Genomic DNA, 57671 nt, shown 5'->3' on the forward strand with positions numbered 1-57671 from the left:
AGCCAACCCGGTGCACCTGTTCTTCCACCATTTGAATACGTTGCGGACGTTTCTATCAAAGTGGCTGAAGCAGTTGCCAACAAAGCTAAAGAACAAGGGTTAGCCCAAGCGCAAGAAACCGATATGGCAAAAGCTGTCCAAAATCTTAAATGGTATCCAACATACTAGGAAGGTCTGAAAAATGAATAAATTAAAAACGATGACGATTTCGGGAATTAGTCTTCCCTTGTATCTCTTTTTCATGGTTGTCATATTCAGTGCGATTGCCTTAGACAAATTGCCATTAAATATGGTTGGGATCACCATTTTATTGGTTGCCTTAGGACACCTGCTGTATTTCATTGGGGAAAAACTTCCGATCATGAATTCTTATCTTGGCGGTGGGTCAGTTTTTACCCTGCTTGGTGCCACCCTTTTAGCCTCCTTCCATCTCGTACCCACGAAAGTCATTGACGCGGTCAGTGACTTCATGGGGGGCGGTTTTGGCTTTCTTGATTTCTATATTGCCGCTTTGATTTGCGGCTCGATTTTAGGGATGAACCGTAATTTGTTGGTGAAAGCTTCTACGAAATTCATTCCCGTTGCTTTAATCACCATGGTAGTAGGCTTTTTCTCCGTCGGCCTTGTCGGTATGCTGCTAGGCAATGGCTTTGCTGATTCGGTGATGTATGTCTCTCTACCAATGATGTCTGGCGGGATGGGTGCGGGAATCACCCCACTTTCACAAATTTATGCTGATGGCTTGGCAAACGGCAATCAAGCTGCCATCTTTTCTCAATTAGCGCCAGCAGTTACTTTCGGGAATATTCTTGCCATTATTGGTGCTTTATTTATCGCAAAGGCCTTTGCTAAAACCAAATACAATGGCCATGGCACCTTGATTAATGCCACGAAAGAAGAATTAGAAAAACCAAAAATAACGCTTGATGCCCAACAAATCGGGGTCGGGATGCTGTTTTCCTTCTCACTGTTGGTCGTTGGTGCGATTTTAAGCGACTTTTTCCCTAAAATTCACGAGTATGCCTTTATGATCGTGATTGTCTTTATTCTAAAAGCCTTGAACATTGTCCCTAAGAAACTCGAAGATTCTGTGGTGATGTTCAACAATGTTGTGATGACAAATTTGACCCATGCGGTCTTGGCGGGAATTGGTTTGGCATTGATCGATCTGTCAACATTGGCTTCTGCCTTTACTTGGCAATTTGTCGTGCTTTGCCTAACCAGTGTCGTATCTATGGGGGCTGCCAGCTGGTTCTTCGGGATGGTATTGGGGATGTACCCCGTTGAAACCGCAATTGGCGCCGGTATGATCAACAACTCCATGGGGGGAACAGGCAATATCGCTGTATTGTCTGCCTCTGATAGAATGGAAATGATTGCTTTTGCCCAAATGGCTAACCGTTTATGCGGTGCGATCGTGCTGATTTTAGGTGGGATCTTGATCCGTTTCTTCTATTCTTGATCAAGAACAAAAAACAGGTGCTGCTACGCATGATGCATAGCAGCACCTGTTTTTGCATTCCTCAAACGAATTCGTCCAATTGGTTGCACGAATCAAACAAAGGTTCAATCATTTCCTCATAAAAGAGTCAAAAAGAGCAGTGCCACCGCACTGCTCTTGCGTTACTGATTCATTCAAGGGTTACAGCTTCTGAAACAAGGTTGGTGCTTGATCAGGAGACCATGTTGTGTCCCCGTAATTTGAGTGGGTGTTGATCACAACATAGTTGCTGCCTTTATGGCTCACGATTTCACCGCTTGTATACACTTCTGGTGCAGAGAAAGTACCTAGTTTCCACACACGGTATTCTGACTCCCCGCCTCCGGGTGTTTCCGTTTCTTCATTGGCATTGGTTTTCACGCTCAGCTGGTTACTAAAAGCGGATTGTTCGCCCGTTTTACTGATTGCTTTGATTTGGTAATTGTAGGTTGTGTCCGCTGCTAGATTCGTGTCTTCATAGGTTGTTCCTGTGGCTGTAGCGATTTTGATGCCATTGCGGTAAACGTCATATCCAGCGATCCCATTTGTATGAGTCGATGCTTGCCACATTAAGGACACGCTGCTGTCTGTCACGCTCATTTGGTGTAGGTTGCCTGGTGTCGAAGGGGTTTCGACTTGATTGTCTGCTGAGGTAGTCACTTTCACTGCAGCACTTTTTTCTGAAACTAACGCCGTAAAGCCGACTGCTTCTACTTGATAGCTATAGGTCGTGTTGGCTTTTAATTGCGTGTCGGTAAAGGTTGGCTCAGTAGTCATTGCCACTAAGGCACCATCACGATACACGTTGTATTCTTTCGCATCGGTTTGACCGTTCCATGCTAAAGCCACCGTGCTGCTAGTCACTCGTTCTGATCGGACATTTGCCGGTGCTGCTGGTTTTTCAGGAATGACCGTTGAACCAGAAACGTTAACGTCGATCACGTTATAAAAGGCATTTGGCGTATCGGCAACATCCCATACCGCTAAAATGACATGGTAACCGAGACGATTTTCTGGAATGGTAATGGTATGGCTTGGGCTATTGCTGGCAGCCGAACCATCGTGATTCACAGTAGCGATCAATTCCAAGCTATCTCTTGAGAGTGGCGCGTTTTGATCCCAACCTGGTTTCGTGATATAGTAATGCCATTTTGTGGTCTTGTGAGGCGCTGTATAATGCCAACTGACCCGCAATGGTCCTTGATTGATGTCTTGTTTGGTCCAACGATTGGTTCCTTGTTCATCAAGAACAAAGTCCCCGATTTGTCCGAGTCCACCATCTGCCGAAGCGATGCGACCATCTACTGGTCCTGCTTCTGGAAAGCCTTTTTTAGTTTCCAATGATTGTGGGTTTGAAATGACATTGCCATATTTTTCAAACGCAGCGCTCCACCCTAACGTATTGCGATCCAAAGACCCTTGATAGCCCCGACTGACCGGTGATTCCACATAACCATGAGCAAATACTTGTTTTCCCGTGAAGAACAAGGTCCCTCCAAGTAAGATTGCCACCCCGACCGACCATTTTACCAATGCGTTTTTCATACTCTGCCTCCTAAAATTTTTTATCATCGAATAAACCAATCCTATCCGTTTATTCATTGATTCCGATTCATTGAAAAGCAAACCCTACTGACAAAAATATTTTGTTTATATGTGAATTATAAATTATCAAATCATTATAAGATTATAATGACTAGTTTTCCGTCCTTTCAGTGAGAAATACAAAAAACTTGAAACGATTCTCCTCCTAATCACTTAAGAGGATTCGTTCCAAGTTTTTTTCTTTATATACGGTCTTTTTTAGGAAAAAACAGCCGCTTATTTCCCGTTTTCTTTCACATAGTCAGAGGATTGCGCGCCTGCTTGGCGACCAAAGACCATAATGTCGGCTACAGCATTGCCGCCGATTCGATTTTGTCCGTGGATACCGCCGGTCACTTCACCTGCTGCATACAAGCCAGTGATTGGAGTGCCATCTTCTTTCAACACTTGGGTCTTCGTATTGATTTTGACGCCGCCCATTGTATGGTGGATCCCAGGTGCGATTTGAATCGCATAGAATGGCCCTTCCGTCAGATCATAGTCCATCGCCGTTTCACGACCGAAATCTTTGTCGGCTTTGTCTGCCACTGCTTGGTTCCATGTATCTAAGGTTTTCTTCAAGGTTGCTGGATCGACATCGATTTTTTCAGCTAAGGCTTCGATGGTGTCGGCTTCTACAACTACACCTTGTTCTTTGTAGTAATCGACTTGTTTGGCTCTACCTGCTAACGCATTGTCAAAAATTAAGTAGGCATAGCTTTCTGGCAGATCTGTGATAGCAGCAGAAACATTGTCGCGGGTTTCTAATTCATTGTAGAAACGTTCCCCTTGTTGGTTCACCAAGATGGCGCCTTCTCCACGAACGGTTTCACTGATCAACATGCCTGTATCTTGAACTACGGTTGGATGGACTTGGATTTGATCCATATCAACCGTTGCGCCGCCTAATTCTTCGATCATCTTGATGCCATCGCCTGTACTTCCTTCAGAAGTCGTGCTGACATAGCCTTTCAAGTCTGGACGATATTTTTCGATCAGTTCTTTGTTGGAGCCAAAACCACCAGTAGTAACAACGACCGCATCGCCAGCGATTTCTTTTTCTTCGCCATTGATTTTCACGTTGACGCCAGTGACTTTGCCGTCTGTTTCATTGATTTTTGTCACATCAGCATTTACAAATAAAGGAATTTCTTGCTCATGAATGTTTCTCAACAAACCATCCACCAAGTACGTACCGACTGCTGAACCGTCGTGAGGACGATGGATCCGTTTCACACTGGCACCGCCGCTATAGCTGATATTGTCTAAAGTGATCCCCATTGAATCCAACCAATCAATCGCTGAAGCAGAGTTGTCTACTAAATAATGCAGCAGATCTTGATCGTTGGTTCCTTTACCACCTTTTAGGGTATCTTCAAAAAATCGTTCATTGGAATCTTCAATGCCTTGGGCTTCTTGGAACTTGGTTTCTGATGCGTTCATTCCGCCAGAAGATTTCAAGGTATTTCCGCCTGCGATCGGCATTTTTTCTAAAATGACTGGATTCATTCCAGCATCTTTAGCCGATAAGGCTGCTGCCATCCCTGCACCGCCAGCACCAACGATGACGATATCATATTGATCTTTTAACTCTGCTGGATCGGTATACTCTTGTTGGGAAGCACCTGAAGTGACTTCACTTTCTGAAGAAGAGCTTGCCGCACTGCTGCTGGCTTTTGTTCCGCCATCGGCGCCACATGCACTAAGCAACAATAATGAGGCTGCCCCAATCACCCATTTTGACCATCCACTTTTTTTCATTTGTTTCCCTCCGTTTTTCTTGCTCTTTTCTCCTCACTGATCCCCGTCATATACGATAAGAAAAGCAGCATCTTTCTTGCGAACTCTGCCAACTTGTTACTTTATTAACAATAATAAACATCTTGCGATCGGACTATTTTTCTATTCGATAGCGACAAAAACATTGTTTAAGCAACATTTTAACAGCGTTCTATTTTATTTAACCATTGTAACAAAAAAAGAAACTAAGTGTCTCGTAATAATTTGTGTATATTTTAACTATCCATTCTCATCTTATTCTAATTTTACCAAAAAAAGATATTATATTTTCCTCGCTACTTTCTGCTATTGAAAGCTATCACAAAAGACATGCCCATAGAAGGACCGTTAAGCTTGCGGTCAAAAAGATATGGCCGCGATTGTTCTTTCTCTGTTCTTTTCCCTTTGTCCTACGCCTTCTTTTGTATAATAAAAGAAAAAGCAGAAATGGAGTGGCGAATGGAAAAATTGACCCGAATGTTCGAGCGAGTGATCAGTATTTGCATTGATAGCATGTTGGCGATCTTAGTCGTTGTCGTCTTGATTTTTATGGGAAAAGCGATTTTTATGATCAGCACGACGCTCTTTCCCTTAAGTGAAGCGCCTCACCTGTCCTTTTTGATTGAAGAAATTGCCACGTTATTCATTTTATTAGAAATCATTTTGATGTTGCTGCGGTATATGAAGGATGGACATCACATTCCCGTCCGTTACTTGATTCTGATCAGCATTACTGCGATTTTGCGCGAGTTATTGTTGACGCAAGGTATGGCGAACGATGCCCTATTTTTTGCTTTAGCTATCTTTGTTTTGGTACTCGTCTTGCTAGTCCTGCAAAAAATCAATGCCTTCCAACATACCCAAGAAAAAGACCACTGAAACCATCCCATTGGATCAATTGGTTTCAGCGGCTTTTTCGGGATCAGTTAGAGGGATACCAATATAAAAGGTGGTTCCTTTAGGCGTACTTGTAACATCAATCAGCCAATCGTTTTTTTCCACGATCGAAGAGACAGTGAAGAGTCCTAGACCAGTACCGCCAGTGGCACTCCTGGTCGTGAAAAAGCGAGTAAAGATTTTTTCTTGGATCGCTTCTGGTATGCCGGGACCGTTGTCGGCGATTTCGATCAAAGCAAACTCCTGTTGCGCTGGGAATGCTTGCTTACGAAACGGAAAGTTGGCGGTTTTTGTCGAACTGCGACTCAATCGAATGCTGCAGTCGGCATTTGCTTGGTATACATTCATCAACAAATTGTAAATGATCACTTGCAGGTCGATCTTCTCGTAGATGGCATATCCTACTTCTTGGATATCATACATAAGGGAAAAGGCTTTTGGCAACAGTGCGTGCATAGTATCGATGGCTTCTGTCAAGGTAGTAGCGATCGACTGCACAGTTTTGTCGGTACTTTCGAGTTTCGAAAAACGCAGCACATTGCTAGATAACTCTTTGCCTTTTTCTGCTGCTTTGCAGACTTCTTGCAAGTCCTCCACTAAGACTTCATCGTGTTGGTTTTCCTCGATCAGCAATTGCAGATGACCAATCATGGGCGTCAAAAAGTTGTTTAGGTCATGGACGATCGAGGTCGTTAATAAGCCAATGGTTTCCAGTTTTGATTCTTGCAAAATGTTTTTTTCGATTTCGTGCTTTTCTTTTAACAGCCGTTGTCGTTCTTTCAATGCTTGGTTTTCGACATAGGCTTGATTGCGTTTCATGTAGTTTTTGATCAGGACCGTCAATAAAATCATAATGACAAACAACAAACCTAGTAGGCCAATCAAAATCAAGTTGTCTTGTAAAAAGAGACCGCTTTGCTCCAAAAAATCGGCATTGCTAGCGACGATCAGGCGACTGTCGCCGATGGTAATCCATTGATAAGCAGCCAATTTCAGCACTTTTTGCAGTGTTTCTTCGTTCCACCAATAAGAATAATAGACGGAGGTGCCCTCTTCATTGTCGATTTGTTCTTGCTCCAAGCGCTCAAGATCGGTGAAATCCAGCTCTGGAAATTCTTTTTTGCGGCTTTCAACGATGGAAAAACCAATTTGTTCGTCCGATGGGTGCATAACGATCCGCATCTCGGCGTTTTTGACCATCGTATAGCCGGAGACATTGCGATCGGTGGTAAATTCATGACGGTACATGCGCTGTAGATTCAAAGGCATCACAAGAATCGCTTCTTTGTCGTCAAGGGTTAAGGACTGATACACATTTAGATAGGCCTGCTTGCCATCAAAATAGACTTGCCCATTTTGTACCTGCCGTCCTGCCAATACTTTGTCTAAGGATGGGTCTTTGAATAACAATTCTTGCACCGGCGGGTCTTCTGGTTTATTGACCGCCGTTGCGGTATTTTGAGCGATGATCTGACCTTGTTGGTCGATCAAAAACAATCCGACCATGGCATTGTTCGCGGAATTGATCACTGGTAACGATAAAGGCCGCTGCAAATCAGCCAAGGCGGCGCCTTCAAGGTGGTCATCGGCATAATTGGCAAGAGCCATATGGTACGATTCGATACTGCGGCTGATCAGCTTGATCGCCGCTTGATTGACCGTTTCCAACTGCCGCAACCCGACGGTTTCAGCTTGTCTTTGTGCGCTTTTATAACTTGTAAAGGTAAAAATAAGTCCAATCAGTGTAATGAATAAGGTAGCGACCACACTTAAATACAGCCAAAACTTTGATGGCGGTTTCATTGTAAACCCCTTTCATATTTACTATAATACTATTGATACAGGAGGCGGATATTTTGCGAGATGAAAAAATTTTAATCGTTGATGATGACCCTGCCATTCGACGGCTGATTTGGAAATCTTTACAGTCGACGGGTATTTTGATCTACCAGACCGATTCCGTTGAAAAAACGATTGCGATCAATTCTCGTGTCAGCTTTGATCTTTTTTTACTGGATATCAGTTTAGAGCATGAAAATGACGGCTATCATTTGGCACAACTGATTCGGGAAGAAAACCCCACGGTGCCGATCGTTTTTTTGAGCGGAAAAAGTGACGAAAAAGACATGATCAACGGCTATGAGATCGGCGCCGATCACTACATTACGAAGCCTTTTTCACCGGCACTCTTAAAAGCACAAATCGTTTCGATTCTTGATCGCCGCAACGTGCTGCGAGAAAAAGGGATCGCCAAACCGGAAGGCGATCTGTGCAGCGGCATGTTTCGTTTTGACCAAAAACGCTATCAGTTTTTCAAAAATGATCAGCCCATCAAGTTGTCTTCAAAAGAAATCATGCTGATGCGCTTTTTCATGGAAAATCCAGATCAAGTGTTCTCGAAAGAACAGATTTACAGCAATGTCTGGCAAGATGGCCAATTCGATGCCAATACCGTGATGGTTTTTATCAATCATCTGCGAAACAAAATTGAAGATGAGCCGAAGCACGCCCGCTTTTTGAAAACCGTTTGGGGGATCGGCTATACCTTTTTACCAGAAGGAGACGCCTTCTAGCTGCAAGAAATAAAGCGCCAATGCTAAAAGATCCGCCGAGCCGCCGGGACTCAAATGGCGTGCGATCAATACTTGATCATAGATCGTTAATTCACGAAGCAAGTCTGTATCCGACAGATTGGCTTGGTGAATTTTTTGCATCTCCTGCTGCACGGTCTTCATCGCCTCGTAGCCGCCTCGGTGGACGAGGTTGCTGTCTTCGGTTTCACTCATTAGATAGACTAACCCGCGCAACAAGGAAACGGAGGTTTTTTGCGGTTGCTGCCGCAAGTACTCCAGCAGTTTTTTGACCGTTGGATACCCAGCTGCAGCTTCTCCACGAATTCCCATGGTGCCATAGGTCAAATAATTTTTTTCTCCGTAAGACAACTGGTCTTTGTGGGTGATTTGCTGCAGGTCTTGCTTGACCAAATGCTGGCAGATGTCGGCGGCAAGCTGCAGGATCTGATTGGTATCTTCAGCCGTCAGCTCCACCTTGCCATTTTGTTGATAATAGACTCCTGTCGCCCCCAACAAAACTGCAAAGGAAAAGTTCGCCCCTTTGTGGGTATTGATGCCTTTGGTTGCCTGAAGCATCGCTGTTTCTGCTTCTTGACCGATCCCTCGTAACTGGTCAAATAGCTGGATCAGCGAGCCTGTATGGGCAAAGCCCGCTTGGCTATAGCGCTGAAAAAACGGCGCCAAACAAGTGATACTGTTGATAAAGGTAAACACATTCATGTCCTGATGCGCACCAGAGGAGCAAGGATCTACTAAACCAGGCTTGGGTACTAACGCTACCTCATAATGCAGCGCATTGACTGCATAGCTGCTGGCGATAAAAAGACGGGAATCAGTCAATTTTTCTTCGCTCCATTTCAGCAAGAATAAATTGCAGGGAGTGATCCAAATGTTCATGGGTCAACAACGTGATCTGTTCCGTGTCATTGGTTCTCATGCCGCGATAAATCAGCCAATGTTCCGCCAATGCCGCATCCCTTCTTCTAGAAGAGCGAATCGCAATGTCACGAAAATACACGAGGTACGCTTGCAGATCTAGCACGATACTTTTTAACCGCAGCATTTGACTTTTTTCGTAAATAAACGCATTGAAGTCAGAAAAGTTTTTCAAGACCCCATCCACATCATCCTCACGATTCAGCTGTTCGCCATGTTCTAACAAGCAGCGCATCTCCTGGAAATCTTCCTCAGTCATCAAGTCCATCGCTTTGATAGTCGCCAACGTATCCAATGATTTACGGATATCGTAAATCTCATAAGCATCTTTGATACTGATCCCTTTTACGACGATGCCGATTTTTGGCACATGCTCCACCAGTTTTTCAGCCACGAGCTGAGTCATGGCGTAACGAATCGGGGTTCGGCTGATATTTAGCGTATCGGAAAATTCTTTCTCATTGATGCGAGAGCCTGCGGGAATATCTCCTAAAATGATGGTTTTTTTGAATGCTTCATAGATCAAATCTTTTAATGGTTTATTTTTGGTCAGATCCAGATTTTTATTTACTGCATCAATAATTGGATTCATGATTTACTCCTATCATACTAAAAACAAATGAGATTTTTGGGAAAAAATAAGTTTATCGATAAACAAGGAAAACTACCGAGCAAAATGGCAGCCTGCTCGATAGTTTCTGTATGAAATTACTGTGGAATATAAAACGGCATGTGACCTAATAGCACGATCGTAACGACGAAGATCACGAAAATCCCCAGTGCGTATTTCGCAGCTTCTTTTTGCCATTGTCCCATATCTAAGCCCGTCAAGCGCAACAGCAAGTAGATGAAGGCAACCAATGGACTTAACAAGTGGAACGCTTGGCCCATTAAAGAGGCTAAGGCCATCTGCATATTGGTGAAACCATACGAACGACCTGCTTCTGCTAAGACTGGCAGGACCCCAAAGTAAAATCCGTCATTGGAAATAAAGAAGGTCCCAGGTGCAGAAATCAGGGCAATGACTAATCCCCAGAAACCAGCCAATTGTTTAGGGATGATTTGCGTGAAGCTATTCGCCAAAGCCGTTGCCATCCCTGAGCCTTGGAACAAGCCCATGAAGACGCCTGCTGCAAAAACTAAAATTACGACTTGCACAGCGTCGCCGCCGTTGGCACCGATCCGTGACGACTGGTCTTTCAAGATTGGGTAGTTGACCATCAATGCAATACACGTACCTACAAGGAATAACAAGATTGGCGGTAAAGCGATACTAGAGATAAAGGAGCTTGCTACTAACCAGCCAATCAAGACGATTGTTAAGATACCGTTGAAGACAAAGTTTTTCGGACGGCGGATCGCTAATGTATCAGGATCAGTCACAGTTGTCATTTCTAAAATCTCATCATTCGTCAGCTCGGTAACCCCTAAACGTTTCCGTTCTTGGATCCCCATTCTGCGAGCTACAAAGAAAACCACATAGAGCAGAGACAAGATCATTCCTGGCAGCAGATAAGAAAGAATATCCGCATCGACTTCCAGCACGGCCATTGCCCGAGCAGTTGGTCCGCCCCATGGCAACAAGTTCATGATGGTATTTTGCAAAATGATCAAGACACCAAGGTTCATCATTTTCATATTCAACTTCTTATAGATGGGAATAAACGCAGAACAACAGATCAAGGTCGTGGTCGTTCCATCACCGTTCAAAGAGACTGCAGCGGCAACGACTGCCGTTGCCATCAAGACTTTCATCGGATCGCCTTTAGCAAAATAAATCATTTTTTTCGTGATTGGATCAAACAATCCCGCATCCAACATAATGGAAAAGTACAAAATTGCAAACAGCAACATGATCCCTGTGTTGGCTGTGGTGGAGATTCCTTCAAGGACAAAATCACCGATATTGCCTTTTTCTGAAACACCAGCAACCATCGCAACGAGGGTAAATAGTAATGGGATAATTACTAAGGATGTAAAGGGTGACATTTTTTTCTTCATGATGACGAACATGAAGACAATAATCATAGCATAGGATAAAATCGTTAAGAACATTTTCTTCTTCCTTTCATGCATCGAAATGTGTAAGCGTTATCAAAAAACATTTTAAAAAAATTACAGGCCCGTAATTTGTTAGCGACAAGCGTCACTAGTTTGTGAATCTTTTTCTTTTCTTAAAGGAAATAATGTTATTGAATGCTTTACACGTCTAAGAATAAACAATCAAGAAATAGAAAAAAAGACCCGTTTTAAAAAAGAACAGCAAAAAAACAATTTATCTTTTCAAATCTTATTTTTCGTTTAAAAAGTTCTTAACAGAATATTAACGCAAGAAAAAGCTTGATAAATCAACGTTTATCTCGGTTTTTCGCTCTTTTTTTAAAAAAGGAACACTGAAAAAACAATTTTTAGCCGAAATAAATCTCGCTGATTGAACAGGAGTTTCTATAATGAAAGGGAACGAATCATTGAGAAAGGAGAAACCCATGAATCTTATTAAAAGATTGTTCAAAAAAACGCATGATGAACCTGATGCGCCTGTCAGCTCCCCTTTGAAGCCCCAGGAAATGATAACGGATCCACCCGCGTCTGATTGGCAAGAAGTGTCGAGCTATCAGCCAGCGCCTGCAGAAGATTATCCATTAGTCAGTCTGATAGCCGCCGCACTAGGGGCTGAATGTTACCCTGAAAGTCAGTTTGTCATTCGAAGAATTGAGAAACGCAATCCTGAATTTAAGCGAGTCGCCCTGATTGCTGCCAGTATTGCCGCAGGAGAGCTGCCTGATTCTCAGTTCACAATCAAAAAAATAGCCAAAAAAAAATGAAAACAAGTGAGGGAAAAACATGTTACGTAAATTTAAAATAGCGATCGATGGGCAAGAATACCTTGTCGAAATGGAAGAAATCGGTGCGCCGCAACCTACCACTCCTGCCCCAGCAGTGCCAACACCGGCTCCTGCAGCGGTACCTGCTCAACCAGAGGCAGTCAGCACACCAGAACCAGAAGTAGCACCACAGCCAGCGCCAGCTACGCTTCCTGCTGATGGCGAGCCGATTCATTCTCCGATGCCGGGAACGATTTTACGTCTCTTGGTCAATGTAGGTGATACTGTACAAGAAAATCAGTCGTTGATGATTTTAGAAGCCATGAAGATGGAAAATGAGATCGTGGCACCAAAAGCAGGAACCGTGGTTGCCATTGCAGTCAACGCGGGCGACATGGTCAACCCAGGAGAACTACTGATTACGATCAGCTAATTTATTGAAAAGGAAGTGACGTAGTGGAAACGTTAATTGAAGGTGTAGTCGGGTTAGGATCGGAGCCGGGACGGATCGTTATGATGTTCATCGGTGGTCTATTGATGTATTTGGGGATCAAGAAAGAATATGAACCGACCTTATTAGTCCCCATGGGATTGGGCACGTTGTTAGTGAACTTCCCGAACTCAGGTGTGTTAAGTGCTGGCGGAGAAGCTGGCCCGTTCCAAGTATTATTTGATATGGGGATCTCAACTGAATTGTTCCCCTTGCTTTTGTTTATCGGGATTGGCGCCATGATCGACTTTGGTCCTTTGCTGCAAAATCCATTTCTTTTGTTGTTTGGCGCTGCTGCGCAATTCGGGATCTTCTTTACGATCATCGTTGCCGTGTTGCTTGGTTTTGATTTAAACGACGCAGCTTCCATCGGGATCATCGGCGCTGCTGACGGTCCGACTTCGATTTTTGTCGCAAATACGCTGAACTCGAAATATATGGGTGCGATCATGGTAGCAGCTTACTCTTACATGGCGCTAGTGCCGATCATTCAACCGGTTGCCATCAAAGCAGTGACGACCAAGCATGAACGAAAAATTCGTATGTCGTATCGTGCCGGTGAAGTTTCGCAAACGGCCAAAATTTTGTTCCCGATCGTGATTTCGATCGTAGCAGGGTTGATTGCGCCTGTTTCATTGCCATTGGTCGGATTTTTGATGTTTGGAAATCTCTTGCGGGAATGTGGTGTCTTAGATCGTTTGTCCATCACCGCTCAAAACGAACTGGTGAATATCATCAGTATCCTCCTAGGTTTATCAATTTCTGTGAAAATGCAATATGAAGAATTCTTACAAGTCGATACATTGATGGTTATTGGTTTAGGGCTGGTTGCCTTCATTATGGACTCGGTCGGCGGCGTGTTGTTTGCGAAAGTGCTGAACTTGTTCCGTAAAGAAAAAATCAATCCAATGATCGGTGCCGCTGGTATCTCTGCGTTTCCAATGTCTAGTCGAGTCATCCAAAAAATGGCGACAGATGAAGATCCGCAAAACTTTATTTTGATGCATGCAGCCGGTGCCAACGTTTCAGGACAGATTGCTTCGGTCATCGCCGGTGGCTTACTGCTGGCACTGATTGCTTAGGTCACTAGAAAGGAGAGGAAAACTATGAGTCAAGATTTACTGACTTCATTTGAATTGTTGTTATTCGGTTGGGGCGGCGTCTTTGTCGTGATCCTGATCATCTACTTCGCATCCTTGCTTTTGTCGAAGCTCTTCCCAGTAAAAAAATAAAGAAGGCATTGTATGTATACCTTAAAAAGAATCTGGCTGCAAAAAGATCCGGAAGTCTTTTTGCAATGGCAAAAATTGATTACTCATGCTGGCTTAGCCGTTGGTGAAGAAGTAGCCTATACCGTCGGCATTTTTGACCAGCAAACCTTGATTGCTACTGCTTCTTGCTATGCCAATATCATCAAGTATGTAGTGGTCTGTGAAAAAAGACGCTCCGAACAGCTGTTGACGCAATTGATTTCGCACCTTAGCGATCATATCAAAGACGAAGGCTTCACCAAGTCCTTCGTCTATACAGCACCGAAAAACCGCCTGTTTTTTGAATCCCTCGGGTTTCGTGAAGTGCTGGCAGCACAAGACATCTTGTTCATGGAACAAGGCGTTCCTTCTTTTGAAAGCTATGCCCAACAGCTGCAACGGCAGCGAATTGGACAAAACAACGGCGCGATCGTCATGAACGCTAATCCTTTTACCAAAGGACATTTGTACTTAGTCGAAACGGCTGCGAGTCAAAAAGAACAGGTTTATGTGTTCGTTTTATCAGAAGACCGCTCGCAATTTTCTGCCAGCGAACGGCTGCAGATGGTGACGGATGGCTTGGCTCATCTGCCAAATGTAACAGTGCTGCCAACCAACAACTATCTCGTCTCCTCGGCGGTCTTTCCCAGTTATTTCTTGAAAGAGCAAGCACCTGAGGCGATCGCCAAAAAACAAGCCGCCTTTGATGCAACCCTCTTCAAAGAAAAAATTGCCCCGCTGTTGGCGATCACTACGCGTTTTGTAGGCTCAGAGCCTTACTCGCCCGTGACCCAACTCTACAACGAGGCCATGGCTGCCGTTTTTTCACCCGAGCTTGAACTGATCGTGATCGACCGTCTGAAGATCAACCAATCAACCGTTTCGGCTACAAACGTTCGGAAAGCGATTGCAGAAAAAGATTTACTTTCCTTGCAGCAATTTTTACCAGAAACAACGTTCTCATTTTTAATGCAGCATAACTATATTTAGAGGTGATAATAAGTGGAAATCAAAAAAAGTGCGGTTGCTGGCTCTGTTGAATCCAGTGATATCTTGATCGCGATCGAGCCTACCACAACCCAAACCATCGAGCTGACCCTCGATAGCAGTGTCGAAAAACAATTCGGCAAACAAATTCGCGCCGTCATCCTTGAGACGCTGAACCATCTAGGCGTGACACAGGCCAAAATCACCGCCACCGATAAAGGCGCCTTGGACTGTACCATCAAAGCCCGAACTCTGACCGCCGTTCATCGGGCCGCCGAACAAGAACAGTATGCTTGGAAGGAGATCGACACATGGAACGTTTAAGAAGAACGATGATGTTTGTACCAGGAGCCAATGCTGCCATGCTACGAGATGCACCATTGTATGGCGCCGATTCCGTTATGTTTGATTTAGAAGATGCGGTCTCCTTGAATGAAAAAGACTCCGCTCGGACACTGGTGCATTTTGCCTTAAAAACCTTTGACTATTCTGCCATCGAAACCGTCGTACGCATCAACGGCCTCGACACGGTGGGTGCCCTTGATATCGAAGCGATGGTCCTAGCGGGGGTCAACGTCATTCGTCTACCGAAAACTGAAACCGCCCAAGACATCATTGACGTTGCCGCTGTGATCACACAAGTAGAAGAAGAAAATGATCTGCCTGTAGGAACCACCAAAATGATGGCTGCCATCGAGTCTGCCGAAGGCGTTTTAAATGCCCGAGATATCGCTACAGCTTCCGATCGTTTGATCGGGATCGCTTTAGGGGCAGAAGATTATGTCACCAATATGAAGACTCGTCGCTACCCAGATGGGCAAGAATTGTTGTTTGCCCGCAGTATGATCTTGCATGCAGCTAGAGCTGCAGGGATCGCCGCCATCGATACCGTCTTTTCTGATATCAATGACACAGATGGCTTTATCGCTGAAACGACTCGCATCAAGCAGCTTGGTTTTGACGGAAAATCAGTGATCAATCCACGGCAGATTCCCCTAGTCAATGGGATCTATGCGCCTTCAAAAGCCGAGATCCAACAGGCCAAAGAAGTGATCTGGGCCATTCGCGAAGCCGAAAGCAAAGGCTCTGGTGTGATCTCCTTGAATGGCAAAATGGTCGATAAACCAATCGTTGAGCGAGCGGAACGCGTGATCGCCCTTGCCAAAGCAGCGAAATTGATTACCGAGGAGGAAGTGTAATTATGGTGTTAAACAAAGCAGGAAAAGACATCCCTGAATGCTATGCCAACCAATACGGGGTCTTTGAAAATGAAACGGCCAATATCCATGCCTACAAAGAAGCGAGTCGCAAGATCAAGCCAGTCCTGCCAGGCAAAAGCAAGGTCTTGGGCAGTATCCGTGAAGCCATTGAAAAAACAGGGCTAACGGACGGCATGACGATCTCCTTCCACCATCATTTTCGCGAAGGGGACTTTATCATGAATCTCGTTTTGGACGAGATCGCAAAAATGGGCATCAAGAATCTTGCGATTGCCCCTAGTTCCATCGCCAATGTCCATGAACCATTGATCGGACATATCAAATCTGGGGTCGTGACCAATATCACCTCTAGCGGTCTGCGGGACAAAGTCGGTGCCGCAATCTCCGAAGGCATTATGGATGCCCCAGTCATTATCCGTTCTCATGGCGGTCGGGCTCGTGCGATTGCCGCCGGCGATATCCACATCGATGTCGCTTTCTTAGGAGCGCCTAGCTCAGATGCGTATGGCAATGCCAATGGTACCGTCGGAAAAGCAACCTGCGGCTCATTGGGCTATGCGATGGTCGATGCAAAATACGCCGACCAAGTCGTGATCATCACCGACACCCTGGTGCCGTTTCCAAATACCCCAATCAGCATTCCCCAAACGGATGTCGATTATGTCGTGGAAGTCGACGCCATCGGTGATCCTGCAGGGATCGCAAAAGGTGCGACCCGCTTTACCAAAAATCCAAAAGAATTGCTGATTGCTGAGTATGCAGCCAAGGTCATCACCAGCTCGCCTTACTACCAACAAGGCTTCTCCTTCCAAACTGGAACGGGCGGTGCCGCATTAGCCGTTTCTCGTTTTTTACGCGAGGCGATGATCAAAGATGAGATCAAAGCTAGCTTTGCCCTCGGCGGCATTACCAATGCCATGGTGGAACTGTTAGAAGAAGGATTAGTAGAAAAACTGATCGATGTCCAAGACTTCGATCACCCTTCTGCACAATCGCTAGGAAAAAACGCCAATCATTACGAGATCGATGCCAATATGTATGCTTCACCATTAAGCAAAGGGGCGTTTATCAATCAATTGGATACCGCCATTCTTTCCGCACTGGAAGTTGATACGAATTTCAACATCAATGTCATCACCGGTTCTGACGGCGTGATCCGCGGTGCTTCTGGCGGCCACTCAGATACCAGTATGGCGTGCAAAATGAGCTTAGTGATCGCTCCTCTCGTGCGGGGACGGATCCCAACGATCGTCGATACCGTCAACACGATCGTCACGCCAGGCGCCAGCATTGATGTTGTCGTCACGGAAATCGGGATCGCCATCAATCCTGCTCGCGAAGACCTGATCTGCCATTTTGAAGCATTGGATATTCCCCAATACACCATTGAAGAATTAAAAGAAAAAGCCTACAGCATTGTCGGTCAACCCGAACCAATCAAGTACGGGGAAAAAACCGTCGCTTTGATCGAATACCGCGATGGCACGATCATTGATGTGGTCAAAAATGTCTGATGCCCTATTTTCAGGAACCCCTGTGACGCTAACCGACATGCTGCAGGCGCGAGAAAATAGAAGCTCCCTTCAACGGGAGCTTCTCGCTGCAGATGAAAAAGCGGCATTACTTGTTGCCACCATGAATATTCCTGGTCCCGTGAAAAATTCTGCCTCATTGACCGCCGTTTTTGAAGAACTCATTACGGAAATCGAAGAGGTCGTCAAGGAACTGATTCCACTGGCAAACCTCTACCGCAGTTTGGAGACCGGACCAGAATATTATCTGGTACTGCCCACAGATCCTTATGAACTAAAACGAATGATGGTTCAGATTGAGACCAATCATCCTTACGGCCGGTTGGTGGATCTGGATGTCTTAACCAAAACCCAAGACCAGCTTTTACCTATCAGCCGCACCGAAATTGGACTGCCGGCAAGAAGCTGCTACGTCTGTGAGCAAGACGCCAAAGTTTGTGGCCGTTCTAGAACTCATAGCGTGGCAGACATGCAGCGGCAGATCCGTAAAATCATTCAGGAAAGAGTGAAAAAATGAAAAAAATCCAATTTACCGAAACCGTCTTGCGGGACGGCCAACAAAGTCTGATCGCTACGCGAATGCCTACCAGCGATATGTTGCCGATTCTAAAAACCATGGACCAAGCAGGCTATCATGCCCTGGAAATGTGGGGCGGCGCGACCTTCGATGCTTGTCTGCGTTTTTTAAATGAAGACCCATGGGAAAGATTGCGCGCAATCCGCAAAGAAGTAAAAAGTACCAAACTGCAAATGCTCTTACGTGGACAAAATCTCTTAGGTTACAAAAACTATGCCGATGACGTCGTTGCTGACTTTGTGACCAAATCGGTCGAAAACGGCATCGACATTCTTCGTTTGTTTGATGCTTTAAATGATGTCCGCAATTTAGAAACTGCCATCCGCGCCACAAAAGCAGCGGGTGGACACTGTCAAACGGCGATCTCTTATACTACTAGCCAGATCCATACCGTGGATTACTTCGTTGACCTTGCCAACAAAATGGCAGACCTCGGCGCAGATTCTATCTGTATCAAAGATATGGCAGGCGTTTTGACGCCGCAAACCGGCTACGAGTTGGTCAGCCGAATCAAAGACGCGGTCGATCTGCCGCTGGAAGTCCATACCCATGCCACCAGCGGCATTGCTGAGATGACTTACTTGAAAGTTGCGGAAGCTGGCGCAGACATCATTGATACTGCCATCTCCTCTTTTGCTGGCGGCACCAGTCAGCCAGCGACCGAATCTGTGGCGATCGCCTTAGAAGATTGCGGCTTTGCTACGGGACTTGATTTGCAGAAAGTCGCTGAGATTGCAGAACATTTCAATCCCGTTCGTGATCGTTTCCGTGAAGAAGGGCTGCTGAATCCAAAAGTCAAAGACATCGAACCTAAAACCCTGATCTATCAAGTACCTGGCGGCATGTTGTCGAACCTGCTCAGCCAGTTGACGGAACAAGGATTGCAAGACAAGTATGAAGAAGTCCTAGCAGAGGTACCAAAAGTCAGAGCGGACTTGGGCTATCCACCGCTAGTGACCCCATTGTCGCAAATGGTCGGCACTCAAGCCTTGATGAATGTAATTTCAGGAGAACGCTACAAACTTGTCCCAAGTGAGATCAAAGATTACGTCAAAGGACTTTATGGACAATCGCCAGCACCCATCAGCGAAGAAATCAAAGAAACAATTATCGGAGATGCCGAAGTGATCACCGTCAGACCAGCTGATCTACTGGCACCGCAACTGCCAGCCTTCAAGGAAGAAATCGCTGAGTATGCCAAAAGCGAAGAAGACGTGCTGATGTACGCCCTCTTCCCTCAGCAAGCCCAAGACTTTTTAGGCCGACGAGAATATCCCTTTTATGATGTCCCCGTACAGACAGTGTCTGTGAGGATTGCGGTGGATTAACAATGAAACCAGAAATAGAGAAAACAACTTAAAGTGCCCCTCACAAATTCGCTTGCTTTAGCAAATTTGTGAGGGGTATTACCATCTATAGGCTGTTTCTTCTTTTTTACTAATCAGCAGTGCAAAAATACGTACGCCACAGCCACTCCACCAATAAGCTTGCATTAATCGCTTCTCGCTCACGTATTTTGGGTAGCTGAGAAGCCAGGATTGTGCTTCTTCTCCATCCATTCTATAATCAGCTAAAAGAAGAGTTTTAAAGGAGGGGTTATCCATGCAACGATACATCGCTTTATTAAGAGGCATCAATGTCGGTGGAAAGAACAAAATATCTATGAAAGAATTGAAAGCCGGTTTTGAAGAACTGGGGTTTAGAGATGTGGTCACTTATTTGAATAGCGGCAATGTGATTTTTTCTAGCGAAGATGATGATCCACAATCCCTTGCCGAAATGATTAAAGCAATGATCAAACGGTACTTTTCCTTTGATATCGCTATTTATATCATTCGCCAAACAGATCTGCAGGAGCGCTTGGCCCATATACCTGACTGGTCAGGAACGGAAGATAAAACCATCTATGACAACCTGATCTTTTTGATGCCTTCACTGACCCACGAGGTGTTATCTGAAAAACTCGGGGCTCCAAATGCCGACCTTGAACAGGTTTTCCCTTACAAAGACGTCGTCTTCTGGTCTTACCTCCGCAAAGACTATCAAAAAACCAATTGGTGGAAAAAAACAGCCAGCACCAGCGTCGGCAAACAGATTACGATTCGGACTATCAATACCGTAAGGAAAATTGCGGAGCTGTGAGGAATAGCAAGCCTTCTAATAATTATAAAAACCGTCAGGTAGACTCTCCTGACGGTTTTCTTATAACATTCTAATGTCTAATTAGTTCTCGTTACTACTATTCGTGATGCGCTTTAATTGACGTTAAGTTTCTACGCAATCATCCCGACTAGAAGCAATAAACTACCGAGAAGAAGAATAGATTTTCACATCGTTTATTTCTATACTGAATATCTATGATAAAACAAAAATCAAGCATTAAGAAGCAATTTGAGACAACTAGACAATAGTATAGAACGAAAGAAAAAATTCTTATTCGCAACATTCGATTACGAAAAAGATACATATGAACATCTATTATTAGCCATCCTTTTTACTAGCTCACATTTTAGTTAACCTTTTTATCTATCCTAACTGCTATAAAAACTCTCTCGCACGTTCTTTAACATGCTGCTATTGTTCCAACTTCTTTATTGCTAAAGCTAAGCAGCCGATCAAACCTGCATCGTCAGCAAGCATTGGAGTTAGTAGGTATTCTTCAAGAGCAGGGGTATCCACATAGGAACCCATTTTTTCTTTAAACGCTTGGCGAATCAACTCGAGTAGTTGCGGCTGTTTCATTACACCCCCACCTAAAATTATTACTTCCGGTGCATATAGTAAAGTTGTGTTATACACACACTGAGCAAGATAATCTGCCTCAATCGCCCAATAAGGATGAGCAAATGAAATGGTCTGGGCTTTTCTTCCAAAGCGTTTTTCAATCGCGGGGCCTGAGGCTAACCCTTCCAAACAATCATGATGAAAAGGACAGATTCCTTCAAATTGATCTTCATTATGACGTTGTAAGAGCATATGTCCCATTTCAGGATGACTGAAACCTGTGACTATTTTTCCATCGACTACAGCACCACCACCAACACCAGTACCAACGGTGTAATAAAGAACACTATTTTTACCTTTTCCATACCCTGCCATATATTCTCCATAACAAGCAGCATTTACATCGGTAGTCCAATAGATGGGAACCGACAAGGCGTTTTCCAAAGCTCCTACAAAATGATAATTTTGCCAAGCTACCTTCGGAGTGTTGGTGATATATCCGTAAGTTCTTGATTCGATTTGAATATCAATTGGCCCAAATGCTCCTACACCAATTGATGCGATATTTCCTTTGTACTTATCAAAGAAATCAAACACTTGCTTCATCGTTTCTTCTGGTGTTGTGGTAGGAAAACTTTTCCGTTCTATCACTTGTAATTGTTCATTACCAATCCCACAGACAAACTTTGTTCCACCAGCTTCTATTCCACCATATAACATTTTATCTACACCTTTCATTCACTCATTTTCAAAAAAAGAAACGTATTTGCACTAAGCAAAATCGTTTCTCACTAAAGGTTTCGTTGTGCCACCTTCGCCAAATTCAATCGGCAATACGGTACGTTTTTCTACTGTCTCTCCATTAATGACAGCAATTAATTTTGCCACTGCCACTTCCGCCATTTGCTTTGTAGGTTGGGCAATTGTTGATACGAGATAAGGGTCTCCTTCTGTCATCTTTTGACCATCAAATCCGATAACTTGGACATCCTCTGGTACGTTTTTCCCTATTTTTTCAAGCATACCAATGACAGCTAATGCCATCGGATCGTTGATCGTAAAAATCCCATCGATATCGGGATTCTCTAACAAAAAATTTGTTACACGTTCTGAGAGATGGTCTAAAGGTTCTAACATATCTAACGCTTTATAGGAAATCCCCAGTTGACGGCACTCGATCTCAAAATATTTTCGACGACTCTTCGTTTCATTCGGTGTTTCTTGGTACCCACCGATATATGCTACATTCTGACATCCTCGGCGATAAAGTTCATTTGCAGCCAAACGTCCACCGGCCGCATTGTCAGCGGTCACATAAATCACCTCTTCAGTGAAATAACGGTCAATACTAACAAAAGGCAGATTACTCGAAATGTATTCATCGATATCTGAATAAGTAATTCCAATGATGCCGTCTACTTTATTTTGGCTGACCATCTGGATATATTCTTGTTCTTTTTCACTATTCCCACTGGAGTTACACAAATAAAGCTTGTAGTTTTGTCTTTCTAATGCTGTTTCTACATGGTAGGCAAATTCGCCAAAAAATGGATGCCATACAGTGGGTAGAATCAAAGCAACCGTATTCGTATGCTTCATCTTTAACCCCCGGGCATAAAAATCTGGTTGATAGTTTAACTCTGTCATTGCTGCTTCAACTTTTTCTCTAGTAGAAGCTTTAACAGAGCCGTTATTCAATACCCGGGAAACAGTTCCTACTCCGACACCTGCTAATTTTGCGACATCTTTCATTGTTGCTTTCATAGTTGATCCCTCACATTTCTGCACAAGTTTAGTATAATGAATTTTGTCATAAATTACTAATTTTTTCAAAATACTAATAGCAAAGTCATGGGAAATCTAGCTATCTGTTCTTTTCTAAAAATATTATCCTTCAAAACCTATTAAATAATTGATACACCGCCTAAGCAATCAAACATTTATTTCACACTCGCTGTTTCAAAAGCTTGAATACGACTTTCTCCAATCGAATGAAACAAGATATCTCGAGCTTTTTCCAGCTCATAGAAAGTAGCCGTCATAACTTCTAAACCATTAATAAAGACTTCAACTGATGAGGTATCTCTAAAAATCTCAAGAACGAGCTGATTATCAATCAAAGGTACTTCAACTTTTCGGACATTCAGAGATTCTTCTTCCGCCCCTGTAAGCTCTCTTCCTAGTTTCTGACGATCCAATTCAAAAACCTGTTTAGCAGTGTCATAAGTTAGTTTGAGACAATCCGTCTTAGACCGCAGTAATTCAATTGTAAAAACTTCTGCTTTCTCCAAATCTGCGACTAGATGTAAATATGAAGAATCCGACAGTGCGTTTCGAAATACGACTGATGTGTCAGTCACTGCGATATTTTCACTGCCTTGTTGATAAACTAAATGACTATATACAGTTGAGATGGGTTTTTGTACCAATCGATTTTTTTTCACTCTTAACTCTCGGGGCAAACTCATAGAGCCTGCCCAAAGATGGCCTAACTCATGTGTAGGCAATGTACGATCCCACATCTGCATCCAAGCAATCATCACCCGTCCACCATTAGGATCTGTTGTTGTTTGTGGTGCATAAAAATCCATTCCAAAATCCATTTCATGGAAATTATCAACTATCATCTGACCTGTTTCCCAGTTTACCTCACCAATACAAGCCATGGTAGAACTGATATTATGATATTCCAGTCCGTTCTTCTTGATTTGTATCGGAGACATGATTAAGACATCTCGTCCGTCTAAATGGAATAAATCAGGACATTCCCACATTATTCCTTGCTCTGAAGTCCCTTCTAGCAACACAGAGTAAAAGTGCCAAGTATACAAATCTGACGATTGAAACATCACTATTCTACCAGTAGACTGTGTAGATTTAGTAGCTACTACCATATAGTAAGCATCGTTGTGAACAATTACTTTAGGATCACGAAATTCTTGTATCAGCCCATTTTCACCTAGCTGTTTTTCTGCTACCACAGGATTACCATTGTATTTGCTAAAATGAATACCATCTTCAGAGACCGCCAAACATTGATGCTGATGGCTAATACCATCAATTTCTTGACAGCCTGTATAAAATAAATATAGTTTTCCGTCTCTTTCAATTGCACTTCCTGAGAAACACCCGTCGCTGTCATAAGGTTGATCTGGGGCTAACGCTACTGGTAGATCTTCCCAATGGACCAAATCACTACTGCGCGCATGTCCCCAATGCATGGGCCCCCATCGACTATCGTAAGGATAGTATTGATAGAAGAGATGGTAATGCCCTTTGTAATATATAAACCCATTGGGGTCATTTATCCACCCAATGGGTGCGGAAAAATGATAGTTTTGTCGATACTGAGGGTTAACTTTTCCTCGCATCATTTCAATAAATCGATTTGCTTTATCCAAAATCGCCGTTTCTTCTACTAACACTTATTGTGCTCCCTTCAAAAAATTATCATAGCCAGTTTGTTTTATTTGAATCCATTCTTCCAAACCTACACGTTCCAATTCAGCAAGGTATTCTTCCCATTCTTCATCGATTTTACCGCCGGTGATCCACTCTGCTCTTTTGCGATAGATGTAATCCCACATATCTGTTTCAATTTTTGCTAATCGATCTGTTTCTTCTTTTTCTAAAAAGACACGTGGATAGATATTGTCTTCTGTAATATATGGCAAATACGTGTCATGCATCAAATCTAAACGCCACTTCGCATCATCTGGCATAGTAGTGACTGTGCCGTAATAAGAATCAAGAACTGCTAATGGTCCTCCAGCTTCGGTTTTTTGTCTTAGTTCCCCCGGTGCTGTCCCCTCTAAAGGCAAATGTTTTAACATACCATCCTTTAATTCAAAAATATTCGCCTGTGCTTCATCACCGTAGGTTCCCCAGTTATTTTGGACAGACTGTAACGGTTCATACATTTTATCTATCCACCTAGCTGTAAGTTCCAAGTTTTTATTCGCACTAGTAATTACGAAACGATCTCTTGAGAAACCCATGCCATTCGTACGAGTAACGTGTTTCGTTCCATCTGGTCCCGCTAAGACTGGCAAGACGTCATAACTATCATCTGCACCCGTGATATTTGCTTTATCCCAAGTAAAGTACACGCCATACTTATGTTCTTTCCCTTTGGCAACATACGTATTCCAATCTTGTTCGAAAGCCTCTTTATCAATAAGACCTTTATTATTCATTTCATTGAAATATTTGATGGCTTCTTTATACCCTTCTTTGTTAGCAGTAAATTGTACCTGGCCATCGTTATCAACGACTAAGTGGTCATCATTATCACCTAGACCGAATGCCCCCATTAAAAATTTTAAGTCTTCGTTTCCTCCATTGTTAATAAAGCTAAAAGGAATTTCATCTGCTTCACCATTACCATTTGGATCTTGCGTCTTGAAAGCCTCCAACACAGTCATCAACTGATCAGTGGTTTGCGGCATTTCAAGACCCAAATTATCCAACCACTCCTTGTTGATCCAAGCCATCCCATTTACTGTATGAATCGACTCTTTTCCTTCGCCTAATTCTTCAATCCAAGGCATAGAGTAAATGTGACCATCAGGTGCAGTAGACATTTGTCGGTATTCGGGGTTTTCATCAAAAATTTTCTTCAGATTTGGCATATAATCTTCGATCAAATCTTCAATCGGTACAATAACACCACTTTCCGCCCAGTTTAATAAATCATAGTCACCTGCAGCGGCGTTGAAGATGGCATCTGGTAAATCACCACTAGCGATATCCAAATTTCTTTTTTCGGCAAAATCACTACTGTAGTTTGTCCAATCAATATGGAGATTGGTCTCTTCTTCTAATCGTTGGAAAATCAATTTGTCATTAGGATCATTGGGCGCCAAAGGGGCACTTTGAGACATCATTTTTAAAGATACTTTTTCTTTCAATGGAAAAGAGACATTTTCTAGTTCATAATCAGGGCTTGATGTACTCTTTTCTTTTGAGCCTCCACAAGCCCCCAAAATTAGTACGGAAGTAAAAACGATTGGCAGCATCCATTTTGCTTTCATCTTAAAATCTCCTTTATAATTTTTATTCATACAAATAGTGAACAATTCTTACCCTTTAACAGAACCAACTAAAACACCTTTATCAAAGTATTTTTGGAAGAAAGGATACATTATGATTAATGGCAGACTAGAAATGACGATCGTTGCGTATTTGATCAACTCAGCAATTTGTTTCATTTCTGCCATGGCTGTATTGGCTCCCACCATGTCTTGTGAGGGTTGGTTTTGGATCAAAATATTTCTTAATACGAGTTGCAACGGCTGTAAGTCGGGATCTTTGATATAGATCATGGCATCAAAATATGAGTTCCATTGCCCAACAAAGGCATATAAAAACAATACGAACATAATTGGTTTAGCTAATGGAAGCATGACTTTGAACAGTATTTGCAAGTCATTGGCGCCATCGATAGTAGCAGCTTCAGAAAGTTCTTTTGGCAAAGCACTAAAATAGGTACGCGCTAAGATAATATTCCACACATTTATAGCACCTGGTATGATAATCGCCCATACACTATCTAACATGCCCAAGTTCTTTACCAATAAATAGGTAGGTATCAAGCCGCCACCAACGAACATTGTAATGACAAAAAAAGTCATAATAATCTTTTTCCCAGCCAAGTTAGGTCGAGATAAAGGATACGCAGTGATCATCGTAATAAATACAGTCAATAAGCTGAAGCTAAAAGAGTAAAACAACGAATTTACAAAACCGCGTAAAATGGAATCATCTGCAAATACCCGTTGATATCCTTGTATTGTCCAATCTTTCGGATTGAAGCTTATACCTTTATTGATCAAAGTAGCTGGGTCCATAAAAGAAGCTACCAGTACATAAATCAGCGGAACAATGGTGATGACGACTAAAAAAGTTACAATCACTCGATTCAACCATAAGATTTGACGGTCGATTTTTGATAAAGCACTATTCATAATTTTCTCCTTTCATTACAAGCCTTGACCATCGTTTAGCCGCTTGGTTATATTGTTGACAATCAGTAATAAAACGACATTAATAATCATATTGAACAGACCAACAGCAGCAGAGTAGGCATAATCACCTGATTGCAAGCCGACTTTGTATACATAAGTGGAAATGATTTCTGATGCAGGGATGTTCATTGAAGTTTGCATCAAGTAGGCTTTTTCATATCCTACATTCATAATACCGCCGGCGGCCAAGATGAAGCTGATCACCATCACAGGCCTCAATGCAGGCAAATCGATATGCCAAATCTTTTGTAAAATATTTGCCCCATCGATATTTGCTGCCTCATATAAATCGGTACTGACTCCCGCCAGTGTTGCGGTGTAAAGAATGGATGACCAGCCGATTCCTTGCCAAATTCCCGATAAAATATAAATCGTTCTGAAATAAGCTGGATTAGACATGAACATAATTGGTTGCCCCGTAACCTTTTCTACTAACCCATTAATAGGTCCATTTGCGGATAGGAACAAAAACAGCATCCCCACGATAATAACTACTGAGATAAAATTCGGCGCATATAGAATCAACTGGATTTTCTGTTTTATTTTTTTATTGATAATTTGATTCAAGCTCAGTGCTAAAATAATTGGTGGAAAAAAACCTAACAATAAACCATATATGCTAATTTTTAATGTGTTGCTCAGCAAAAGCGTAAAATTTGGTGAACTGATAAATTCCCTAAAGTGATCTAGTCCTACCCAAGGACTTTCCAAAATTCCTAGCATAGGATTATAGTCTTTAAATGCAATCACAGCACCGTACATTGGCACATACTTAAAGATAAACGTCATGATGATACCTGGTAAGAGCAACAAGTACATCCACTTATCACGCCGCAACTGTTTCTTTAATTTTTCCCACTTCGAGATATTTTTTTTATCCCGTTGTACCGCCCTTATCTCACCACCTGGTCCCAATGTCTTTTCCAATTCAATCTCCTCCCAATACATTTTAGAAACGTTTCCATTTTCGTTTAAAAAAATAAAAATTTAACGAAGATACTTTTTTGGAAACGTTCCCACTATTTTCGTTTATAGATTACCATAGCCATTTTTTTAAGTCAATATTTTTTTGTAATTATTCTTTCACTCACACTAAGCTTCCTTCAATTCATTTATGGTTTACGAGAATTGTTAAAAATTAATGATCTCGATTATTTCATTAATCCTATTTCTCTCAACTTTTCTAGCATTCTTCTTTTATGAGTTTACTTATCACAACTTGCATTCCCTAATCTCTTTTCTAACAATCATTCACTGTTTAACCGTTCCAATCGGAAGATTATCTGGTTAATTATTTAAAAATAGCTCGGATTCACATTTATTTTTTGCTTTTTAACTAACTAAAAGCGAAAAGATAAGAGTTAGATATGTAAATGTATATAAGGTTAGGAGCTGTTAGATGAGCTTTTTAGGGGAATCTTGGAAAACTAAGATCGCCAATCAGGATTGAAAAAAAATGCAGGAATTAGGAGTATTCACTTTTCATCCGCCAACTGAAAGAAATTAGCGAAAAAAGAGTAAACTCACAAAAATTGTGAATTTACTCCAAATCGATATACGGCTCTTCTTTTATGGAATCAAATTTTCTAACGATGAGCTAATCGTTTCTCGCATATAGCTTCTCCCTACTTCACCGATCCCAACATCCCAGCCACAAAATACTTTTGCAGCGAGAAGAAGACCACCATTGTTGGCAGAGTTGCGATCACGATTGCTAACATCATTAAGCCATAATCTGGATTATTGGCGGCGCCGATGGCAGAAATCATCAGGGGAAAGGTTTGCTTTTCTGGTGATTGAAGGGTGATCAACGGCCACAGGTAGCTGTTCCAACTGTTGATGAAGGTAATGATGGCAGCTGCCGCATAAGTTGTTTTCATAGTTGGCATGTATATTCGGAAAAACAAGCCTAGCTCCGAAAGGCCATCCATCCGCCCTGCTTCAAGCAGTGACTTGGAAAACATTTTTGTGTTTTGTCTGAAAAAGAAAATCAGAAATGCGGTCGATAATGTTGGCAAAATGACTGAAGCTACTGTATCGAGTCCAATAAAAGGAATCGTCGTTGAAAAGCTACCGAACATTCGAAACAGCGGAATCATGGTGGCGGCAAAAGGCAACATCATCGACAAGAGTAACATATTAAAAAGCATATTTTTTAATCGGCTTTGATAGATCTCAAATCCGTAGCCGGCCAACGAAGCGATCGTCACGGATAAAATCGTCTGTAACAACGCAATTCTTGCACTATTAAAGAATACTTGTTTCAAGTCATAGGTTGCGACTAGGTTACGCCAGTTTTCTAGCAAATGGGTACTTGGCAATAGTTTGCCTTGCATGATATTTACGGTAGGATTGGTGATACTCACTAACATGAAATAAAAGGGAAAGGCAAACAGAATGGTAAAAACACCCAAAAATACATACGTGCCTACTTTTTTCATTTTTCCTCTCCTCCGATCTTAAATTGGATCATGGAAAAGAAGATGACCATGACGACAATGGCATAGGAAACTGCAGAGGCGTAGCCAAAATCTGGTGTATAGCGAAAAGAAAGATTATAAATATATTGGGAAATCGTCGATGTGGCGTTTCCTGGTCCACCTTGGGTCAAATTCATCGGTTCATCAAATAACTGTAGTGTGCCAATCGTTGAGGTCACGGCTGAAAACAAAATGACTGGCTTCAGCAAAGGGACGGTGATTTTAAAAAACTGTTTGGTCGGAGAAGCGCCATCGATTCTAGCAGCTTCATAAATTGCTGGGTCAATGTTTTGCAAAGCCGATAAAAAGAAAATCATATTGTAGCCGGTCCAGCGCCAAGTGATGGCTAAAATGATAATGACTTTTGCCCAAAAGGGACTAGAGAAAAAGGCGATCGGCTCAGAGACAATCGACAGTCTCACTAAAAGGGCGTTCACCACGCCATTTGTTGCAAACAGTGATTTAAAGACCATGGAGTATGCGACTAATGAAGTCACTGCTGGTAAAAAAATGATCGTCCGAAACAGGCCTTTCAGCTTTAGGGTTTTCTGATTGAGCTGGACGGAAAAGAACATGGCCAACAAGACCATGACAGGCACTTGAAAGCCCAAAAAGATCAAGGTATTTTTCGTGGCTGTCAAAAAGGTTTGATCCGAAAACAGCCGCCGATAATTTGCGAGTCCGCTAAAGGTCAGCCCGGTGCCGCTTCCTGATTGCAAGGATAATAGAAACGCTTGGATCATTGGATAAAAAGAGAAAAAGAAGATTAAGAGTGTCGGGATAGCAATAAACAGCCACCCCGTGATCACTCCTTTTTTATAAAATAATTTATTTTTCATCGTACATGCCCCTCAGTCCGTATTAATTCAATTGATTGTCAGCAATCATTTGCGTATTTTTTAAGACCTCATCCAAATCTGCTCCATTGACATAGTCCAAAAAGCCTTGATTCATGATGTCTTCCAACGCATATGTGTTTTTCCCAAAGTTTACTGAAGGAATTTCATTTGCCCAGTTCATGAAATCTTGATAGATAGCCTGATCATCAAAGAAAGGATCTGGTGCATGATACGCATCTCCTTGTGAAGCGGGAACGTAAGAACCGATTGCTCCGACGGTTTGAATCAGCTCTTCGTAAAAGGCGATATTTTTGCCGAATACGTCTGCAATATAGCTCAGGGCTTCTTCTTTCCCATCGATATCTAACACATAAATTGACGAACCTCCGAGATTGGTCGCATTGACAGAACCTTCGATCGATTCTTGCTTCGGTACGGGAACGACTGCCCAATCGCCACTTTGGCTTTCTTCTGCTTTCACCGATGGCGTGATCCAGTTGCCTTGTAAAACGCCCGCTACTTCGCCGCTGTTAAAACCTGCTAGCATTTGGTCCCAGCCATTGTGCGTTGTCATTACTCCTGAATCAAGCAGCATTTTCAAATCCTCAATCCCTTGTTTCAAAGAAGGATTGCCGTCAATAAACGGCGTTTCACCATCCTCTGCGGTATACCAATAACCACTGGAATGCATCATCATCCGCAAGTGTCCTAGATCATTCATATCGATGGACAGCAATGGTTTGCCAGTTGCTTCTTTCACACGGATCCCCAATTCATTAAAGGTTTGCCAAGTGATATTGGTGAAATCTGACAGCTCCAAGCCCGCTTCTTCAATGATCGATTTTCGCAAGTAAACGCCTGCTACCCCTGAATCAAACGGCATCCCATACTGCTCGCCATCGATCGAAGACACCTCGATTTTGTAATCCATAAAATCGTCAACATTTATATACTCAGTCAATGGAACGAAATACTCTGGAAACACTTCTAAAAAATTACGAGCGCGAAAATCTTCAATCAAGACGATATTAGGCAATCCTTGGGTACTGCCTGAACTAAAGATGGTATTCATTTTTTGTACGCTGTCTTGTTGGGAAATCTCAGTGACATTGATTTTAAAATCAGGGTTTTCTTCTTGATGGTATGATTCCGCCAACTCAAAGGCTGCGATATTGAATTTTGGGTCCCACGCCCAAATGGTGATTTCCTCTGCGCCGTTTTGATCGCCCCCCTCACGCTCTGGCGTATCGCTGCCATTCCCACAAGCAGCTAAGCCTCCTAGTCCTATCATTGCCATACATAAAGCTATTTTTTTCATTGTTTTGCTCCTTCCACTTTTTTTTGATAATTCATATGAAAATCAAAGGCAAATGCCTGATTTTTTAATAAATACTTCGGTAAAATGCCGGGACCGCAACTGGCACTTCCTAATCCTTGCACCCCATAGTCAATGTTGAGGGCAACTGCATCGCTGGTTTCTAATTGATTGGCATGGGTCGCTTGTTCCAAATTGTTCTGGGTGTAGTGATGCACACTAAAATTCAACGATTTGCTGAAAATAGTCAGTCCCGCTCCAGAAGGCTTAGACAAACGGAAGAATTTGGTCTTCATGCGGTTGCCATTTTCTTGCGGCCGCACATACGGCGTGTGCATCTCTGGAACGGTTCTTTCCCACCAATCGAAAAACCCGCTTTGGCAACTATCAGGATAGGTTTCATGCGGCCCAAGTCCCAGCCACTGCACGTTCTGATGTTCTTTATCCATCATCAGCTGCACACCGATTCGCGGCAGGGTTTTCGGCCCGTTGCCAAACGGGGTTCCTTGGACTGCTACACGAATATCGCCTGCCAATGAAAGCAGATACGTAAAGGACAATTCAATTCCCCAGTCGAGAGAAATAGGCATGCTGTTGCGGCGAATCTCGACTTTTATTTCATCAGGGCGCTGTTCATAGGTAAAGGCGAGCACACGCTCCTTTAAGTGGCGAATACGAAACGCTTCCCATTCCTTGGCGATGCTTGCCGAACCAAACTCTTCACTACCTAACAAGTCGTTGTCAGTCGGTGCCCGCCAAAAGTTCATTTCAAGCGGTTCAGTAAGCAAGGCTTGCCCTTCGATGAGCCACTGGCTCAAGGTACCTGTTTTCTTATGAAAAATATAGGTCTGCTTAGCCAAAGTAATCCTCAGTTCATCGGCCGTTTCTGAACAGTGAAAGGCATCCGCTTTAGGTATTTGTACGCTTTTTACTGGTTGATCAATGATGGCTTGTTCCCAAGCAATTGCGTGTTCTAAAGACAAATCTGGCGCACTTTCTTCAAAGAAAAACAGCGTGACCACTGCCTGTGCTCTTCCTGCTAAGCTCAGCGTAGCTTCTTCTGGTAGGGAAATGATCGTTTCTTCCTGAGGCAGGAGATCGATTCTTGGCAACTCTTGTAAGAAAATCACCTGATCGTCTTCTTTGATTTGCAGGACTGGCTGTAAAGACGCTAAATTTCGAAAGTCGAAACGGTTAGTGATGCGACAGGTCTGTTCTGAGAGCTGGAAGGTGATTTTGACAGGCTGAATCACTTTCTTATACTCAAACAATGCTGGCGATGGCGTACGATCTGGAAATAGTAATCCATCAATCACAAAGTTGCCATCATGGATTTCCTCTGCGAAATCACCGCCATACTTGTAGTACGTTTCACCAGAAACGCGATCTATGCTCTTGATGCCATGGTCGATCCATTCCCAAATAAAGCCGCCTTGCAACCGAGGATAGCGATAAAACAATTCCAGATAATCACTCAATCCACCGGGACCATTGCCCATCGCATGACCATATTCACATAAGATATGCGGTTGTGTTAGTGAACGTTCCCCCTGTTCTGCCATTTCGCCAACAGATGTATACATAGTCGAAACGACATCAGATGCTTGGCACGCTTGCCATTCTCCCAAGGCTTTCAAGTGCCGTGCTTCTCCTTCATAATGAACCAGACGACTGGGATCTAATTCCTTGATCAGCTGCGCCATCTTCAAATGGTTTTTCCCATAGCCAGACTCATTTCCTAACGACCAGAAAATGATCGAAGGATGGTTTCTATTTTTTTCGACCATTCTTTTTGCTCGGTCTAAATACGTCGGCAACCATTCCTCACTACTGCTCAATTCATTGATCCTTTGGGTGATATCCATCCCATGGGTTTCAATGTCTGCTTCGTCAATGACGTACAGCCCATAACGATCACACAGGTGATAAAAACTTGTGTCTGCTGGGTAATGAGAACACCGTACAGCATTGATATTAAATGCTTTCATCATCTGCACATCTTGTTCCATCGTCTCAACTGTCAGACTTCTACCAGACTCACAATGCCATTCATGGCGATTGACGCCCTTTAGCACCACCCGCTTTCCATTAATTTGGAAAATACCGTCAACTATGGAAATCTGTCTAAAGCCGACTTGGAACGGAATGACCTCCAACAGTTCCTCGCCTTGATACTGTTTCACCAACAGATGGTATAGATATGGTTCTTCTGCGTTCCAAGGAATTATCCCTTCAATGGTTGCGGAAATCGTCCAATCCGCTTTTGCTCCTCTTTGGGTTTTCTCAGCTTTCTTTAAAACGGTTACATTTTCTTGATCTAGCAATTCGATTTCTATCGTTCTTTCTAACTGCTCTGGCATTGTAGGCTGAAAGAAAAGCGAAACTTCCAAGATGCCATCTTTGTATTGATTGCATAAATCTGCTTGGATCGTTACATTTTGAATCGACTGCGGCTTACGGGAAAACAAGTAGATTTCTCTAAAAATTCCGCCAAGCCACCACATATCTTGATCCTCGACATAGCTCATCGCGCTCCATTGTTTCACCTTTACACTAAGCACATTTTTGCCCTTTTGAAGATAGGGTGTGATATCAAACTCAGAGACCAAGCGACTGCCGGTGCTGTAGCCGACATACTGATCATTCACATGCACTTCAAACACCGATTCCACACCTTCAAAGTGGAGCACATGTTCAAGATCAATGTCCTCCACAATAAATGCTTTTCGATAAAAGGCAGTTGGATTCTCCATCGCAACAAATGGCGGATCGATTGGAAAAGGATACTGAACATTCGTATAAATCGGTTTTCCATGCCCTTGAAACTGCCAATGAGCAGGTACCTCGATTTTTTGTTCATACACAACTTGATTTTCTGCCTCACCCAAATAAAAATCCCACAGACCATTTAATGACTGATACCCAAAAGATGCCTGTGGATCTCCTTGCATAGCTGCTGCGACCGTTTCATAGCTAAAAAAACTGGTTCGAGGCGATAAGCGGTTTTCATGTAGTATTGTTGGATTGAATATTTTTTCTTGAAACATAGCTTCCTCCTGATGCGTTTCGTCCTGTCTGTAACAACAAAGTGACTTCTCCTCTATATGGTCCCCTCTTTAAAGATGGCAATTACATAGAGATAAATTTGTTTCTGCTTTTCAAGTACTCCCTCCTTTCATTTCCTATGTAAGTTACTAAATATATTGATATTTAACAGAAAACCCAAAACAATTATGCGTTTAACGCATAATATGCCGCAGCACAAAATTACTCACCTAAAATAAGGTTGAGGTGATTTTTATGTATCATAGAATTCGTGACTTACGCGAAGATAAAGACTTGAATCAAGAACAACTTGCTAAACTGCTGAATATCAGCCAAACAACTTACTCCCGCTATGAGTCAGGAAAATTAGACATTCCTACCCAATCTCTGATCAAACTTGCAGATTTTTATTCTACTAGCGTCGATTACTTGCTTAATTTAACAGACCATCAAAAGCCTTATCCTCGTAACTAACAACATAATATGCGTAAAACGCATAAAAGTCAATATGCGATAAGAGCATAATTTAGAATAGTATCGAGGTGACGTGAATGTTTCAGAGAATCCGCGATCTGCGCGAAGACAACGATTTAACCCAACACCAGATTGCTACTCTTTTAAATATTTCACAGTCAACGTATTCTCGGTATGAGAACGGTGAGTTAGAGATTCCTATTCAAACGTTGATAAATTTAGCAAATTATTATAATACTAGTATTGATTATTTGGTAAATATGACTGATGTAAGAACTTCTTACAAAGCCAGTGAGCACTGATACCGAAAATTCATTGTGATAACTCTTTTAAATCATTATAAGAGATGAGTAAACGTTCATTAATCCAGTTCTTCCTCTCCGATTTTCGGTTTATATTAAAAAAGACACTTCCCCCAAAATGGTATGGCTTTTTTCGCTGATATAATAATGTTTGTAACGTTTTTAAAACTGTGAAGCTTTACGAGCTTTCTTAAGACCTCGATCGATCTATCGGCTTTTGAATAAGCTACAAAAACTTCTACTATCAAAAAATATAGGCAGATTTATCTATTAGAATTTAATCTGGTTTATAAAACTTTGAAATTAATGGTGTCAATTTTTTAAATAAATTTTGCGAGCTGAAACAAATACTTAATCAAATTAGCACTACTAAAAAATTTATATCGGTTTCTTTCAAACTATTATGTAAATACAAAATTTATACTTCATACATTAGATCTAGGAATTATAAACTAATTTTCACATAATATAATACATATAATCAGTTCAACTAGATAGCCTTGGATAGCAAAATAATATATCTTATGTAAACCAATTGAAAAGAAATCTTCCTTTTTAAATAACCTGTTTCATGCGACAAAACAAGCAATAATTTTAATACGAATAATTGTTATCTTACTTCGTCTTCATAACCATTAAATATCAAATTTAAAGCATAAATTAATCGCTTGTGAAATTAGAAACAAGTATTTTTTTTTACTCATTCATTATGAATATTTTCCTAAACATTTAAAAAAAACGCTATTAAATCAGTGTTTTAAAAAAAAGCAAACTGTATAAATTGAAGATAAACACTAACTATAGTGTATTAAACAATCACAAACACAATATATAGTGTTTTTAGTTTGACAATCTTTCTGAATCACTTATACTGATACTGTAGCAGAAATAAGGTGATATATTTTGGACCTTTTCATTATACATCATCTGTTAAAATCTAAATGCCAAGCGGTAGCTGTCTGAGCCACAATAGTGGCCGATACGAACTATATTCGTAAAGGAGATGGTTAAATGGTAAATTTAGATGATATTTATAGAATCGCAAATATAATGTCCGTGCTTATACTTGCACTCGATAGATTAGCAAGACTATATATAGATCTGAAATCAAACAAATAGATCATCCGTTAATACCTACTAAAGTTCAACGGTTGACCTATCTGTTTTTGGATTTAAAGTTGTAAATGTCGCTTGCTACCGCAGCGTTGCTGCTACACTGAGTTCAAAGATATTACCAGTATCTTTGAACTTTTTTTGTACTTGTTATAAGATAAATAGTAAGAATTAAATCAAAACTAAATATAAAGCTTTTTTTAACCTAAATTTTACCACAAGAAATTTCGATTTAACTATTCTATTTAATACAAATAAAGTATACCACTTTAATGCACCAGATACCAATTAAAAAATTACATACCTTGAAACAAATAATGTTTCATTTCTTGCACCATGTATTAATTAAAAATGTTATACCTGTTTTAGTGTATTTTAAAATATAAGTTTTGAATCTAAAGCTTTTTACATTATCACTTATGAAACGTTTTTTTTCAACTAATTAATCTTATTTTTTTTCTTACTTAAAAAGGGAAACATTTTCTAAAAATAAATGCTCAAATCGAGTGAATTTATCTTTTAGAAAATTTCTGTTTAATACTTATTATAAATTTATGGGAAGTTTTTTGTGGTACATATAAGAGTAGATTTATTATATTATATTGACTTCTGTTAGGGAGCGTCAATAATTTTGTGTAAATGGTTCTTTCCTACTGTAGATTGTTTCTAATTCTCCATCGGTTGACTCAGCATTTGTTCGAGCTCGCCTTCGGCCTGTTGGAAACCTTTATGACTGCGACCTAGGAATTTTTGGTTGTAAGTATCAAAAGACGAGACTAAGAAACGTTCCATCGACTCTTCATTTTGGAACTGTTCCTTGCGGTGGCTGTATTTCTTGATTTGCTTATTAAAGGATTCAATCAAGTTCGTAGAGTAAATAGTCTTGCGTATGGCTAATGGGAAATCATAGAAAGTGAGCAGGTAATCGTTCGAAAGGATCGATTCCACCATTTTTGGATAGCTGGTTTTCCATTTTTCCGCAAAAGCACCACGTGCTTCCAATGCCGCCTTTTTAGATGACGCTTGATACACCATTTTAAAATCATCACAGACTTCCTTACGATCATCGACACGCACTTTGTGATTGATATTACGGGAAACGTGCACACAGCAATGTTGAAAACGGGCTTTGGGGTAGAACCGCTGCACGGCCCCTGCCATCCCCTTTAAGCCATCCGTGATGAAAAGGAGGACGTTTTTCACGCCACGTTCCTGGAGGTCTATTAAAATCTCTTCCCAAATCGTGATAGATTCAGTTGGTGCAATCGCATAGCTCAACACTTCCTTTGAACCGTCCGGGCGAATGCCAAATGCAATATGAATGGCTTCCTTGGCGACGGTTTTCCGCTTTAAAGGGATATAGGTTGCGTCCATATAAATAGCGGCATAACGGTCATGAAGCTCACGTTCCTTAAATGAAGTGACTTCTTCCGTAAATGATTTAGTCATATTGGACATGGTTTGGGGCGTGTAGTGATGCCCATACATTTTCTCAATCAAGTCTGCGATTTCCGACATGGTAATACCTTTTCGGAAGAGGTGAATGACGGTCTCCTCTAAGGTATCATTCGTCCGTCTATAAGCAGGAACAGTCTGTTGCTTGAACTCGCCGTTGCGGTCACGCGGAATCTGGAGATGAAGTTCCCCGTACTCGGTCTTGACCGTACGGTCATAGGAGCCGTTACGAGAATTACCCGTGTTAAAACCAATGCGATCGTACTTTTCGTAATCGAGGAAAGCCGTTAACTCCGTTTTGAGAAGCGTATTGACAGCTTTTTCCAAATGGACACGGAATAATTCATTCAAATCGCCTTTGTTCGCTAGAGTCTTTAGAATTTCTGTAGTAAAATCGTTCATATGGAAGTCCTCTTTTCTGTGAATGTGTTGTGGTAACTCTATTCTACAGAAGGGACTTCCTTTTTTCTATTTACACAAAATATTTTACACTCTCCTAAATCATACTAGCACCAACCTTTAAATATTAATTCAGGTTGTTTATAAGTACTTATTTCACTAATTCTAAAATATTTTTATTGTATATGATTTGTCAAATTAATAAAACTTCTCCAAATATTAATTCTAAATCTTCCTCATAGGACGTTACAGACTCTAAAACATCATTATTAATTGCTTCTATCATAACAACTTCTTTTTCTTTTAAACGTTGATAAATCTTATTACCTATGCTAACTTCTTTTCCACCGTATTCATAATATTGTTGTAAAAAGTAGTATTGTGTGTATTGATTAGATTTAAGACCTAAGCGATGAATTCTATCTTTAGATTGCAATAAATGAACTAAGTTAAAACTATATTCAAAATAGATAGCATCATGACAGACCATATGTAAAGAGACTGACTCAGCTAACGTATGTGGGTTAGTTATTAGCACTTCAAATTGACGATTTTTAAAATCATCAATTAGTTTCAAACGTTCATCTAATTCAACTTCTCCATATATACACTTAACTTTTATTCCTTTTTTAGATAATCTATTTTCTAACGTTTTTATGGAAGACACAAACGTACACCAAATAATTACAGGTTTATTTTCTCTAACTAATCTCTCAGTCAGTTCAATTGTCTTCTTAACTTTTACTGGTTCCTTAATTTGTTCTATTAGGACATTTACATCTTCAGAGTAATCCACTACCTCTACATCAGCTGATTCGTAAGATTCATCATCAATTATTCCTCTTAAATCACTGTAATCAATTTTTTCAAGTAGCTTTTTTGGATTACTTTCTAACTGCATTACTCTAACTAATAATCCAAACAGATTATTTTGATAAGATTGTTTTATAATTTTAAATAGTTGGTTTTCAGCCTCTGTAGCGTGAACTTTTAATAATTCATCCTCTTCGGCCTTTGGTACACCTAAATCATCCTTATTCATCCTACAAAAAAATGGTTTAATCTTTTCATTGATTTCATCCATAGTGTCAATATCAACTTTTTTTAGTTCATTTTTAGTAAAACCAAAGAAATCTTTATAGTCTTCTGGATACAACATATTTAACAGATTATATATATCAACATATGAATTAGGAATAGGTGTCCCAGTTAAGGCAATAATTCTACCCGCATTCTTACTAATTTCTTTAGATGCATCGGCACGCTGTCCTTCTGGATTTTTAATCTTATGAACCTCATCAAAAACTAACAAAGTTTGATTATCTATTATTTCTAACAACTCATTTTTCAATGAGTTAATAGATTCATAATTAACTAAAATAAGCTCTTTATTTCCACTATCAAATTTTAACGAAAACTTTCTTTTTTCTACTGAATTAGTTTCTTTTGAATGAATATTTAAGTAAAATCTTTTCGTCTCGGTAGGTAAACAAATAGTAAATTCATCTATCCATGACCCAAATGCATTTTTAGGGCCTATCATTACAATTTTATTAGCAAGGTTATTAGCTTTTAAATAGGCATACGTTCCTAGAACAGTAGCTGTCTTACCTGACCCTGGAACTGAAAAATTGGATGTGTTTTTCATATTTAGTTGATAGAATGCATGCCACTTTTGTTCTATCTTTAATTTCCTAAGCATTATAGCGTCAATTGTATGGCAAAATGTATTGAAAGAACTCTCCACTTCAACTACTTGTTTTTTTATATCATTTCCAAGGCGATATCTGTTTTCTATATAAAATTGACGATTATTAATATAATCAAATACAGAATTATCAATATCAATATCGGGAAATTTATTACGTAGCTCTCCTTCTACTCTTTTTATCTCATGGATAGATATATCTTCTTTAAAAAAAAGACAACTTTCCAATTCATGAGACACAAAACGTTTAATTCTCATTTTATACGGTATCGATTTAGTAAAAGCTATACGTTCTTCGATACATTCGAATTCTAATATTAATTGATTGTTATTATCAATAAATAAACCCAATAATTATTCACCCATTTCAAAGTTATTTTTAACTTTTTGTATTTCATCTTCACATTTCTTCAGTTGATCTAAAAATAGCTCTTTTTCACTATCATTTAACACACTTAGTGTATGGTAATCGATAGATGATAATAATAGTTGGCAACGTTGCAAGTCTTGTATCGGTTTAGTTCTAGTACTATCTTTTTTAGTTTTAATTTCAAACTTTTCTACAGATGCCTTCATTTGATTTTTTAGTTCTTCATCTGATCGGAGATGCGTATTAATTTCCTTAGTAGTTATTTCTGGTAAATCTTCTAATTTTTCAAGTGTCGATTCTGCATACTCTAGTTGTTCTTCAATAAATTCCTCAAAATGATTAGAATCTACCACATTTTTAATTTTCCTTACAAATCGTGTGATATCTCCCTGTGGTTTCATTGCTAAGTTGCTAAAAATGATTAGCTTCAAATTTTCTTTTTCATCTTCAGTTTTTACACGTTTTAATAAACTAGGAACTTCTGCTAACGGACCATCTAATTCTAAATCTCGAGCTATATAAAATTGTTCAGGTGCGTTAATAAATTCTAAGAATTCCACCATTAATTTTGCTTGCTCAATTTTCTTATTAAGTGAAGCAGCTGATTCATTTACTGTCTTTTGATATTCATCAAATGTAATAAATTCATTCTTTATTACATCATTATATAAGCCAACCAATCGATCAATTGGATTGTAATCTACCTTACCTTCCTCTCCATGTTGGATAGATAACTCTAACAATTTAATTTCCTTTTTATTTTCTTGGATGTCTCGCTCTAAAATTACTGCCTCAAAATGATTAATTGTGGAATTCTTTTCATGTAATTGTCGCAAACAAGTATAACGACGATTCCCATCAATAATTCTACCATCAGTGAGCACTACTCCAGCTTCACGCTGTCCAACTAATTCAATATTACTTTTTGTTTTATCAATTGCCTTGGGATTACTCTCATAGATAAAATTTTCAATTAAGTCATTATACGATTTATCGGCTGTATCCATATCTTCTACGTGATTTTCTGCTTTGTATTTGCTAATCCAAGTAGCAATTCTATCATTCTGATCATTATAAAAAAGTTGATCTAATCTTATTTTATAAACTTGATATGACTCTGTATGACCATCAATTGTAAGCTTTCTTGTATATTCTGTTGGGATAACATATCCCTGCTTAATTCCTTCTGTTAGTAGCATATTTAATCCTCCATCATTTCATAAAATTCATCTAAATCTTGGTATATCATTTCCATTACAGGATGATAATAAAGACTTGTTTGCTCTATTATCGATATTATTTTTTCTTTAGACCAAACAATTCCATAGTAATCTTCAAGGTAATCAATTAAATCAAAAATATCAATTGATTTGAACTTAGAAACTATTTCTTCTAAAAAAGTATAACTGTAAAATTTATCCTTGGTTTTCCTGAAAATTGTTGTTGTTCCCATGTTTTGATACCTTAATCCTTCTACTCCTTTCAAAATTGATTCATAAAAAATTGCATCAAAACCCAGATTATTTAGTTTACTGTTCTCCACAATATGTTCAATCATCAAGTATGAAAAATATTTATCATTCATTTGTTCAGTAATGTCTGAAACTATTTCTAATATCTGTTTTTTAGTTATTCCTGTATGAGAAGTTATTTTATCCATGCTTATATATTTGTAACGATCATATTCGAAAATATCTAAATTACGTACTTTTTCGGATATTAGATTTCTAAATGAACCCGTTGATAACAATCTAACATCATCGATTTCAAACAAATCTTTACTGAAGTAATTTTCTTCAAAATAATAATCTGCTCTATTATATTCATTAGATAAAATGATTTCTGAAAATGGTTTATATCCTAGCTCATTGAAAATATAATCAGGGAATTTAGCTTTACCAAATCTTTTCTCATACCTTAAATAAATATCTTTTTTAAAATAGAATTGTTCTGTAAGAATTCCTTTTAAATTCTTCAAAACCTCCTTCTCTATGATTGGAGTATCCGCATTATAAATATCCTGCTGTTCATATTCAACTAATAATTTTAAATAATTAGCTTTTACGGTTTGAATACTAACGCCATACTTTCGTGAGTATTCTAATGCAAAATCTTCTTTTGATACTGGGCTCATTTCTATTAGTAAATCTAGCAACTGTTCTTCTCGACTTGCTGACCCTACTTCTAATAAAGGCATTCTTTTCAATATAACTTCTTCAGATAAAATGCTTTCATATTTTTTCAAAAGATTATGTAACTCGTATTCATCATTAATATCAATTTCTTGCATTAGGACTGGATAATCATCTAATAGTTTTTTTGCAGATATTTCTGAATTATAATAATTACTAAATGAAATACCTTTAATAGCTTCAATCACTTTATCTTCATCTATAGGATAGTATCTTAATTTTTTACCGTATTTCCAAAGTAAACTAGACGCTCTAGAAATAATTCCTTCCATTGCCCTTTCATTACCAAAATCAATATCTAAATGATACTGCTTCGTAAAATCATTTACTAAATTGTAAAAATCATTAAAGGAAATTTCTTCCTTTGCAAACAACTCAATACAATAATTAATTATAGCAACTCTATTCTTCTTGATTTTCTTGTTCTCAATTATTAAATAGCCTTCATTCAAAAATTCTAACAAAGATTCTTTTTCTTTTCTTGAAAGCAGTCCACTGTCTAATAATTCTTCTGCCGTATGTTTCTTAGCACGTTTATCGATATTTGAAAACATCTTTAAAAAATTGTATTCATAGTTTCCTATATCAAAAACCTTACAAAAAACTTCAGGTGATAATTCATATTTTTCAAAAAACTCGGAATATTTCCATTCAAAGATTTCTTTATATGGAATAATTTTTTTTAAATTTCTCTCTTTTTGACGTATCCTTTCTCGAGTAACTTGATAATCTTCCCCTATTTCCTCCAATGTTTTTCCTTTTAGCCTCTTATCTAGAATATCTGCTTTGTCCCCCAATACATCAATGTATTCTCGAATATTAGGATTTTGGTATTTAACCCCCTGAGAAGTGAATATCACAAAACCACTATTAACTAAATCATTAATTAATAGCATTAAATTATCTTTCTCAATTAAATTCAACTTGTCAATTCCTTTTGATAATTGAAAAAAAGAAACCTCTCGATGCTGTTTTTTTAAATATCTAGATAGTATTTTTAAAGAAATATCTGGGATTTTATTTTGAAGCACTTTCTCTATTTCAAGAGAATCCATAATTAACTCAGAATACATGTCAACGTCAACATCTGTAAAATCAAGTAAATCTAGTTCTTCTTTTATATATCTAGACAGATTCACATACTCTTCTTCTAAAAGATAATTTCTTATTGGATTTAAGAAATTATCTTTTAGTTTGCTTACTACTTCTTCTTTTTTTATTGGAGAAGAACTTGTATAATTTACTTTTTTAATTAAACTTTTTCTTTTTAATCCATTAAAACTATTTATCAGCTTATTATTCAATTTATTATTTTTTTCAAGTTCATCCAATTTTATTGATAGTATGTTGTCTTCATTTATATTATTTTTACTAAAAAAAACTTCTACATTAGGAGTATAATAACTTTTTCCTTTGTCATTTTTAAAATCATTAAATAAATCAGATTTAATTTGACATTGTTGGATTTTTAGAATAGCTTCCATTTTTTTCTTCCCCAACCCTTTTATATTCATAAGATTATCCAAAGTCAAAGCCATTAATTTTTCATTAGTATCTATCCCAAATTTATAAACTGCTTTGAGAGCATTTTCTGCTTGCGGAATGTTAAAAAAATCCATGAAGAATCCCCTTTCTTTTTTAATAAGTATAACATGGCCCATATTTTCCTTACCAACTAATATAATTTTGTATCGAAATTATACTTTAACTGTTAATAATTCTTTCAAGATACTTATTATTTAACCAAAAACATTGTTTCACCATTCTATCTCCATTTGGTAATTCATCTGAATCTCTATGAAGAATACCGTTACCGAAAACTTGTCCATTTATTTCATAAACAGATTTGCTAGCATGAGGACGTAGATGGAAAATCTTAGTATCTTTTGCTTTTGGTAAATTATTTAGAACTCTATTCCCTTTTGGTATAAGCTCTACCCCTTCTTTGACTACTTTTTGGTTAGCTAACCATTCTTCTTTTCCAATTCCTTCTAAATCTGTCATAGGCATATTCCAAAACATTGCTTTATCTAATTTGTATTCCGTACCGTCATGTCGATACACAACGAATAAGAATCTTTTCTCACTAAAGTATTGATATATTTCAGACTCTTCCCACTCTTCTAAAGCAAACTCTTTAAATTTAATTGCAGGAAATGACATACTCTCTCTGATTTTTCCATTGGCTTTGGATCTATGTCAATAAAGTGGACACTTTTTTTGAGAGTTATTTTGAAACTAATCCACTCTCGAGTTATTTCATAGTTTCAGAAAATAGTCAAACCCAGACCATTTGACCATTTTCTGAAACTATGAAGAGGAAAGCTCGTGGATTTGTTCTCAAAAAAATGTGTACGGATAGATTACATGTGAGTACGAGCCTGGTCTTCTGCTTGTTGAGGAGTCAAATACCGGATTGCTCCATGAATTCGTTTACGATTGTACCAGCCTTCAATATATTGAAAAAGCGCAAGGCGTGCTTCCTCAAAAGAATAATAGACCCACTGGTAGATCTCTTCTTTTTTCAAGATTGCATGAAAAGATTCAATACCAGAATTGTCATACGGGGTTCCCTTACGACTATAAGAATGCACGATTTTACGTTCTTGAAGCGCTGCTTCAAATTCTTTGCTCGTGTATTGAGAGCCAAGATCTGTTTGGATAATCAAGTCTTCTTTCGGTTGTTGGTTCTTAATTGCTGAATCCAAAGCGTTTAAGACAATGTCTGTCGCCATTTGTTTGGCATACATATACCCGATGATTTTCTTTGAATGAAGGTCAATGACAGAAGCTAGATAAGTCCAGCCATCTTTTGTCGTAGCGATATATGTGATATCTGCGGCCCATTTTTGATTGATGGTCGTTGTAGAGAAATCTTGATTCAAAAGATTGGTACGTTCAATAATCGGCTTTTTCGAAGTGTGACTAGGACGATATTTTTTGACCGTGATTGAATGAATACCTAAAAAGTTCATTCGTTTTTGAACCCGCTTGATGGATAAGGAAAAGCCTTGTTCTAACAAGCAATGATGAATTTTCCATGCGCCATAACGTTGTTTACTTTCGGTGTAGATTTCCATGATTGCTTGATCGATTCGCTCATTTTCCTGTTGGCGTTTACTCGGTTCATGATGTAATTCTTTATAGTAGCTGCTTGGTGCCACTTGCATTACACGCAGAAGCATTCGGATGGGATAGCTGTTTCTTAGATTTTTGATAAAGAGAATCTTATAGTGTAAGTTTACTTCGTGAATATAGCCATTGCTTTTTTTAGAATTTCGTTCTCCTGACGCAGACGGATCATTTCTTTTTCCATCTGTTTGATTTGAGCTGGGGTTGTCGAACTGCCTGAGATTGGACTATTGTTTTTCTTCCATTTATAAATTGTTTGTTATGCAATGCCATATTCACGGGAAATTTCGGCAACTGATTTGCCAGTTGCCACAAGCTGAAGGATTAACTCTTTCTTTTCTTGACTGTATTTTTTTGCCATATCTGAACACCCTTTCGAAAGTATTATAATACTCTCCAAAAATGTGTCCACTAAATCATACTAGCACCAGCCATAAAAGCTTTTAAAGGATAATATTTCCGCCAGATTTAGGACAAATCGCTACTGTATTCTTTTCGTCTTCTTTTTTCTATTTGCTTGGTATGTTTTAAAATTCAGTTTCTCAACGTCTGATGGCACATTCTCAATTAAATGAATAATAAGCTTTACTTTGTATATCACCTAATTTTTTAAACGCTGCAATGCTTACGACTTGTTTTGTCGAGGAACGATTGCATAATGTTCTTGAACCTTACTAACGTCTACATAACGTTTTCTAGGTTGATCTTGTATGATTGATTGATCCAAAGAAAGAAAATCAGCATACTTGGCATTGTTGCTTTTCAAATAATTCTTAGTTCATACAAATTAGTACCTAATTTTTTTACCCATTTTAAGCGTTATGCTATAACATGAAATTCGTTTCTTTAATTTACTGGTATTCAGAAAAAAAGTCGTCAATGCAAGTTACGATATAATCATTCAAATCATTAGCTGGTGTCAGAGTCTGAATTCCCATGTAACATCGTTCACCAGTAGAATAACTTTCTTCTACACTACCTAAATGTATAATGATAGCATTGGTTTCAGATATAATATCAACGATTTTATCATATTCATCCTCAGGGTTTCTAGATTCAACAGTTACTTCAAACGATATTAAATTATTATATTTAGGATCTATATTAATTGTAGTAGTGGCATTCTCATCCATTTTTGATATCTCAAATCGTAACAAGTTTACTATTGATTCTTCCACAGTTACATTATATACAGCATATCCAAAATAATTTATTGACATTAATGGCATCACATACTCTCCTTTTTATTGGCTTATTGTAATTCAGTAACTATTCTATTGTTTACTATAAATAACGAATACCATAAATACATTCTTCATGTATAAATGATAAAATTTTTAATTCATCACTAGATTGGTTGCTATTATAATACATAGATAGCGGTTCATTAAATTTTGCAAATACACTTTCAGGAACGGATAACAATCCAACACCTTGGCTAAACATAATCTTGTTAGCAGTTAATAACGCTGTTCTCTTATTACCATCCCAGAATATTTGATTTTTTGATATAAATAGAAATAGTCTTAACGCTTTTTCCGTATCTGATATCTCTTGATTCAGTATCTTATCATATTGATTTTTCACCTCATCTTCAGTTAACATTGGTGGCACATACCTTCCCTGAATAGTCGATACTTCTACTCCGCCGATTCGTATTTCACCAGGAAAAAGGGCATCTTCCGCTGCAACTATCCGATTAATCCGCTTACTTGTCTCTAACAGGGGCTCCTGTACGTCGTTTAAAAGCAATTCAAAGCCTCTTTTTAAGTTAACGACGGTCAGGACATCATCTACAGCCACGTTATTGGCCCGATTATACTTAATAATCTCTTCTGTTTGTAATAGCGTTGTATTCAATCCTTCAAATTTCCCCGCATTATACACCAGTTCTACAATGTTTTTCTTCAATAAATATACAGACTCTTTGCGAGATAAGTGGTATTTATCAGTAAATTTGGGACGCTTTTCTTCATTCATTTTCTCACCTCTTGAATTTTTCCTTCTATATATAGGGCATTATTCTGTCATAGATCCAAACTCTTTACGGCGGTATCCTTATCTTCCTGGGTGATCCCAATATAGCGTAAGGTCTCCCGTTGCGAAGAATGGTTGAGCAGCGACTGAATGATCTCTGTTTTGGTCCCTTGCTTGTACAAAAAATAGCCGAAGGTCTTACGCATCGAATGGGGACCAATTTCTTTCAAACCAACCGCCGTTCCTGCTTCATGGATGATCCGCCAAAGGCTTTGTCGGGTCAAAGGCGTATCTGCTCCCTTTCGACTTGGAAACAAATAATTGCTGAAGTCTTGTACTTGCAGCTGCTCAGAAAATTCCGATTGAACATAATCGAGAATCACTTTTCGTAATTTGTTCGAAATGAAGACCGAATTGTGTTTGGCCGTTTTTTGTTCCTTCATGGCCAGACGTTCTTTGACAATCACTCGTCCACGAGAAATTTCTAACACATCACTTAATTTTAACTGTCTTAAATCGGAGATTCGATAGGCTGTATTGATCCCGATCGAAAAAAGCACCAAATTCCGTTGCCCATATTTGCCGGAAGCCAAAATTGCCTTCATGGCATCGATCTTTTTTTTGTCGCGAATCGGTTCCACGCTCTTCATTTTTAGCCACCTCTCAAATGTTACTTAATATGATTATAACAGATAATAAGTCACATTTAAACAAGCTATAGAAAAAAGGCGCTAAAAGAAAAGTGATTTTCTCTTAGAGCCTCTAAGGATGGAGCGATTTTATCGAATGTGACAGAATCCGATTGTGTCACATTTGTTCGAGATGAATTTATCAATTATTTATATATGATAATAGTATATATAAAATTTCGGAAGGATAAAATTATTAAATAATAATTTTTAGTTTCAACAAAGGATAGGTACTTATTTTGAGTAACCCTATTCTGATTGATAATAATATTTCTACTTTCCTCTCTATACTCAAGAATAAACACTTTGATCTTTGAATCATTTTCTTTTTACCTTGGGTTTCCTTTCCCCTTTGCTTTTTTCTTAGAGCACGTAATTCTTAGATAATGCTCTCTCAAAGGAGAACCAGTTTTATTCATCAAAAATATATTTAGAAATTTAAAGATTTGGATTAATTTGAATAACCTGTAGCCAAACTTTATTAACCTTTCAAAAACTTAACAATATAACAAATATTGAAAAGGTCCACGAAGGTATACCCTGTTGTCCGTTTTGTTTTTTTTAATCTAATGTGTGCCTACTATTTTAAAAAAATAAGTTTCTCCTTAGTAAAATAAGTTATTTTCTATGAGCAGCAATACATACCAAAATTCAACAATTCTAAATCTTTCTGAAATAGTCAGTTTTAAAAACGGCCAGTGAACGTTTGATTAGAAGTCCAAACAAAGAATGGGCAAATCTATGCTGTCAATCGACACTACGCCAAACAGTTAAAGGAAAAATTAACATGACCATCGATCTCACCATATCAAATACAGCTATAGCCAGATTGCTTCATTCCTAAACAAAATCCTCCGATTGTCGAAAAGATGTCTAAAAAGTACATTTATATTCTGTAGTGTCATTTCAAATATCCACTCAGTTTCTTCATACGTGTGAGAGGTATTTTAAGTACCTGATAAACTAGAAATAATGAGAAAATGGGTGGTTAAATTGCTGAAAATTTTTGTTATTCATATCTTTCATAGAAAGTAAAAATGTTTATCTCTTCAATTTTTCGCCTTTTACTATCAAGTTAAAAAGAGTTCTAAATGAGATATCGGCAAACTTGAAAAAATCTCATTTCTGATTGTCAATGACGTATTTTTAACAATCTTAAAGTCATAAATTTCTGACAGAACCAATGACAACTAAAGTAAATTAATTTAAAACGAAGGGATATTATGCGTACTTTTTTTTCTGTAAGCAGATGGTGAAGTACCAAAATATTCTCTAAATTTCCTACAAAAGTATGAGCTATTTGAGAAACCTGATAACTCAGAAATCCGAGTTATCGGTTTACTCGTCGTTTTTAGTTCTAATGAAGCCTGCATCAATCTGTGTTCTATCAAATAAGATACGGGAGATTGCCCAATTCCTTGTTTAAAAGTTTTTAAAGCGTTACTTTTACTCATACTTGAAACAGCTGCGATATCACCTAATCCTATATTTCTATGATAATTATCATGTATAAATTGTAACATCAGATGTAATCTTGTTGATTGTAAACATTTACCATTATGAGCCTTTGATTCTTCTAAAATTTCAGTGGGTATATTTTCTATTAAAGTTTTTAAAATATTTGTAAGCAATAGTAAAGTATTAATTGGGGAAGAACTTTTTTCCAAGAAAGCTTGCACACTATAAATATTTGATAAATCTTCTAAAACTGACTTCTTCCAAAAAGTTTCCGAAGATAGTAATAGATAATCTGGACCAAACGAAATTAGAGGGTAAATATTTTTTTCATAAATAAGCGAGCCTTCTTGTGCAACAAGCTCAGGAGAAAACACTATGTTTTCCATCATTCCATCTTTTCCATTTTCATATCGATGGATAATTCCACTATTTATGAATATTCCCTCTCCTTGATTAATTTTAATTCTTTCTTGACCGATCAAACAAAATATAAACCCTTCAGACACACTAACAAACTCAACTTCACGATGCCAGTGCCAATCTATTAAACCATTTTTAAATTCAGAAAATATATCTTTATAATAAGCTATTGGAAATTTTTTTTCTCCATGAACTATATCTTCTTTTAAACTATCATCTGTACTCGCATTACATAGACTCTTCATTAAAAATCACCTCGATTGTGATATTTTAACATACTTTTCCTTTTTAGTACGATGTTAATGGTTGAGAAAAACGATATAATTCAATAGAAAAAATTTAAATATGTAAAGGAGTATTTAATGAAATGGATTTTTTAAAAAGTAATCCCACTTGGATACGAAAACCCGCAAACTTCAAAATAGAAAACGATAGAGTAGAAATTACAACGGATCCAGGAACTGATTTATGGTCTAAAACATATTATGGTTTTCAAACTGATACCGCACCTGTTCTGCAAGTAACAACTGAAAACCTTTTTTTCTCTTTTGTTGTAAAAACAAAATTCGACAGTAGTAACAGATTTGATCAATGTGGCTTAGCAATGTACCTAGATAAGAATAATTGGATTAAAGCTTCTATCGAATATGAAGATAGAAACATTCAACGATTAGGAAGTGTAGTCACAAATAACGGATTTTCGGATTGGGCTACAACTGATATTTCATCGGAAATTGATACTATGTGGTATAGACTTTCTAGAAGAGAAAGTGATTTTAGAATTGAACATAGTGAGGATGGTATAAACTGGAAGCAAATGCGAATCTTTCATATGTGGAATGCATCAAGAAAAGTATCGTTTGGGATTTATGCCGGAAGTCCTACTGATGGATCCTATAAGGCCTTATTTACTAATATGAGTATCTTAGAATGCCAATGGGAGAATGATAATGAGTGGAAATCATAAAAATATCTAATTTGTATATAAACCAATGAAAAATTAAAATCAGGAGAAAAAATGAAACTAAGTTATAAACATACATTATACGCATGCTTCAGTGGCTACATTTGTCAAGCTATAGTAAGCAACTTACCCCCACTACTTTTTGTAATCTTCCAATCTCATTTGGGAATTACTTTGGAAAATATTACTTTTTTAATTACGCTGGGATTTTTCATACAAATTGCGGTTGACATTCTAGCGGCAAGGATTGTTGACCGTTTTGGTTACAGAATATCTATGACGATTGCCAATATTTTTTGCTTATTTGGATTGATCAGTTTAGGAGTACTACCTTACTATATTGATCCATTTACAGGTTTATTATTTGCTACAATCTTAAATGCTATAGGCGGTGGTTTTCAGGAGGTTGTTGTAAGTCCAATTGTTGAGGCGTTGCCGGGAGACAAAAAATCTGGTTCAATGGGTATACTTCATTCCTTTTATTGTTGGGGTTACGTAGGTATCGTACTCTTTTCAACAATATACTTTTATATTTTTGGGCAAAACCATTGGGGATGGTTACCAATAATTAGCGGAATTGTGCCTTTAATCAATCTTTTCTTGTTTCTAAAAGTTCCATTACGCACTTTAGTTGATAAAGATAAGCAAGTACCTGCAAAAGTTCTTTTGCTAAAAAAATCATTTTGGATACTTATTATTTTGATGATTTGTTCTGGAGCTGCAGAGCAAGCAATGTCTAAATGGTCTTCATTCTTTGCTGAAGTTGGATTAGGGACATCTAAAACAACAGGAGACTTATTAGGTCCTTTTGCGTTTGCTTTATTAATGGGAATAACGAGGGTGATATACGGAAAAAAAGCACAAAAATATGATTTACGTTTACTAATAACATGTTCAGGACTACTTTGTATTTTTAGCTATTTATTAGTTACACTTTCTCCTATACCCTATATATCTTTATTAGGTTGTGCATTAACAGGGCTATCTATTGCTATACTATGGCCTGCATCAATAAGTTTGGCATCTAGTTTGAATCCTTATGGTGGGAACACAATGTTCGGTATTCTAGCTTTAGGTGGAGATATAGGATGTGCTATCGGACCAAGTATGGTAGGGGTTGTATCCAATATTGTCATCAATTCAAATTCTAGTTTTGTCCATGCTGTATTTCCAGGTAACAATATGACCCAGCTAGGCTTAAAAGCTGGATTATTTTCTGCAATAATTTTTCCTATCGTTATTGTAATAAGCATCATTATTCTAAGGTCCTTTAAGGAAAAAAGAAATGATGCACAACTGATGTAATTTATCTTAATTTTTCCAAAAATTTCTGAGTATAAAAAAAGCCGATTGCCAGATTTTAATCATATCTCTGGCAATCGGTATTTTTATTGAAGTTTTTTAGTGTAAAAAAACATTATACTTGTCGAACAAAAAGAAATCATTAATAGAAGTAATTTATAGTGAAATAGCTTAGGCTTAACAGCAAACCACCTCAACATGTATTACTACATGACTCCATATGTTTCTATTGGAGAGTCTGAATCCATAGAAAAAATATTATTCTATGCACCCATTCTGATATTTTTCACGGTCTTCCTTTCTATCGACAAAGACTCGTATGTTCTAATTCCACCCTCACCCATAGGTGATTGTGCCAAGAGACCAACCTTTATATTTTCTTTGACTGGTAAATTAAAGAATCTCATCATATAAAAAATTTTACCATCTAATGAATAATGAAAAGCAAACGATTGATCCACTCGAGTTGCTTGCAACCAAACAAAATTTTGATCGATATTACAACCGTTAGCATCGTCAGAGTATTCATTTGTGACTACACTCACTACAGCACGTCTATTGAAGTCGGTGAGTTCGAAACAAGCTTTAGCCCAATGATTGAGATCTTGCATAATCATAATGGATGAAGAATCATAAGTACTTTTGAATTCTAGTGAAACTTTGACCTTCAAAATAAAATCTCCAGATATTTCTGTGTAATAGAATGGTGCATTATTAAGAGATTTAGGTGTAATACCCTGTTCTCCTATTACGCCATTATTATTAAAAAAATCACTATTTCTCGTTGCTAAAATTTCGATTTTTCCATCTGATTCTCTGACACTACTCTCATTCAACCATTTGAAATCCATCGTACATAACCTCCATATATAATGATTGTCTAGAAATTTCTAGAAAAATAAATTGTTTTTATTATTCTAAGTTGGTCCATTTGACTTGCCTTTATATACTGCGGATAAAATCAAGCATCTGAGGAAGATCATTTTCAATATCATTTGTAGTTAAATCATACTCCGCACCATAACTTGCAAAAAATCCTTGATAGTTTGCTTCCATATATGAAAAAGAAACTTCAAACGGTACTAAAATCTCACTCAAAGCATATTTATACCTACCGTTTTTCGAATAATTTTTTTCTTTAATACCAGCTGATACTAGTAAGGATACTTTATGATTTTTCATCTGATTATTTTTGCCATAAGCCCATCCCTCAACAAATACATCATCCAACCATTTTTTCATATTGGGTGGACAATTAAACCAATAAATCGGAAACTGTAAAACTAGTTTATCATGGCTTTTTATCATTTCTTGTTCCTTAACCACATCAAATTCATAGCTATTACCTAAATTATGAATTGTAAATTCATCTGGATATTTTTTAAGTTCTTCAATCCATCTTGCATTTACTTTTGATTCTTCAAGATTCTGATGTGCTATCACGACTAATGTTTTCATTTTTTTACCACCTTACAAATATTTAATTCACAATAAGTATATGATATAATCATCATCAGGTATAGTACGCAAATATATGTAAGATACTATCTTAAAGGAGAGTAAACATGTCAATAGGTTGTAGTAAAACTAATGAAAAAATTGATAATACGGGATTTGGCTACACATTGTCAATTATAGGTGGAAAACACAAAATTATAATATTATATTGGCTTTTTGAAAAGGAGATTTTGAGATATAATGAACTAAAAAGATGCATTGGCTCTATTTCCTTTAAGTCCCTAACGAATGCCCTAAAAGAGTTAGAGGAAAACGGGATAGTGATAAGAAATGAATACCCTCAAATACCTCCTAAAGTAGAGTATAGTCTTTCTGAAAAAGGAAGTACGTTAATTCCTATCTTAGATCAAATGTGTTCCTGGGGAGAGATAAATAAAAATGATTTCGTACAAATCTCAAATAATTGAGATTTGTACGAAATCTTTATGTTCCTTATATAGAAATTATGTTTGATTATTCAAAATTCAATATAATTTCAGAGCTCTATAATTCTTCCCCATTAGATTGAATGACACGTTTATACCAATAGAAGCTTTTCTTTTTCTTACGCATTAGTGTTCCATTCCCTTCGTTATCTTTATCAACGTAAACAAATCCGTAACGCTTCTCCATTTCACCAGAAGATACACTTACAAGATCGATACACCCCCATGCGGTGTATCCCATCAAATCTACCCCATCTTTAATTGCTTCTTTCATTTGCACAATATGATCCCTAATGTAATCAATTCGATAATCATCCTGAATCGATCCATCTTTTTCAATGTTATCAACTGCCCCCAGACCATTTTCAACAATCATCAGTGGAATCTGATATCTATCGTAGATCTCATTCAATGTATAGCGCAAACCTTTAGGATCTACTTGCCATCCCCAATCAGTTGTTTCCAGGTAAGGATTTTTGATTCCCCCCATAATATTTCCACCAACTAACTCACCCTGAGGATTACTACTTACTAATAGAGACATATAGTAACTAAACGAATAGAAATCAACAGTCCCCTCTTTTAAAATTTGGTCATCTTCCGGCTTTGTTTTTAATGATATATTATTATCCTTCAGATATCGCAAACTGTATCCTGGATAGTATCCGCGAACTTGTACATCTGAACAAAATCTGTTATTTATTTGTGTCGTTTTGTACTCATAGCTAACTTTGCTCGAATACGCTCCCTTATTTATGGTGACATCGGCTACTTTATCTGTCTTTCCTTTATTATCTTTTGTTGGCTTGTCTTTGTACTGATAACTGATGGTTCCCCCGCGCTCTTGAACCTTAGTGATTCGATTTGCATCGTCATATATTTTATCAGTTACTACTTGATTGAGATGGTCTGTAACCTTAGTTCGTCATTCAACCACTTAAATCCATCATGGATGATTTGCGCATGATCAAAAGCAAAAAGAGATTCCCAGTTTTCAGTGGAGGATCGTTCTTTTGACGTAACGTCTTGATAGAGTAATTTATCCTTATCAAACCTATACCAAAAAGCCTCAGAAGCATCATCTCCTGCATAAAGAGTCTTCATCTGCTGTAGAACAGTTATATAGACAGCAGAAACGGTCCATCCACGGGGATCCCGATTTTTATCTCCATATACACCTAATAAAGAAACTTCCTGCACTTCCACGCCCGTTTCTTCCGTTAACTCTCTGATAGCGGCCTTAATGATATTTTCTCCTTCGTTAACGAAGCCACCTGGCAAAGCGAACCGTCCTTTGAAAGGATGATTTTTTCTTTTGACAAGTAAAATGTATACTGCATCCGACGTGACATTAAATATCAAATTGTCAACAGTAAATGCTGGCTTTGGATATTGTGGTAATTCCTGCTTCTTATACCAGCTTAACCACTCTTCTTCGTTCATTTCCTCTTCTGATACTTTATTTGCCATGTGATTGTCTCCTTTTGCTTTGAGTTATCCGAAAGATTTAACGTTTTGATAGAAAGGCTTTTTGCTTAAATCAAAGATTGACATAACGCCTTTATAAATTTCAAAGACTCGTAAAACATTTCGGTCTTCTACAGAGGGATATATTTTTGCCATGTAAGGATTTTTCTCGAAAATTTCATCTAAATAGGTAGAGCCTATTTCATTTACTCTCCCTTGTAAGGTAATAGAAAACGATTCCATTGATGTTTCTCCTTCTATACCTGTGATGGAAACGACCGGGTTCATTTTTAGCTGTTTATAAAACGGCTTGGATATTGCAGTCAAAAAATACAGCTTCGTTTCTTTCACCAACATAATATCGATTACTCTGGTGACCGGATTTCCGTTTTCGTCTACTGTGGCGAACACGGTAGAATGAATCTCATTTTTTAAATAATTCAAATAATCTTCTGTCTTCATTTTTGAATGGTCCATGAATGCGCTCCTATCTAAAATGATCGATTTCTCTGATCGTTTCAACTATATTTCCTTGTAGAATAATCGTTTTATCCATGAGTTCATCTGGTATGCGTTGTGCTTGTAGGTTACAGACGATATAGGTCGACTGATTCGTTGCCCTCGTCATTTCTTGGAATGGATATTTTATAATGGAAGGCGTGTTGTTACCAATGCCAATCTCCCAAAAAACGATTTTAGTACCTAAATAATTTCCTAGAAATTCTTTGTATCGGTTAGCTGCGCTTTCCCAACCATCATCTTGTACAAAAAATTGATCTATCCGTAAATTGACCCGCATCGGTTGTCCACATTTGGGGCAATATGGTATGAGGTGCTTTGGAATTTTGAACTGACTCTGCTGATGGACCATTTGCATAATCAATGATTCATTCTCGTAAGTCTTGTTATGGCAGGCACGTGAACATTGAAATAACCCATAATCACCTTGTGTATAAAATAATCGTCTCTTATCAAAGCCCGTCTTTTGGAACTGGTGATCTACATTAGTAGTAATGACAAAGTAATTTTTTTCTTCTACCAAAGATAGAAGCTCTTTATATAGCGGCAAAGCCTCAGGCTGATATCGATTATGAAAAACATGTTTACTCCAATAACCCCAATACGTCTCTAATGAATCGAAGGGATAAAATCCGGCAGAATACATATCGGGTAGATGATAATGATCAATAAAGTCTCTGAAATATCTTTTGAACCGTTCACCAGAATAGGTTAACCCGGCAGCAGCAGAAAGGCCTGATCCAGCACCGATAACGATTGCCTCTGCTTCATTTATCTTTTGATAAACTTCCTGATAATTGTTGTAGTTTTTCATGGTACAACTCCTTATCAATGTCTTTAAACACATTGAAAATAATTTTTATAGGTGAATGAACACGCGTTACATATTCTTGCGTTGTTTTGATAGCGATCTCTGCAGCTAACTCATTGGGAAAACGAAATTCTCCTGTTGAGATACAACAAAAAGCGACGCTCTTCAATTGATACTCTTCGCAAAGCAACAAGACGCGACGATAACAGTCAGCCAATAAGGATACGTGTTCTTTAGTTACGGTATCTTTTATGATTGGCCCAACAGTATGTATCACTTTTTTTGCAGGCAAGTTATAGCCATCGGTGATTTTTGCATAGCCGGTTTCTTCCAAATGCCCTTGTGCATCCATGATTTCTTTGCATGCTAGTCTTAATTGAATACCTGCTGCAGAGTGGATCGCATTGTCGATGCACC

52 protein-coding genes and 2 pseudogenes (2 of these 54 only partly in view) are annotated in these 57671 nt (G+C 38.7%); 20 read left to right on the forward strand and 34 right to left on the reverse strand.

The annotated features are described in order from the left end of the window. Nucleotides 1-168 carry the 3' portion of a malolactic enzyme gene (locus ACTW1R_RS15805; protein ID WP_328705671.1) on the forward strand. Its footprint begins 1494 nt before the window's first position, so only the last 168 of its 1662 coding nucleotides appear in the window; its start codon lies off the left edge, out of view; the stop codon is at nt 166-168. A gap of 13 nt (nt 169-181) precedes the next feature. Next, the gene (locus tag ACTW1R_RS15810) at nt 182-1462 is read left to right on the forward strand and encodes a 2-hydroxycarboxylate transporter family protein (protein ID WP_005230514.1); all 1281 of its coding nucleotides are present in this window, start codon (nt 182-184) and stop codon (nt 1460-1462) included. A 180-nt stretch (nt 1463-1642) separates the two neighbouring features. On the opposite strand, the gene ACTW1R_RS15815 is transcribed toward ACTW1R_RS15810, so the two are convergent. Both ACTW1R_RS15815 and ACTW1R_RS15820 read right to left on the reverse strand, forming a co-directional pair. After that, on the reverse strand, nt 1643-3025 hold the full coding sequence (locus ACTW1R_RS15815) for a lytic polysaccharide monooxygenase auxiliary activity family 9 protein (RefSeq protein WP_489927323.1): 1383 nt from the start codon (nt 3023-3025) through the stop codon (nt 1643-1645). Between the two features lie 276 nt (nt 3026-3301). Then, nucleotides 3302-4825, reverse strand: a complete 1524-nt coding sequence (locus ACTW1R_RS15820; RefSeq protein ID WP_489927324.1) for a flavocytochrome c — start codon at nt 4823-4825, stop codon at nt 3302-3304. 477 nt (nt 4826-5302) lie between these two features. Between ACTW1R_RS15820 and ACTW1R_RS15825 the strand changes: the two genes are divergently transcribed. Next, nucleotides 5303-5722, forward strand: a complete 420-nt coding sequence (locus ACTW1R_RS15825) for a phosphate-starvation-inducible PsiE family protein (protein ID WP_074934197.1) — start codon at nt 5303-5305, stop codon at nt 5720-5722. Between the two features lie 15 nt (nt 5723-5737). On the opposite strand, the gene ACTW1R_RS15830 is transcribed toward ACTW1R_RS15825, so the two are convergent. After that, nucleotides 5738-7543, reverse strand: coding sequence for an ATP-binding protein (locus ACTW1R_RS15830; RefSeq protein WP_489927325.1), 1806 nt, complete (start codon nt 7541-7543; stop codon nt 5738-5740). A gap of 53 nt (nt 7544-7596) precedes the next feature. Between ACTW1R_RS15830 and ACTW1R_RS15835 the strand changes: the two genes are divergently transcribed. Continuing rightward, nucleotides 7597-8313 carry a response regulator transcription factor gene (locus ACTW1R_RS15835; protein WP_005230498.1) on the forward strand — a complete coding sequence of 239 codons (717 nt, stop codon included), beginning with the start codon at nt 7597-7599 and terminating at the stop codon, nt 8311-8313. On the opposite strand, the gene citG is transcribed toward ACTW1R_RS15835, so the two are convergent. From citG to ACTW1R_RS15850, 3 genes are all read right to left on the reverse strand, one after another. Next, nucleotides 8290-9153 carry a triphosphoribosyl-dephospho-CoA synthase CitG gene (gene citG, locus ACTW1R_RS15840; protein WP_271814648.1) on the reverse strand — a complete coding sequence of 288 codons (864 nt, stop codon included), beginning with the start codon at nt 9151-9153 and terminating at the stop codon, nt 8290-8292. The genes ACTW1R_RS15835 and citG overlap by 24 nt on opposite strands. After that, on the reverse strand, nt 9146-9841 hold the full coding sequence (locus ACTW1R_RS15845) for a GntR family transcriptional regulator (RefSeq protein WP_005230494.1): 696 nt from the start codon (nt 9839-9841) through the stop codon (nt 9146-9148). Before ACTW1R_RS15845 ends, citG begins: the two co-directional genes overlap by 8 nt. A gap of 116 nt (nt 9842-9957) precedes the next feature. Beyond that, nucleotides 9958-11304 carry a CitMHS family transporter gene (locus ACTW1R_RS15850; RefSeq protein WP_010748906.1) on the reverse strand — a complete coding sequence of 449 codons (1347 nt, stop codon included), beginning with the start codon at nt 11302-11304 and terminating at the stop codon, nt 9958-9960. A gap of 431 nt (nt 11305-11735) precedes the next feature. On the opposite strand from ACTW1R_RS15850, the gene ACTW1R_RS15855 reads away from it, so the two are divergent. Genes ACTW1R_RS15855 through ACTW1R_RS15900 form a run of 10 tightly spaced genes read left to right on the forward strand, consistent with a single transcriptional unit; the run spans nt 11736 to nt 19458 of the window. Next, nucleotides 11736-12074 (forward strand): hypothetical protein, encoded by a 339-nt coding sequence (locus ACTW1R_RS15855; RefSeq protein ID WP_240934922.1) that lies wholly within the window; start codon nt 11736-11738, stop codon nt 12072-12074. 19 nt (nt 12075-12093) lie between these two features. Continuing rightward, nucleotides 12094-12507 (forward strand): acetyl-CoA carboxylase biotin carboxyl carrier protein subunit, encoded by a 414-nt coding sequence (locus tag ACTW1R_RS15860; protein WP_167822338.1) that lies wholly within the window; start codon nt 12094-12096, stop codon nt 12505-12507. Nucleotides 12508-12530: 23 nt separating this feature from the next. Continuing rightward, nucleotides 12531-13646: a sodium ion-translocating decarboxylase subunit beta gene (locus tag ACTW1R_RS15865; RefSeq protein WP_005230469.1), complete on the forward strand. Its 1116-nt coding sequence runs from the start codon at nt 12531-12533 to the stop codon at nt 13644-13646. 24 nt (nt 13647-13670) lie between these two features. Beyond that, entirely contained in the window at nt 13671-13796 is a 126-nt protein-coding gene (locus ACTW1R_RS15870) for an OadG-related small transporter subunit (protein ID WP_008381833.1), read from the forward strand. Between the two features lie 12 nt (nt 13797-13808). Further along, on the forward strand, nt 13809-14804 hold the full coding sequence (citC, locus tag ACTW1R_RS15875; RefSeq protein WP_271814650.1) for a [citrate (pro-3S)-lyase] ligase: 996 nt from the start codon (nt 13809-13811) through the stop codon (nt 14802-14804). 12 nt (nt 14805-14816) lie between these two features. Beyond that, nucleotides 14817-15125 carry a citrate lyase acyl carrier protein gene (citD, locus tag ACTW1R_RS15880; protein ID WP_005230465.1) on the forward strand — a complete coding sequence of 103 codons (309 nt, stop codon included), beginning with the start codon at nt 14817-14819 and terminating at the stop codon, nt 15123-15125. Next, nucleotides 15113-16000, forward strand: a complete 888-nt coding sequence (gene citE, locus ACTW1R_RS15885; RefSeq protein ID WP_005230463.1) for a citrate (pro-3S)-lyase subunit beta — start codon at nt 15113-15115, stop codon at nt 15998-16000. Before citD ends, citE begins: the two co-directional genes overlap by 13 nt. A gap of 2 nt (nt 16001-16002) precedes the next feature. Further along, entirely contained in the window at nt 16003-17535 is a 1533-nt protein-coding gene (citF, locus tag ACTW1R_RS15890; RefSeq protein WP_142968623.1) for a citrate lyase subunit alpha, read from the forward strand. Then, nucleotides 17528-18070, forward strand: a complete 543-nt coding sequence (gene citX / locus ACTW1R_RS15895; protein ID WP_489927326.1) for a citrate lyase holo-[acyl-carrier protein] synthase — start codon at nt 17528-17530, stop codon at nt 18068-18070. Before citF ends, citX begins: the two co-directional genes overlap by 8 nt. Beyond that, the gene (locus ACTW1R_RS15900; RefSeq protein ID WP_489927327.1) at nt 18067-19458 is read left to right on the forward strand and encodes an oxaloacetate decarboxylase subunit alpha; all 1392 of its coding nucleotides are present in this window, start codon (nt 18067-18069) and stop codon (nt 19456-19458) included. Before citX ends, ACTW1R_RS15900 begins: the two co-directional genes overlap by 4 nt. A gap of 78 nt (nt 19459-19536) precedes the next feature. Here the strand turns inward: ACTW1R_RS15900 and ACTW1R_RS15905 are convergent, their stop codons facing one another. Then, complete coding sequence (locus ACTW1R_RS15905; protein ID WP_489927328.1) at nt 19537-19689, reverse strand: hypothetical protein; 153 nt, start codon at nt 19687-19689, stop codon at nt 19537-19539. Nucleotides 19690-19732: 43 nt separating this feature from the next. Between ACTW1R_RS15905 and ACTW1R_RS15910 the strand changes: the two genes are divergently transcribed. Further along, nucleotides 19733-20272, forward strand: a complete 540-nt coding sequence (locus ACTW1R_RS15910; RefSeq protein ID WP_489927329.1) for a DUF1697 domain-containing protein — start codon at nt 19733-19735, stop codon at nt 20270-20272. Nucleotides 20273-20704: 432 nt separating this feature from the next. On the opposite strand, the gene ACTW1R_RS15915 is transcribed toward ACTW1R_RS15910, so the two are convergent. The 10 genes from ACTW1R_RS15915 to ACTW1R_RS15960 all read right to left on the reverse strand — a co-directional run bounded on the left by ACTW1R_RS15915 (nt 20705) and on the right by ACTW1R_RS15960 (nt 34561). Beyond that, the gene (locus tag ACTW1R_RS15915) at nt 20705-21574 is read right to left on the reverse strand and encodes an ROK family protein (RefSeq protein ID WP_489927330.1); all 870 of its coding nucleotides are present in this window, start codon (nt 21572-21574) and stop codon (nt 20705-20707) included. A gap of 51 nt (nt 21575-21625) precedes the next feature. Beyond that, nucleotides 21626-22618, reverse strand: coding sequence for a LacI family DNA-binding transcriptional regulator (locus ACTW1R_RS15920; protein WP_002323463.1), 993 nt, complete (start codon nt 22616-22618; stop codon nt 21626-21628). Between the two features lie 176 nt (nt 22619-22794). After that, nucleotides 22795-24279: a sucrose-6-phosphate hydrolase gene (locus ACTW1R_RS15925; RefSeq protein WP_422705114.1), complete on the reverse strand. Its 1485-nt coding sequence runs from the start codon at nt 24277-24279 to the stop codon at nt 22795-22797. Beyond that, a complete protein-coding gene (locus ACTW1R_RS15930) occupies nt 24280-25887 on the reverse strand; it encodes an ABC transporter substrate-binding protein (RefSeq protein ID WP_002323465.1) in 1608 nt (535 codons plus the stop codon). Between the two features lie 48 nt (nt 25888-25935). Continuing rightward, complete coding sequence (locus ACTW1R_RS15935) at nt 25936-26820, reverse strand: carbohydrate ABC transporter permease (protein ID WP_010748894.1); 885 nt, start codon at nt 26818-26820, stop codon at nt 25936-25938. Nucleotides 26821-26835: 15 nt separating this feature from the next. Continuing rightward, a complete protein-coding gene (locus ACTW1R_RS15940; protein ID WP_005233042.1) occupies nt 26836-27828 on the reverse strand; it encodes an ABC transporter permease in 993 nt (330 codons plus the stop codon). Between the two features lie 677 nt (nt 27829-28505). Next, a complete protein-coding gene (locus ACTW1R_RS15945) occupies nt 28506-29321 on the reverse strand; it encodes a carbohydrate ABC transporter permease (protein ID WP_002323468.1) in 816 nt (271 codons plus the stop codon). Continuing rightward, nucleotides 29318-30199 (reverse strand): carbohydrate ABC transporter permease, encoded by an 882-nt coding sequence (locus ACTW1R_RS15950; RefSeq protein WP_115232999.1) that lies wholly within the window; start codon nt 30197-30199, stop codon nt 29318-29320. Before ACTW1R_RS15950 ends, ACTW1R_RS15945 begins: the two co-directional genes overlap by 4 nt. 22 nt (nt 30200-30221) lie before the next feature. Beyond that, a complete protein-coding gene (locus tag ACTW1R_RS15955; protein ID WP_489927331.1) occupies nt 30222-31517 on the reverse strand; it encodes an ABC transporter substrate-binding protein in 1296 nt (431 codons plus the stop codon). After that, nucleotides 31514-34561, reverse strand: a complete 3048-nt coding sequence (locus ACTW1R_RS15960; RefSeq protein ID WP_489927332.1) for a glycoside hydrolase family 2 TIM barrel-domain containing protein — start codon at nt 34559-34561, stop codon at nt 31514-31516. Before ACTW1R_RS15960 ends, ACTW1R_RS15955 begins: the two co-directional genes overlap by 4 nt. 253 nt (nt 34562-34814) lie before the next feature. On the opposite strand from ACTW1R_RS15960, the gene ACTW1R_RS15965 reads away from it, so the two are divergent. Both ACTW1R_RS15965 and ACTW1R_RS15970 read left to right on the forward strand, forming a co-directional pair. Further along, nucleotides 34815-35033 carry a helix-turn-helix domain-containing protein gene (locus ACTW1R_RS15965; RefSeq protein ID WP_015510596.1) on the forward strand — a complete coding sequence of 73 codons (219 nt, stop codon included), beginning with the start codon at nt 34815-34817 and terminating at the stop codon, nt 35031-35033. A gap of 77 nt (nt 35034-35110) precedes the next feature. Next, nucleotides 35111-35335 carry a helix-turn-helix domain-containing protein gene (locus tag ACTW1R_RS15970; RefSeq protein WP_489927333.1) on the forward strand — a complete coding sequence of 75 codons (225 nt, stop codon included), beginning with the start codon at nt 35111-35113 and terminating at the stop codon, nt 35333-35335. 1779 nt (nt 35336-37114) lie between these two features. On the opposite strand, the gene ACTW1R_RS15975 is transcribed toward ACTW1R_RS15970, so the two are convergent. The 10 genes and pseudogenes from ACTW1R_RS15975 to ACTW1R_RS16020 all read right to left on the reverse strand — a co-directional run bounded on the left by ACTW1R_RS15975 (nt 37115) and on the right by ACTW1R_RS16020 (nt 50493). Continuing rightward, nucleotides 37115-38305, reverse strand: coding sequence for an IS256 family transposase (locus ACTW1R_RS15975; RefSeq protein ID WP_489927334.1), 1191 nt, complete (start codon nt 38303-38305; stop codon nt 37115-37117). A gap of 190 nt (nt 38306-38495) precedes the next feature. Next, complete coding sequence (locus tag ACTW1R_RS15980; protein WP_270267428.1) at nt 38496-40361, reverse strand: DEAD/DEAH box helicase; 1866 nt, start codon at nt 40359-40361, stop codon at nt 38496-38498. Between the two features lie 3 nt (nt 40362-40364). After that, nucleotides 40365-41579, reverse strand: coding sequence for a hypothetical protein (locus ACTW1R_RS15985; protein WP_489927335.1), 1215 nt, complete (start codon nt 41577-41579; stop codon nt 40365-40367). A 2-nt stretch (nt 41580-41581) separates the two neighbouring features. After that, nucleotides 41582-44191 carry a hypothetical protein gene (locus tag ACTW1R_RS15990; protein WP_489927336.1) on the reverse strand — a complete coding sequence of 870 codons (2610 nt, stop codon included), beginning with the start codon at nt 44189-44191 and terminating at the stop codon, nt 41582-41584. A gap of 85 nt (nt 44192-44276) precedes the next feature. Further along, nucleotides 44277-44735: a hypothetical protein gene (locus ACTW1R_RS15995; protein WP_171918272.1), complete on the reverse strand. Its 459-nt coding sequence runs from the start codon at nt 44733-44735 to the stop codon at nt 44277-44279. 200 nt (nt 44736-44935) lie between these two features. After that, nucleotides 44936-46065 (reverse strand): annotated as a pseudogene (locus tag ACTW1R_RS16000) (IS3 family transposase). Between the two features lie 490 nt (nt 46066-46555). Beyond that, on the reverse strand, nt 46556-46933 hold the full coding sequence (locus ACTW1R_RS16005; protein WP_270267480.1) for a hypothetical protein: 378 nt from the start codon (nt 46931-46933) through the stop codon (nt 46556-46558). Nucleotides 46934-46988: 55 nt separating this feature from the next. Next, nucleotides 46989-47684, reverse strand: coding sequence for a Fic family protein (locus ACTW1R_RS16010; protein WP_489927337.1), 696 nt, complete (start codon nt 47682-47684; stop codon nt 46989-46991). A 47-nt stretch (nt 47685-47731) separates the two neighbouring features. After that, nucleotides 47732-48331, reverse strand: a complete 600-nt coding sequence (locus tag ACTW1R_RS16015; RefSeq protein WP_142973640.1) for a tyrosine-type recombinase/integrase — start codon at nt 48329-48331, stop codon at nt 47732-47734. A 1244-nt stretch (nt 48332-49575) separates the two neighbouring features. Next, nucleotides 49576-50493, reverse strand: a complete 918-nt coding sequence (locus tag ACTW1R_RS16020) for an AraC family transcriptional regulator (protein WP_010722388.1) — start codon at nt 50491-50493, stop codon at nt 49576-49578. A 122-nt stretch (nt 50494-50615) separates the two neighbouring features. Here ACTW1R_RS16020 and ACTW1R_RS16025 point away from each other — a divergent pair, with 122 nt between their 5' ends. Continuing rightward, nucleotides 50616-51215, forward strand: coding sequence for a DUF1349 domain-containing protein (locus ACTW1R_RS16025; protein WP_010722389.1), 600 nt, complete (start codon nt 50616-50618; stop codon nt 51213-51215). A 51-nt stretch (nt 51216-51266) separates the two neighbouring features. After that, entirely contained in the window at nt 51267-52517 is a 1251-nt protein-coding gene (locus tag ACTW1R_RS16030) for an MFS transporter (protein WP_489927338.1), read from the forward strand. A gap of 260 nt (nt 52518-52777) precedes the next feature. Here ACTW1R_RS16030 and ACTW1R_RS16035 read toward each other — a convergent pair whose 3' ends face one another. Next, a complete protein-coding gene (locus tag ACTW1R_RS16035; RefSeq protein ID WP_218213508.1) occupies nt 52778-53365 on the reverse strand; it encodes a DUF1349 domain-containing protein in 588 nt (195 codons plus the stop codon). Nucleotides 53366-53456: 91 nt separating this feature from the next. After that, the gene (locus ACTW1R_RS16040; RefSeq protein ID WP_434233531.1) at nt 53457-53972 is read right to left on the reverse strand and encodes an NAD(P)H-dependent oxidoreductase; all 516 of its coding nucleotides are present in this window, start codon (nt 53970-53972) and stop codon (nt 53457-53459) included. A gap of 107 nt (nt 53973-54079) precedes the next feature. Here ACTW1R_RS16040 and ACTW1R_RS16045 point away from each other — a divergent pair, with 107 nt between their 5' ends. Continuing rightward, the gene (locus ACTW1R_RS16045; protein ID WP_060792717.1) at nt 54080-54439 is read left to right on the forward strand and encodes a winged helix-turn-helix transcriptional regulator; all 360 of its coding nucleotides are present in this window, start codon (nt 54080-54082) and stop codon (nt 54437-54439) included. Nucleotides 54440-54515: 76 nt separating this feature from the next. Here the strand turns inward: ACTW1R_RS16045 and ACTW1R_RS16050 are convergent. The 5 genes and pseudogenes from ACTW1R_RS16050 to ACTW1R_RS16070 all read right to left on the reverse strand — a co-directional run. Next, a pseudogene (locus tag ACTW1R_RS16050) lies at nt 54516-55172 on the reverse strand (glycoside hydrolase family 1 protein); the annotation flags it as partial. A gap of 176 nt (nt 55173-55348) precedes the next feature. Beyond that, the gene (locus ACTW1R_RS16055; protein WP_489927339.1) at nt 55349-55927 is read right to left on the reverse strand and encodes an NUDIX domain-containing protein; all 579 of its coding nucleotides are present in this window, start codon (nt 55925-55927) and stop codon (nt 55349-55351) included. A gap of 24 nt (nt 55928-55951) precedes the next feature. Next, nucleotides 55952-56401 carry a pyridoxamine 5'-phosphate oxidase family protein gene (locus tag ACTW1R_RS16060; RefSeq protein ID WP_060792719.1) on the reverse strand — a complete coding sequence of 150 codons (450 nt, stop codon included), beginning with the start codon at nt 56399-56401 and terminating at the stop codon, nt 55952-55954. A gap of 10 nt (nt 56402-56411) precedes the next feature. Further along, entirely contained in the window at nt 56412-57257 is an 846-nt protein-coding gene (locus ACTW1R_RS16065; RefSeq protein ID WP_489927340.1) for an SIR2 family NAD-dependent protein deacylase, read from the reverse strand. Next, a protein-coding gene (locus tag ACTW1R_RS16070) for a protein-ADP-ribose hydrolase (protein ID WP_060792721.1) crosses the window boundary here: on the reverse strand, nt 57211-57671 show its 3' portion. 349 nt of this gene lie beyond the right edge of the window; only the last 461 of its 810 coding nucleotides appear in the window; its start codon lies beyond the right edge, outside the window; it ends in the stop codon at nt 57211-57213. Before ACTW1R_RS16070 ends, ACTW1R_RS16065 begins: the two co-directional genes overlap by 47 nt.

It is taken from the genome of Enterococcus sp. R12, assembly GCF_058135755.1.

Coding starts and splice junctions, on each gene's coding strand:
- ACTW1R_RS15810 (WP_005230514.1), top strand. CDS start 182: ATGAATAAATTAAAAACGATGACGATTTCGGGAATTAGTCTTCCCTTG.
- ACTW1R_RS15815 (WP_489927323.1), bottom strand. CDS start 3,025: ATGAAAAACGCATTGGTAAAATGGTCGGTCGGGGTGGCAATCTTACTT.
- ACTW1R_RS15820 (WP_489927324.1), bottom strand. CDS start 4,825: ATGAAAAAAAGTGGATGGTCAAAATGGGTGATTGGGGCAGCCTCATTA.
- ACTW1R_RS15825 (WP_074934197.1), top strand. CDS start 5,303: ATGGAAAAATTGACCCGAATGTTCGAGCGAGTGATCAGTATTTGCATT.
- ACTW1R_RS15830 (WP_489927325.1), bottom strand. CDS start 7,543: ATGAAACCGCCATCAAAGTTTTGGCTGTATTTAAGTGTGGTCGCTACC.
- ACTW1R_RS15845 (WP_005230494.1), bottom strand. CDS start 9,841: ATGAATCCAATTATTGATGCAGTAAATAAAAATCTGGATCTGACCAAA.
- ACTW1R_RS15850 (WP_010748906.1), bottom strand. CDS start 11,304: ATGTTCTTAACGATTTTATCCTATGCTATGATTATTGTCTTCATGTTC.
- ACTW1R_RS15855 (WP_240934922.1), top strand. CDS start 11,736: ATGAATCTTATTAAAAGATTGTTCAAAAAAACGCATGATGAACCTGAT.
- ACTW1R_RS15860 (WP_167822338.1), top strand. CDS start 12,094: ATGTTACGTAAATTTAAAATAGCGATCGATGGGCAAGAATACCTTGTC.
- ACTW1R_RS15870 (WP_008381833.1), top strand. CDS start 13,671: ATGAGTCAAGATTTACTGACTTCATTTGAATTGTTGTTATTCGGTTGG.
- citC (WP_271814650.1), top strand. CDS start 13,809: ATGTATACCTTAAAAAGAATCTGGCTGCAAAAAGATCCGGAAGTCTTT.
- citE (WP_005230463.1), top strand. CDS start 15,113: ATGGAACGTTTAAGAAGAACGATGATGTTTGTACCAGGAGCCAATGCT.
- citF (WP_142968623.1), top strand. CDS start 16,003: ATGGTGTTAAACAAAGCAGGAAAAGACATCCCTGAATGCTATGCCAAC.
- citX (WP_489927326.1), top strand. CDS start 17,528: ATGTCTGATGCCCTATTTTCAGGAACCCCTGTGACGCTAACCGACATG.
- ACTW1R_RS15900 (WP_489927327.1), top strand. CDS start 18,067: ATGAAAAAAATCCAATTTACCGAAACCGTCTTGCGGGACGGCCAACAA.
- ACTW1R_RS15905 (WP_489927328.1), bottom strand. CDS start 19,689: ATGGATGGAGAAGAAGCACAATCCTGGCTTCTCAGCTACCCAAAATAC.
- ACTW1R_RS15910 (WP_489927329.1), top strand. CDS start 19,733: ATGCAACGATACATCGCTTTATTAAGAGGCATCAATGTCGGTGGAAAG.
- ACTW1R_RS15915 (WP_489927330.1), bottom strand. CDS start 21,574: ATGTTATATGGTGGAATAGAAGCTGGTGGAACAAAGTTTGTCTGTGGG.
- ACTW1R_RS15920 (WP_002323463.1), bottom strand. CDS start 22,618: ATGAAAGCAACAATGAAAGATGTCGCAAAATTAGCAGGTGTCGGAGTA.
- ACTW1R_RS15930 (WP_002323465.1), bottom strand. CDS start 25,887: ATGAAAGCAAAATGGATGCTGCCAATCGTTTTTACTTCCGTACTAATT.
- ACTW1R_RS15935 (WP_010748894.1), bottom strand. CDS start 26,820: ATGAATAGTGCTTTATCAAAAATCGACCGTCAAATCTTATGGTTGAAT.
- ACTW1R_RS15940 (WP_005233042.1), bottom strand. CDS start 27,828: ATGTATTGGGAGGAGATTGAATTGGAAAAGACATTGGGACCAGGTGGT.
- ACTW1R_RS15945 (WP_002323468.1), bottom strand. CDS start 29,321: ATGAAAAAAGTAGGCACGTATGTATTTTTGGGTGTTTTTACCATTCTG.
- ACTW1R_RS15950 (WP_115232999.1), bottom strand. CDS start 30,199: ATGAAAAATAAATTATTTTATAAAAAAGGAGTGATCACGGGGTGGCTG.
- ACTW1R_RS15955 (WP_489927331.1), bottom strand. CDS start 31,517: ATGAAAAAAATAGCTTTATGTATGGCAATGATAGGACTAGGAGGCTTA.
- ACTW1R_RS15960 (WP_489927332.1), bottom strand. CDS start 34,561: ATGTTTCAAGAAAAAATATTCAATCCAACAATACTACATGAAAACCGC.
- ACTW1R_RS15965 (WP_015510596.1), top strand. CDS start 34,815: ATGTATCATAGAATTCGTGACTTACGCGAAGATAAAGACTTGAATCAA.
- ACTW1R_RS15970 (WP_489927333.1), top strand. CDS start 35,111: ATGTTTCAGAGAATCCGCGATCTGCGCGAAGACAACGATTTAACCCAA.
- ACTW1R_RS15975 (WP_489927334.1), bottom strand. CDS start 38,305: ATGAACGATTTTACTACAGAAATTCTAAAGACTCTAGCGAACAAAGGC.
- ACTW1R_RS15985 (WP_489927335.1), bottom strand. CDS start 41,579: ATGCTACTAACAGAAGGAATTAAGCAGGGATATGTTATCCCAACAGAA.
- ACTW1R_RS15990 (WP_489927336.1), bottom strand. CDS start 44,191: ATGGATTTTTTTAACATTCCGCAAGCAGAAAATGCTCTCAAAGCAGTT.
- ACTW1R_RS15995 (WP_171918272.1), bottom strand. CDS start 44,735: ATGTCATTTCCTGCAATTAAATTTAAAGAGTTTGCTTTAGAAGAGTGG.
- ACTW1R_RS16005 (WP_270267480.1), bottom strand. CDS start 46,933: ATGCCATTAATGTCAATAAATTATTTTGGATATGCTGTATATAATGTA.
- ACTW1R_RS16010 (WP_489927337.1), bottom strand. CDS start 47,684: ATGAATGAAGAAAAGCGTCCCAAATTTACTGATAAATACCACTTATCT.
- ACTW1R_RS16015 (WP_142973640.1), bottom strand. CDS start 48,331: ATGAAGAGCGTGGAACCGATTCGCGACAAAAAAAAGATCGATGCCATG.
- ACTW1R_RS16020 (WP_010722388.1), bottom strand. CDS start 50,493: ATGAAGAGTCTATGTAATGCGAGTACAGATGATAGTTTAAAAGAAGAT.
- ACTW1R_RS16025 (WP_010722389.1), top strand. CDS start 50,616: ATGGATTTTTTAAAAAGTAATCCCACTTGGATACGAAAACCCGCAAAC.
- ACTW1R_RS16030 (WP_489927338.1), top strand. CDS start 51,267: ATGAAACTAAGTTATAAACATACATTATACGCATGCTTCAGTGGCTAC.
- ACTW1R_RS16035 (WP_218213508.1), bottom strand. CDS start 53,365: ATGGATTTCAAATGGTTGAATGAGAGTAGTGTCAGAGAATCAGATGGA.
- ACTW1R_RS16040 (WP_434233531.1), bottom strand. CDS start 53,972: ATGAAAACATTAGTCGTGATAGCACATCAGAATCTTGAAGAATCAAAA.
- ACTW1R_RS16045 (WP_060792717.1), top strand. CDS start 54,080: ATGTCAATAGGTTGTAGTAAAACTAATGAAAAAATTGATAATACGGGA.
- ACTW1R_RS16055 (WP_489927339.1), bottom strand. CDS start 55,927: ATGGCAAATAAAGTATCAGAAGAGGAAATGAACGAAGAAGAGTGGTTA.
- ACTW1R_RS16060 (WP_060792719.1), bottom strand. CDS start 56,401: ATGGACCATTCAAAAATGAAGACAGAAGATTATTTGAATTATTTAAAA.
- ACTW1R_RS16065 (WP_489927340.1), bottom strand. CDS start 57,257: ATGAAAAACTACAACAATTATCAGGAAGTTTATCAAAAGATAAATGAA.